This window comes from Glutamicibacter creatinolyticus (genome assembly GCF_006094275.1).
In the GTDB taxonomy this organism is placed as follows: Bacteria; Actinomycetota; Actinomycetes; order Actinomycetales; family Micrococcaceae; genus Glutamicibacter; species Glutamicibacter creatinolyticus.
Map to the genome: position 1 here is coordinate 3,131,957 of NZ_CP034412.1, position 56,330 is coordinate 3,188,286.

Here is a 56,330-nt window from a genome sequence, read left to right on the forward strand (position 1 = left end):
GCGCAGCTCGTCATCGACCGTGGGCATGGCCGGATGGTGGGCATGCCCCTGGCCCTTGGCCCCAGGTCCGGCCCAGGAGGGGTGGCTGCCGTGGGAGAGCACCACGATGCGTCCGCCAACGGCGACGCGTTCGGTGGCCCTGCGCTGGATTTCAGCGCGCTGGAAGTCAAAGGGTGCCTGGAAGAAACTGAGGGTTACCAGGTCAAACTCCCGTTGATCATCCCATTCGGCCAGATCCACGGCGATGAATTCGGTGGATTCGGACATCCCGTGTTCGGCGGCTGCCTCACGCGCGCGGGCGACGGCGGTTTCGGAGATATCAACTCCGGTGACCTGCCAGCCCCGCGCTGCCAGCCAGAGCGCGTCCCCGCCCTCACCGCAGCCCAGGTCCAACGCGCTGCCCGGTGCCAGGTCCTTCAGCGCGGCGGCCAGGGTGGAGTTCACGTTGCCGGACCAGATCCGCTCGGATCGTCCATAGTGGCTTTCCCAAAAGTCCTTGCCAACGAGTTCTTCCCCGGAATGCTGCGTCATCTTGTCCTCCACTGAACCTGCTTGCCAGAGCCGGGCTGTTGCCCGGTTGCCCCTCAACATTAGGCAATTCTGCTGCCGACCGTGACCGGTTTTGCGGCAGCGGCAAAAAGCGCGCCTGCAGCTACCACTCAGCGTGGCAACAGCCCGGGACACTAGTCGGCCACCGCTTGGTTGGTCTCCGGCTCATTCTGCTTCTGGGCGGCAAAGATCTTGGACAGCTTCCGGTACTGGCCGCTGCCCAAGGCCAGCAAGGCGACGAGCACCATCAGCAAACCGGCCACCAGGAACACCAGGGCGATGCCGCGGGCCTGCCCCGCCCCCAGCAGCCAGCCCAGGGCCGTTTCACCCTGCTCCGATTTCATGAACGGGATGATCAGGTATTCGGCCAGCGGGGCAATCAGGAAAGCCGTGATGGGGGCCGCTGCCGCCTCGAGCATCTGGGCGAAGCCGAACACCCGGCCCTGCCGGCGGAATGGAACCACTTTCTGGATTACCGTTTGCTCGGAGGCTTCCGCGGCCGGGATCAGCATCATGTACAGCCAGATCCCCAGCACGTAGAGCCAGGTCCATTCCCGGATCGTGAACACGGCGCCCAGCAGCCCCATCATTGCCACGGCCAGCAGCAGCGTGCGAATCGGGTTTCGGCCCAGCCCGAACTTCGCCACCAGCAGCCCGCCTATGATGAAGCCGGTGGAGGCCAGTCCGAACACGATGCCCCACATTTCAACGGACATGATGGTCAGCCCGTAGGGGTCCATCAACGCCATGTAGACTCCGCCGACGAAGTTGTTGAACATCGAGAAGATGATCAGCGACAACAGTCCGGGGATCGCCAGCACGGTGGTGAACCCCATCCTCAGGTCAATCGCCCGGTTCCGTCCCGGCTCCCGCTCGGGGGCCTGTTCCGGGATGGGGATCAGCACCAGGTGCACCATGCTCACCGCCACCAGCGCAATCGACAGCGAGAGCGTCCAGCCCATCCCCAGCAGCCCGATGGACAGCCCGGAAAAGACGCTGGTGATGATGAATGCGATGCCCTGCACGGTACCGACCAGACCGTTGGCGTTCGCGTGGCGTTCGACCGGGACCAGCAGCGTAACCGTGGTGGACAATGCGATGGAGCGCATCTGCTCGACAATGGAACCGAGCAGGATCACCCCGCAAAAGAGCCAGAACTCCCATCCGCCGATGTACAGGATCCGCTCGGTGGGAAGCCACAGGTAGAGCAGGCCGGCCAGGCAGAACGCCACCGCCGTGAAGACGGCGGAGAAGACGAACACCGTCTTCTTGCGGTGGTTGTCAACGATCGTGCCAAAGACCATGGAGAACACGGCAATCAGCAGCATGAATGCGCCGCCAATGAACCCGGTGGCCATGACGTTGCGGGTTTCCAGGTAGACCCAGAACACCAGCGCAAACCACAGGTAGCTGGTCGTCAGGTTCGCCACCGCCGTGTTCACCAGGATGTGCCCAAAGGAACGCATCGCGCGTTCCGGTTCCCGGAGCACCTGGGGATCCGGTGGTGGGGTACTGGTGGGTGGGGATGGCTCGGACATTTCCGACCTTCGGCTACTGGGGCGCGCGAAAAAGCGTACTGAAAACAATACGGACTCAACCCCCGGTTGTCACCGTTTTTGGCGGTGGGGATTTGCCAAATTTTTCCCCTGGTCGCACTACCGATGATCCGTTTGCTGGCCCCCGCGCGCCGTGCTGGTGGATCGGGCCTCCCAGAAGAACGTGGCCACCGGCAAGCATGTGGAGCACCGGCCGGGCGGTAATGGGAATGCAGTACTACCGCCGCGCTCGCCGTCCCCGGGACGCGGGGACTGTTGCTGCCCGAAAGCACCTTGCATTCGCGCTGGCGTTCGGTGCCGGCCGCGTTCGTGGGCAGCCTCGCGGCGAGCTACCCGGTCCTGGGACTGCTAAGGATACTGTCGGTGATCCGGTTCTCGCGCTCCAAGAGTGCGAACGCCGGTCAGGGGGCCGGAATACCAATCCCGAGGCGCCGGTCCAGATCCTGCAGCATCGCCCCGATCTCCTCGCCCGGCCGCCCGGGGCTGAAGTGGAACCCCTGGGCATAGTCGAACCCCAGTCGCTCCACCAGCTGCAGCTGCCCGATGGTTTCCACGCCCTCGGCCAGCGTCTTGGCCCCGATCGAATTGGCAGCCTGCAACAGCGAATCAACCAGCGTTCGGATCCGCGGGTCCTGCTCATAGCCGGTGATCATGGTGCGGTCCAGCTTCACGATGTCCGGGTGCAGCTGCACAATCCGCTCCCGGGTGGCGTGGGCGACTCCAGCGTCATCAATGAGCAGCAGGCAGCCCATGGCGTCGGCCAGCTGCCGGGCCCGGGCGCATACTGCCGGATCGCTTTGCTCATTGAGTTCCAGACCCCACACCAGCCGGGGGTCGAGCCGTAGACTGGAGCCGGCGAAGGATTCGATCGTTGACCCCGAGGCGTTCAGGGTCACCAGCACGCCGGTGGGCAGCAGGGCGCTGGCCTCCAGGATGCCCTGGATGGCGCGCAGCTCCAACTCGACCAGCCGACCCTCATCCCGGGCGGCCTGGAAGTGCTGTGCGGGGCCAAGCCCGTCGGCGAAGCGGGTCAGGGCTTCGAAACCCAGCAGGGAAGAGGATCCTACGTCGATGAGCGGTTGGAAAACGAATTTCAAGGGATACCTTTGAGCGCGGAATGACGATAGGCGAAGGGTTGGTCGGCGGGAAGTGATGACGGCGTCTGCAGGGCGCGGGGCCGGGGCCCGAAGCAGATTTTACAGTGCCCCAGAAGGCGAAACCACGACGTGGGTCGCTCTGCGGCGTTTTCCCAGTTTCTGCCCCCGGGGCGGGGCGCATGCCGGCTGACCGGCGGGAGCACGCTCCCATTGCGTGGTGGCAGAACGTTGTGCCCGCGCCGTTTCGCACCTTGACCCAGATGCACGTCATGGTCACCGCGCTGGTGGCCCTGTTCATGCTGGTCTTTTATCTCATTGCGCTTTTTCTTCCGGTGCGCAGCCCGGTGCTGCAGGGTTTCAACATCCTGTATTGTCTGGGCTGCGCCGCCATCCTGGGCGCGATCTACCGCGCCGGGGACAAGCTGGCGTCCTGGATCATGTACGTGGGTGCGCTGGCCGAGGTCGCCGCGTTCATCTACTTTGTGGCGTTCACCCGAAACCACGAACAGGTGGTCTTCCGCCTGCAGCAGTTCCCGCTGCTGGCGCTCTACCTTTCGTGGATTTTCCCGCCCTGGCTGGCGCGGTGCACGATCTACCCGGCGCTGCTGTTCACCATTCCCTACGGTGTGCTCATCGGCCCGGCTGCTGGCACCGAACACAGCCAGGGGATCTTGAACATCGCTGCCCTGATGTTCTTCACCGTTCTGAGCACCGGCGTGGGCTCGTTTGTGCGGGACCGGTTCCGCGAGCAGACCGAGGTTGATGAGCTCACCGGGGCACTGAATCGGCGGGCACTGACCGTTTACGGGGAGCAGGCGATGCTGCGTTCGCGCAAGCGCGGAGGGCCCTTGAGCGTGGCGGTGGTCGACCTGGATGGATTCAAGACCATCAATGACACCCAGGGCCACGGGGCGGGGGACAGGATCCTGCAGGAGCTGGTCCGGCACTGGCAGGATGCGGCGCGCAGAACGAATCTGATCTTCCGGCTTGGCGGCGATGAATTCGTGCTGCTCTTCCCGGACACCACCGCACCACAGGCGCAGGGGCTGATGCGTCGGATGCAGGAGACCTCCCGGGCGGCATGGTCCTTCGGGGTGGCGCAGGCCGGGCCGGAGGACAACCTGGGAACCCTCGTGCTGTGGGCGGACCGGTCCATGTACGAGGCCAAGCGTCCCGGCTGATGCCCGATCCGGCGGGGAATCTCGGTTAGTTGGCTTGAACCGGGTGTGCGGCTATTGTAAGGATTGTGACCCGCGACACGTCCGGGATAATCCGAATCCCGGTGCTCTCGGCGCGGAACCCAGTCATCACGCCACCTGAGAAGCATGGAGAAAACATGAACCAGCAGGCACGGGCGCGCACGCCGCAAACAGCGAATTCCGCCGCCATGGTGCAGGAGCTTCGAGTCGGGGGAGTCGGGGCATGAAATCCTATGCGAAGGGCGAGACCGAGCCAGCGCTGCTGCAGGACACCATCGGCGGATCACTGCAGGACACGGTGGCCCGCTACTCCCAGCGCGAGGCGCTGGTGGAGGTGGCTTCGGGCCGGCGCTGGACCTGGTCGGAACTGGACCGGGATGTGAACCTGCTGGCCCGCGGACTGCTGGCCGCCGGCATCAACAAGGGGGACCGCCTGGGCATTTGGGCGCCGAATTGCGCCGAATGGACACTGGTGCAGTACGCCACCGCCAAGCTCGGGGTCATCCTGGTCAACGTGAATCCCGCTTACCGCACCCACGAGTACGCCTACGCGGTGAACCACAGCGGGATGCGCATGCTCGTGGCGGTCTCCGAGTTCAAGAGCAGCAACTACCGGGAGATGATCGAGCGGTCCATGGTGGACACGCCCGACCTGGAGCGGGTGATCTACCTGGATACCGATGACTGGGCGCAACTGCTGGAGGCGGGCGGACAGATACCGCAGGCCGAGGTGGACCGCCATCTGGCCGGCACCACCCCAGAGGAGCCGATCAACATCCAGTACACCTCGGGCACCACCGGCTACCCCAAGGGCGCGACCCTCAGCCACCTCAACATCCTGAACAACGGGTACTTCGTCACCGAGATGATCCGCCTCGGCCCCGAGGACCGGCTGTGCATCCCGGTTCCCTTCTACCACTGCTTCGGAATGGTGATGGGCAACCTGGGGTGCACCACGCATGGCACCACCATGGTCATCCCCGCCCCCAGCTTCGAACCCGAAGCCACCCTGCGCGCCATCGCGCAGGAGCGGTGCACCGGAGTCTACGGGGTGCCCACCATGTTCATCGCCATGCAGAACCACCCCAGCTTTGGCGACTACGACCTGGGCACCCTGCGCACCGGGATCATGGCCGGTTCGGTCTGCCCGGTGGAGGTCATGCGCCGCAGCATCCAGGACATGCACATGGAGGGAATCTCCATCGCCTATGGGATGACCGAAACCAGCCCGGTCTCCTGCCAAACGCGCGACGATGACGATGTGGAGCGGCGCACCGCCACCATCGGCCGCGTGCACCCGCACCTGGAAATCAAGATCATCGACCCGGCCACCGGGCAGACCGTGCAGCGCGGTGAGCCCGGGGAGTACTGCACCCGCGGCTACTCGGTCATGCTCGGGTACTGGAACGATGAGGAAAAGACCCACGAGGCCATCGACGAGGACGGCTGGATGCACACCGGGGACCTGGCGGTGATGCGTGAGGACGGCTACTGCACCATCGTTGGGCGTATCAAGGACATGATCATTCGCGGCGGGGAGAACATCTACCCCCGGGAAATCGAGGACTTCTACTTCCGCCACCCGGACATCGAGGACGTCTCGGTGATTGGGGTCCCCGATGAAAAATACGGGGAGGTGGTGTGCGCCTGCGTGCGGATGAAGGCCGGCCGCGCCCCGCTGGACCTGGGTGCCGTACGCGAGTTCGCCCGCGGCAAGCTCGCCCACTACAAGGTGCCCGAGCACCTGATGGTGCTGGAGGAGTTCCCCACCACCGTTACCGGCAAGATCCGCAAGAACCAGCTGCGCCAGGACGCGGCCGACACCTTGGACCTGTAGGCTCGCCGTGCGCGGCTGCGGGCCGGGGTCCTAGTCCCGCAGCTTGCCGCGCAGCCGCTCGCGCATGGCACGGCTGGCCTCGTTGAGGCCGTGCACCTGAACCTGCTTTCCGTAGCTTTCATACTTGTCCGTCACCGAGTCCAGGGCCGCGATGGTCGAGGCGTCCCACAGGTGGGATCCTGACATGTCGATGATGATGCGTCCGGGATCCTGGGCGTAGTTGAACTGGGTGTACAGGTCATTGGAGGAGGCGAAGAACAGCTCGCCGTCCACCGTGTAGATCGCCACCTGTCCCTCGGTGTCCCCGGTGACGCTGCGCTTGACGGTGACGAAGTGGGCGACCCGGTTGGCGAAAAGCACCATCGCGGTGAGCACTCCCAGCCCCACGCCAATGGCCAGGTTGTTGGTCGCCACCGTGAACGCCACGGTCACCAGCATCACCGCGGTCTCGCTCTTGGGCATGGCCTTGAGCGTGGCCGGACGGATGCTGTGCCAGTTGAACGTGGTCAGGGACACGAAGATCATCACCGCCACCAGTGCCGCCATCGGGATCTGGGCCACCACGTCCCCGAACAGGACGGTGAGCAGCAGCATGAACACCCCGGCGAACATGGTCGAGATCCGGGTGCGGCCCCCGGAGGCCTTCACCCCGATCATGGTCTGCCCGATCATCGCGCAGCCGCAGATCCCGCCGAAGAACCCGGTCACGATGTTCGCGGTGCCCTGTCCCCAGGATTCGCGGGTCTTGTTCGAGGGGGTGTCGGTGATGTCATCCACCAGCTTTGCGGTCAGCAGGGATTCAAGCAGCCCCACAAATGCCACCGCCAGGGCGTAGGGGAAGATGATCTTGAGCGTCTGCAGGTTCAGCGGCACGTCGGGGATGAGGAAGAACGGCAGCGACTCGGGCAGCTCGCCCTTGTCGCCCACCGTGGGCACGGTGATCCTGGCGAGGACGGTGATCGCGGTCAGCAGCACGATTGCCACCAGCGGGGCCGGGATGGCGGAGGTGAGCTTGGGCAAGAAGTAGACCACCGCCAGTCCCAAGGCCACCAGCGGGTAGACGGCCCACGGCACGGCCTTCAGTTCCGGCATCTGGGAGAGGAAGATCAGGATGGCCAGCGCGTTGACGAAGCCGACCATCACCTGACGGGGAATGAAGCGCATCAGTTTCGCCACCCCTGCCACGGCCAACAGCACCTGGATCACCCCGGCCAGGATCACCGTGGCAAACAGGTACTCCACCCCATGGCTGCGCACCAGCGGTGCGACCACCAGGGCGACGGCTCCGGCGGCCGCCGAAATCATGGCCGGGCGTCCACCGGTGAACGCAATGACCACGGACATGGTGAAGGAGGCAAAGATGCCGATGCGCGGATCCACCCCGGCAATGATCGAGAAGGCGATTACCTCCGGAATCAGCGCCAGGGAGACCACCAGCCCGGCCAGCAGCTCGGTCTTCAGCAGGCGTGGGGAGCGCAGGGTTCGCCACACCGATTGGCGTTGCAGCGGGGTGAGCTCGGCCAGCGTTGACATGGGGTCTCCGATCGGGTCCGAAGGCGGGAAAGGCGTGGCGACGCCAAGGGAATCCTAGCGGCAGACGGTCCGCCCTGTGAAAAAGATGTCATTATCCACAGCTCCTGTGGAAAATGGGTATAACTCTGTGCACAACGCCGGGAGGAGATGTGCAGAACTTTGGTGCGCTTGGCGCAAAAGCGCGAGATCCCGCGGAAATCAGCGAACCAGACGCGCCCGGGAAGCCCGGGATCACGGGCATCGATCGCCGTGGGTTTAACAACGCCCGGAGTCAAAAAAGCCCACATTGTCCACAGTTGTGTGGATAACTTGTCGGCGAGGGGACGCCCCGTGATCCCGGCTACAGCCCGGCCTTGCGCGCCCGTTCCAAGGCCGTGGCGGCGTCGGTGGCCCCCAGCTTTTTGTACAGGCCGCGCAACTGGGACTTGATGGTGTTGGGGGAACGGAACGTCGCCTCGGCCATCTGCCGCCGGGACAACCCCGTGCGCAGCAGCTGCAGCAGCTCCAGTTCGCGTTCGGTCAGCACCGGTCGGGGCTGGAGCGCGGGCAGGGTGCGGCCAATGAGCTCCAGCCGGCGTGCTTGGGGCTCATCCAGGGACAACAGCCGGGGGATTGCGCCCCACCCCGGGGCGGTGGCCAGCAGCGCCAACGGCAGCAGCGCAGCACCCTCGGCGCTCAGCTGCCTGACCCGTTCCAGGTCCTCGGCACCCGGTTCTTCCGGGTTGCGGGCCGCCAGTTCCAGCAGGCCGGCCAGCTGAGGCCACTGCTGGGACGGAGGCTTGTCCGCCGCCAGCTCCAAAAGTGCCAGCGCCTCATCGGGCCGGTTGGCACGCAGGCAGCCCAGCGCCCGGAACTCGGCGGCCGCCTTCGCGCGGGGCGAACCGGCGCCGCAGCCGGAGGAGCGGGCCAGGGCAACCAGCTGGGACGCCACCGCCAACAGTTCCCGGCTCAGCAGGGCGCGGGCGTGGACCCGTTCGGCGTTCAACCGCTCCAGCAGGCTTGCTGCGCCGCCAGTTTGCTGGGTGAAGACCAGGTGGAAACTTAGCAGCAGCGCGTGCACCGCCCAAAACTCGTCGCTGTCCGGCTCATCGGGCAGCTGGCGCAACTGGGACCGAAGCTCCGGAAGATCCACTTCCAGCATGGCCTGCCAGGCCCGAGCCAGGATGACACCGCGGGCCACCATCGGCTTGCCCCAACCCACCTGCTGCAGCTGCTCCGCGTGCAAGGACGCCCAGTGCCCGGCGGCCGCGAAATCGCCCTGCATCGCACACAGCAGGGCCAGCCGTCCGCTGGCGTCACAGATGTGGAAGGCCTTGCCGGATTCCAGGCCGGCGTTCAACGCGGCCTGGTAGGCCCACTTGGCCTCCACGTCCAGGCCCTGGAGCTGCAGGGAAATGCCGGCATGCAGTTCGCTGATGGAAATGAGTTTGCGGCTGGTGCGCCGGGCGTTGAAGGCGGCCCGGATCGCGCTGCGCAGCCGCAGTGCCGCCTCGGCCGAATGCTGGTACATGCCGGCCAGACGCAGGTAGGTGATCTGCAGGGTGCCAACGGACAACGCCCTGGCGGTGGGCCGCTGGTAGAGTCGGGCGGTTTGCATCTGCAGGCGCTGGGCGCTCTGGTCGCGTTCGGGGTCCGGAGCCACGGTGGGGAAGGGCAGCACCATCCGATCGGTGCCCACCGCCGCCACGATCCGCGCCCCCACCCACAGGTAGTGGGCCTGGTCGATGAGCACCCCGGGCATCTTGGACAGCATGGAGCGCAGCGCTGCGGGGTTGCTGACGAACAAATCCACCCAGCGGTCCATCAACAGGGCGGACAGGGCGCCCCAGCGCCGGTTGCGCAGGGCGGTTTCGGCGGCCTTCTGCACGGACTGGGCCACCGCCACCGCCTCCAGCCCAGCGCGCTCCAGGCTCGTTGCCGCGGCGGGGGACATCAGCCGCTGCTGCTCCATCAGGGCCCGGCGAATCAGGGAGGGCATCATCCAGCCGCCCTGGCCCTCGCCCTGCACCAGCCCGCTGTCCACCAGGTCCTCCAGCCCGACTTCACCCTGGGCAATATTGGTGAAAAAGACCTCCAGCACCGATTCCTCGATTTCGGGAAGGAACGCGGACTGACGCAGACCGACCGCGTACGGGTGGTGGCGCAGCCAGCGCAGCAGGGCGGCGTTGATCAGCTGGTAGGCCGCCGCCCGGGATTCCGGCTGGCCCGCGAGCGCCCGGCAGGCACCCAGCCAGCCGCCGGTTTGGTCGCGGATCGCCTCGGCCAGATGCGCCTCGCAATCCAGCGCCTGGGCCAGCTCGGCCGCGCTGAGCAGCAGGTCCCGGTGCCGGGCCACGCTGCAGTGGTAGCGGGCGGCCAGCAGCCAGGTGGAGCGCCCCACCGGCAGGAGCACCGCCAGACGCAGCTGGGGGTCGGCGTCCAGCCGTTCGGTCAGCTGCTGCAGTTGGTCAAAGATCCCGGAACTGGTTTCCGGGCTTCCGTCGGACAGGTCGTGGATCTCTCCGGGTGCACCATCCAGCCAGGACCTGGCGAACAGCCTGCGCCCGGTGCCCGGCGCCGCGGTGATGAACAGCAGCCGGGGGCCTGAGCCGTGGATCTGCTGGAAACGGTGGAACGCCGGATGGACTTCGGTGCGCACGGCCGCGCTTGTCGTACCACTGCTGTGCCGTTCTTCGCCCAAACGCCCGCCTCCTGCCCACACCGTTGTAGCCCGGGGCCGGAAAACCGGCGCCGGGTAGTTATCCGGGATCCGAATTTATTTATCATCCTACTGCGCTTTCTTGCGGATCGGACGTGGCGTTCGGCACGCTGACTGGGGGTTTCGCCCAGCCGCGGGAACCGGGGTTCGTGCGGACGCGACGCGGCGCCGGTTCCGGCCAGGGGTTGGCCGAAACCGGCGCCGTCGTGGGCCGGGGTTTAGGTGTCGCGCCGGGCGATGTTGTAGAAGCGCACGGATTGGTACTCCTCCAGCCCCTCGGCCCCGCCCTCGCGGCCCAGGCCCGAATGCTTCACCCCGCCGAAGGGGGCCGCGGCGTTGGAGGGCACCCCCTGGTTGATGCCCACGATCCCGGTCTGCAGCCGGTCCGCGACATTCAGCGCCCGGTCCAGATCCTGGCTGAACACGTACCCGGCCAGTCCGTACTCGGTGTCATTGGCCAGGGTGAGGGCCTGCTGTTCGGTCTCAAAACGCTGGATCGCGGCAATCGGGCCGAAGATCTCCTGACGAGCCACCGCGCTGTCCCGGTCCACGGCGTCCAGCACGGTGGGCGCGAAGAAGGAGCCGGGCCCCGCATAGCCGTGGCCGCCGGTGCGCAGCTGCGCCCCGCGCTGCACCGCGTCGCGGGTGAACTCATGCATCTGCCGCACCGCGCGCTCATCGATCATGGCCCCCAGCTGCACTGCGGCGCCCAGTCCCGCACCGACGGTGACCTCATCAAAGCGGCGGGTGAGTTCGGCGGTGAACTCCTCGGCGATCCCGGACTGCACGTAGATGCGGTTGGCCCCAATGCAGGACTGCCCGCTGTTGCGCAGCTTCGCGGCCAGCGTCCCCTCGATCGCCCGCTCCAGGTCCGCGTCGTCAAAGACCAGCAGCGGCGCGTTGCCGCCCAGCTCCATGGAGCTGCGCAGCACGTTGCGTGCCGCGAGCTCCAGCAGGGTGCGTCCCACCGGGGTGGAGCCGGTGAAGGAGACCTTGCGCACCCGCGGATCGGCGAGCACCGCCTGGCTGAAGGCGGCGGAGTCGGCGGTGGTGATCACCTCGATCAGCCCCTCGGGCACCCCGGCGCGCCGCGCCAGCTGCACCGCATAGTAGGTGGTCAGCGGCGTCGCGGTAGCGGGTTTGACGACCACCGGGCAGCCTGCGGCCAGCGCCGGGGCGATCTTGCGGGTGGCCATCGCCAGCGGGAAGTTCCACGGGGTGATCAGCACCGCCAGGCCCACCGGCGCCCTGCGGGTGAGCAGGTCCGCCCCGCCATCGGGGGTCGGGCGGTAGCCGCCGGCCGGGCGGACCGCCTCCTCGGCATACCAGCGCACGAAGTCGGCCCCGTACTTCACCTCCCCGCGGGCCTCGGTGAGGGTCTTGCCCATCTCCCGGCTGATCAGGTGCGCGATCTGCTCGGTGTTCTCCACCAGCAGCGCATGCCAGGCGTGCAGCACCTCGGCGCGCTGGCGGGCGCTGCGCGCCGCCCATTCGGCGCCGGCGGCATCGGCGCGGGCCACCGCCTCCAGCGCCTCATCCACGCTGCGGTCGGGGACCGCGGCGATCGGCTCGGCGGTGGCCGGGTCGTGCACCGTGATGCCCGCGGCACCCAGTTCCAGGGATTCGATGACCGCATCGGCCAGGGCCACCCGCCCGGCGTCGGCCGGGACCAGGGCCTGGGCGCTGCGTTCGGTGCCGGTGGCGGCCAGTTCCGTGGTTTCGCTCATTTGCCGCTCCGTCCGGTGACGGCCTGGCCGATGGCGTCGATCAGTGAGTGCAGTTCGGCATCGGTGATGATGAACGGCGGGCTGATCTGGATCGTGTTTCCGCGCAGCGGGCGGCCGATGAAGCCCAGCTCCACCAGGTCATCACAAACCTGTTCGGCGCTGAGCGAGGCGTCCAGGGTGACCCCGCCAAGCAGTCCGGCGCTGCGCACTTCGGTGACCGCTTCCACGCGGGCGGCCAGGTCCTCCAGCGCCTGGCGCAGCACTGACTCCAGCTCGGCCACGCGCGGCACCAGCTGTTCGCGCTCCAGGATCTCCAGGTGCTTCAGCGCGACCGCGCAGGCGGTGGCGTGCCCGGCGTAGGTGGCGCCGTGGCGGAAGATCGGGGTGTCAGGGGCGTCAACGTAGAACGGCTCCCATAATCGGGGGGCCACCATGACCCCGCCCAGCGGGGCGTAGCCGCTGGTCACGCCCTTGGCGAAGGTGATCATGTCCGGCTCCAGGCCGTAGTATTCGGCGGCGAACATGGTGCCCATGCGTCCGAAGCCGGTGATGACCTCATCAAGGATCAGCAGGATGTCGTTCTCCCGGCAGAGCCGGGCAATGGTTTCCAGGTAGCCGGGGGTCGGGGGATTGACCCCGCCGGTGCCCTGTACCGCCTCGGTCACCAGGGCGGCGATGTTCTCCGCCCCGATGCGCTGGATGACTTCCTCAACCTGGGCCGGGTCGTTGAAGGAGATCCGCGCGGTTTCCGGGACCAGCGATTCACTGCCGTAGCCCTCGCGGTTGAACTCCAGTCCGGCAATCGAGGTGCCATAGGCGTGCAGGCCGTGATAGGCGAACTCGCGGGAGAGGATCACCTTCTTGGAGGTGCGTCCCTCGCGCTGCCAGTGGCGGCGGGCCAGCTTGCAGGCCACATCGATGGCGTCGGAACCGCCGGAGTTCAGGATGACCTTGGCTCGTTCGATCGGGCTGATCGCGGCCAGCTTTTCACCCAGCTGCAGCGCCTTGTCATTCGAGTAGCGCGCGAAGATGTGGTAGGTCTCCAGCTGCAGCATCTGCTCGTAGGCGGCCTGAGCCAGTTCCGGGTGGCCGTGACCGACGTTCGCATGCCACAGCCCGGCGGTGCCGTCAAAAAGCTTCCGGCCGTCGGTGGTGTAGAGCCAGCAGCCCTCGCCGCGTTCAACGACCAGCTGTCGGCCCAGCACGCTGGGCGTATGCGCTTGCGCCGGCCACAGGGCCGGGCCGTCGATGAGGGAGGGGGTGGCAGGCGCCGAATGAGCCACGTCGTTGATGGTCATGCCGGATCGCTCCTTTCGAGAAGAACTGGGATGCGCGCCCGAGTCCGCAGTGCAGCGCGGGGGCCGTGCTTCCAATCTAGGAACAGCGATGCGTAAAGAAAAGCGAATAAAAACAACAGATTCCTGTTAGCCCTGCTTACACATCATGTGTTGGGCGGGAATGCCGGCGGGGTGGCGGCCGGCCGCCGCACTGATGGCGGTGCACAATAATCGAAGAACGCCGGCAGGGCGGAAACGCGAAGGGGACTCGGATGCACAGCAGGGCAGTGAATCACAGCGGTGGGCACAAGGGTGCTCCAGCGGTCTCGGTGAACGGGCCGGAACAGTGAAGACCGGGCGTCTGGAGGCGTTTAGCGACGGGGTGCTGGCGATCATCATCACCGTCATGCTGCTGGCGCTGCCCGTGCCCAAGGGCACGGGGTTCACCGAACTGTGGAATGCCGTGGGCACCGCTCTGCTCACCTATGCCCTGAGCTTCACGTACGTGGGCATCTACTGGAACAACCACCATCACGTGTTCCAGCTGACCAACCGGGTGACCGGTGGGGTGTTGTGGGCCAACCTGCACCTGCTGTTTTGGCTCTCCCTGCTGCCGCTGGCCACCGCATGGATGGACTACACCGGCTTTGCGCGGGCACCGGTGATGTCCTACGGTGCCGTCCTGCTGCTCGCGGCCCTGGCCTTCGTGCTGCTGCAGCGCACCATCGCCCGCTCCGAAGGCCCGGACTCCCGCATGCAGCGCGCGTTGGGCAGGGACAAGAAGGGCAAGGCCTCACTGGTGCTCTACCTGGCCGGGATCGCCAGCGCGGCCTTCATCAAGCCCGAGGCCCCGGTCTTCATCTACCTCGCGCTGGCCTGTTTCGTGGCCGTTGCGGTGGTGTGGGTCATCCCTGACCGGCGCATTGAAAGCACCCTGGAGCAGCACGGCGGCGATGAGTAACGGCTGAGGGGCCTGGCGCCGCTTCGGGTCGGACAGGCGACCTCATTCCTGGTGCTGGCAGAAGACCCGGGCCTGGCCGACCTCCATGAACTCCTCGAGCTGCATCCGCTCCAGGCACCAGCGCAGGTGCCAGTGCGGTTCCCGGCCGGCATTCGCGAACCCCCCGGCGAGCAGGAAGTCCGCGGCGCTTCCGGCAGCGAGGAAGATACGGGATTGTTCGGGGGTCTCGATCAGGAATTGGGTATCGCTCACGGTCGGCTCCTGGGATGGTGCTCGCAGCTGGTCTCAGGGCGAGTCTAATGGGAGGTCGTCATCCGGTCAGGATCCTGATCCTGGCCTGTTGATGGTGGTCGACAGCGTCGTGAGCCTCCTGGGGCTTGGTTTTCAAGGCAACGAGGAAGGGCCCCGACCTTCAAGGCCTGGCCATTTTCGGCCTGGTCGTGGTCCACAAGTGCATCGCCATGCTGGTCTACCTGGTGCATCACAAGCCCCAGCCAAGAAGCGTGGTGCAGGTGTCTGCGCGGAGCAGGCAGTACCTAGGAAGCGCTGGGGTGCGTGGTGTTCCGCCCGTCCGGCTGGCGGAACACCCGGGCCACCGCCTCGCGCACCGCGCCGAGGGCCGGATTGGATTCCGCGCCCTTGCGGGTGACGAACAGGATGGTGCGCCGCTGGTCGGCCGGCAGCCAACTGCTGGGCGTCAGGGCGCTGGAGGCCTCCTGCATCACCATGTCCGGCAGGAAGGCCGCGGCCAGTCCGTGCTCCACCAGGCGCAGGTGGAAGAGCACATCGGAGGACAGGTGGGCGATCCGCGGTTCGAAGCCGCGTTCGCGGCACACCCGAAGCGCCCATTGTGAGGCGGCGGATCCGGCCGGTTCCATGACCCAGGGCACCTGGCGCACGGCCTGCGCATCATCCAACTGCACCCCCACCGGAAGGTAGCCGCGCACCGGGTCCTGGGCCAGGATCGTGGTGTGCAGGCTGGTGGAGCCGTCGGGGGCCGCGCCCGGGAACGAATCGGTGAGCACCGCGTCAACCTGGCGGGAGGCCAGCTTCAGCATGGCTTCCTCCGGTTCGTAGCGGTGGATGTTCACCTGCAGTGCCGGGTGCTCGCGGGCCAGGTCGGCCAGTGCGGTGGGCAGCACGGTCCGGCTGATGCTGGCGAAGGCCGCGACCGTGATGCTGCCCCGGGCCCGTTCGTGGGACGTGGCCAAGTCCGCTTCGGCCTTTTCCAGCGCGGCGAGGATCGCCTCGGTGTTGTGCACCAGTTCCAGGCCGGCGGCGGTCAGGCGCACGTTGCGCCCCACCCGTTCCAGCAGCTGCACCCCGGTTTCACGCTCCAGCAGCGCCAGCTGCTGGGAGATGGCCGAATGGCTGTAGGACATGCTGCGCGCTGCTGCGCTCATGCTGCCGTGCAGTCGGACCTCGCGCAGCAGGCGCAGGCGATGGATGTCAAGCATCGTTCTCCTCTCAGGAAGCGACTTCGCGCAGGATCTGCAAAAAGCTCTTGGTGGCCGGGCGCAGGTGGCTGCCGCGCCGGCCCACCGCGTAGATGTCCCGGAACATGGCCTCGCGCTGCCTGTCCTCCTCCGGTTCCCAGCGCACCACCGACCCGGTGGCGGTGTCCAGCCCGTGAAACACCATACGCGGCAGGAAGGCGGCCGCCACCCCGGCGGCGACCAGTTCGTAGTGCAGGCGCGGATCCGGGGAATCGAAGAGCACCTTCGGTTCAAAGCCCAGGTCACGGCAGAAGCGGTGGGACCAGGCATAGGCGTCGGTGCCGCGAGGCTCAAAGGCCCAGGGCAGTTCGGCCAGTTCGGCCACGGAGGCGACGGGGTGGGGCAGGTGGATCTCCATCCGGTCCCGGGTGATGGCGGTGCGCACAAACCCGGCGTCGGCGCGCCGGGGAATGTGGGTGAACTCGTCCACCATGGCCACGTCGGCCCTTCGGCTGGCGACCGCGTCCAACGCCTCGTGCGGTTCGAGCTGGGTGAATTCAATGACCACATCCGGGTGCACCCGGCTCATCCGCCGCAGCGTCTCGGGCAGGAAGGTCCGGGCGAAGGTGCTGAAGGCGGCAAAGCGGATGACGCCCTGGACCCGGCTGCGCCGGGCCTCAAGTTCGGCGGTCGCCCCCTCCAGTACGGTGACCGCCTCATCGACCCGGGAGACCAGCTGGCGTCCGGCCGGGGTGAGGCGGGTGTTGCGCCCCACCTGCTCCAGCAGCGGCAGCCCGGCCTCCGCCTCCAGCTTGGCCAGCTGTTGGGAGACGGCCGAGGCGCTGATGCCCAGCACCCGGGCGGTGGCCGCGATGCTGCCGCGCAATTGCAGTTCGCGCAGCAGCGTCAGCCGCTTGAAATCAAGCATTTGGACCTCCTGGCATCGGTCGTCGGCGGATGTTCCCACCCATAAGTTCTGCTTAACGGAACAAACAAGATGCACCCACTTTATCTGATGGGAGCGCGGAACTATGGTGTAGATCACAAAGTTCGTGAATTCGTGGAAGTGATAGGACAAAGACAACGACAATGGTGTTCACCCCGGAAGGTCACCGTGACCTGGAATGCAGCGAGTACGCAGCTCGCCAACAGCGCGTCCGCCGGCGCATGGCCCAGCAGGGACTGGACGTCCTGCTGGTCACCGATCCCGCCAACCTGTACTACCTGACCGGCTACAACGCCTGGTCCTTCTACACCGCGCAGATCCTGGTGCTGCCCTGCGAAGGCGAGCCGCTGATGTACATGCGCCACATGGACGCCCACGGGGCGCACCGCACCGCGATCGGCATCCGCGCCGAGCGGGTCATCGGCTACCCGGAGCAGATTGTGCACCGCCCGGCGATCCACCCCGGCGACTGGGTGGCCAGGCACCTGCGGGATGCCGGCTACGGCCGGGCGCTACGCGTGGGCTACGAGGGCGATTCGCATTTCTTCTCCATCCGGATGTTCATGGCCCTGTCCGCGACCCTGCCCGAATGGCAGCTGCAGGAGTCCCGGGAGCTGGTCAACTGGGTCCGCCTGGTCAAGTCCCCCTTTGAAGTCGAACTGATGCGCGCCGCCGGCCGGGTCTGCTCCCAGGCGATGCGCACCGCACTGCAGGCCCTGGCCCCGCACCGCCCGCAGAACGAAGTTGCCGCCGAGGTCATGGCGGCCCAGGCCCGCGGAGTGCCCGGCACCCCCGGGGACTACCCCTCGATCGTGCCGATGCTGCCCACCGGCAAGGGGGCGGACACCCCGCATTTGACCTGGACCGAAGCGCCGCTGCCGGTGGATTCGCCGATCTCCATTGAACTGGCCGGGGTGCACCGGCGCTACCACGCGCCGATGGCGCGCACCGCGGTGCTCGGCCGGCCCGCCGCGGCGCTGCAGCGGGTCGCCTCCGCCACCATTGCCGGCATCGAGGCCGCCTTTGACCAGGTGAAGCCCGGGGCTACCCCCGAGGAGGTCACCGCCGCCTTCACCAGGGTGATCCGGGCGGCCGGGTATGAGAAGGAATCCCGGCTGGGCTACTCCATCGGCATCGGCTACCCGCCGGACTGGGGTGAGCGCACCGTCAGCTTCCGGGTGGGGGACACCACCGAGCTGCAGGAGAACATGACCTTCCACCTGATCGCCGGCATGTGGCTGGACGGGTCGGGCTTCGAAGTTTCCGAGCCGGTGCGGGTGAGCGCCACCGGCATTGAATTCCTCGCGGACGTACCGCGCGAACTGACAACCATCAACGTTAGGAACACCACTCATGGCCACCGAATCGCTGCTGACCGCCGTACCTACGCGACTGGCCTCGCGGGCCAGCCAACTCAAGGGATCGGTCATTGACTCCTCCACCTCCCTGCTGGCCAGCCAGACCCACGACATCGTGCGTTTCGCCATGGGGGCGCCGAATGCCGAGCTGATCCCGGAGGCCGAGCTGGCCGGGCTGTACACCAGGCCGGCCGAGGGACGCTACGACTATGCGGCCACGGAGGGAAACCCGCAGCTGATCGAACAGATTGTGGCCTACCACCAGCGCCTGGGGCAGCCGGTGGACCCGGCCCGGGTGCTGGTGACCACCGGGGGCATGCAGGGCCTGGACATCGCGTTCAAGCTGCTGGTGGATCCGGGGGACCTGGTGATCGTCGAATCGCCGACCTACACCAACGGGATCTCCACCGTGCTCAGCTACCAGGGCCAGGTCCTGGAGGCCCCGGTGGATGACCAGGGGCTGGTGGTGGAGCGGCTGCCCGAGCTGGTGGCCGCCACCGGCAAGACTCCCAAGGCGATCTACGTGATCCCGAACTTCCAGAACCCCTCCGGGCGCACCCTGAGCGAGGCCCGCCGGCTGCGCCTGCTGGAGCTGGCCGCGCAGTGGGATGCGTTCATCATCGACGATGACCCGTACGGGGCGCTGCGCTTCGAGGGCCAGCAGGTCCCCGGCTTCGCCCAGCTGAGCCCGGACAACCCCCGGCTGATCTCGGTGCGCACCTTCTCCAAGGTGCTGGCCCCGGGGCTGCGGGTGGGGTGGATGGAGCTGGATCCGGCGTTGCGCGCCCTGGCGATCAGCGCCAAGCAGTCCATGGACACCTGCACCAACGCGCCCATGCAGCAGCTGGTGGCGGACTACCTGGCCGACGGCCGGCTGGATGCGCACCTGGACACCCTGCGCAGCGTGTACCGGGAGCGCAAGCAGGCGATGCGCACCGCCCTGGCCGACGCCTTCGGCGAGCAGGTCATCGCCACCGACCCGCAGGGCGGGTTCTTCCTGTGGCTGACCCTGCGCGGACGCTACGCGGGCATCGACACGGAGGCATTGTTCGAGGTCGCGCTGCGCCACGGGGTGGCGTATATTCCCGGCCCGGCATTCTCCGATGCGGGGGCGTTCAGCGACGCGCTGCGGCTGTGCTTTGCCACCTCCACCCCCGAACGCATCGGCCAGGGCGTGGCCCGGCTGCACGCGGCCCTGGAGGAGATGGCCGGCGGGGAGCAGCCGTGAGCCTACAGGCCTTTGACGTGCAGCGCCACGAACGGGCGGCCCTGCAGCGGATCGAGCGGCAGCGGATCGTCGAATTGGCCGGTGAGCTGATCGCCGCCGGGGGAGAGAACCCCGGCGGCACCGAGCAGGGCACCGTGGCGGTGCTGGCAGCGGCCCTGCAACGGCTGGGCGCCCGCGTGAGCCTTGACGCGGTGGCCCCGCAACGCCCGAACCTCGTCGCCCACCTGGGCGGGGACGCCACCGGCGGGGGCCTGCTCTTTTTGGGCCACAGTGACGTGGTCCCGGCGGGAGCGGGATGGCACGGGGACCCATTCACCCCACGGGTGGACGGGGACCGGCTCACCGGCCGGGGCGCGAGCGACATGAAGGGCGGGCTGGCGGCAGTAGTCGTCGCCATGGCCGCCGTGAATGCGGTCGCCCCGCAGATCCCGCTGACCCTGGTGTGCACGGTGGACGAGGAGGCCGACGCGCTGGGGGTCGGGCACTATGTGGCCACCGCACCGGCCGGCGGCTACACCGGCTGCGTGGTCGCCGAACCCACCGACCTGGTGGGGATCATCGGCTGCCGGGGAGCGGCCAACCTGCGGCTGCGGATCACCGGGGCCAGCGCCCACGCCGGCCGGCCCAGCGACGGGGCCAGCGCCATCCAGGCCGCGGCCGAGGTAATCAGCTGGCTGCGCGCCGACGCGGCCCGCCTGGCCGACACCGGCCACCCGGTGCTGGGGGCGGCGACCTGGAATGTGGGAACCCTGCACGCCGGGCACGGCACCTCGATCGTGCCGGACACCGCCGAACTGGGCGTGGACCGCCGGCTGCTGCCCGGGGAGGACCCGCAGCAAATCCTGGAGCAGCTGCTGCGCCGGCTGCGCCTGCTCATCGCCGACAGCGCGATCCCCCACCGGGAGTTGATCCAGATCACCGGGGAAGTCCAGATGCAGATGCCCGGGTTCCTCACCGAGCCCGGGCACCCCTTCACCCGCCGGGTCTGCCAGGCGCTGGCGGATGCCGGGGCCAGCGCAGAGACCGGGATCTGGACCGCCTCCTGCGAGGGCGGGTTCCTGGCCGAACACCACCAGGTGCCCACCCTCGTGCTGGGGCCCGGGGAAATCAACACCCAGGCCCACCAGCCCAACGAAAGCGTTTCCATCCAGGACTTGTGCACCGCGGCGCGGGCCTACGCACTCATCGCGCTGCGCCATCATCACCATCAGTGGGACTAAGGAGAAGACAATGTCCAGCCCAGCACAGCTGCCGGCGATCCGCAGGGAAGCGGATTTCACGGCCGAAGAGAAGAAACTGGCCCGCAAGTCGGTGGCCGGGTCGGCGATCGGCAACGCGATCGAATGGTTCGACTACGGCATCTACGGATACCTGATCGTCTACATCTCCGAGCTGTTCTTCACCTTCGGCGAGGACGCCGGGGCGCTGCCGCGCATCCTGGCCTTCTCCACCTTCGCGATCTCCTTCATCGTGCGCCCGCTGGGCGGCACCGTGCTGGGGCCGCTGGGCGACCGGATCGGGCGGCGCAAGATCCTGATCTTCACCATCGTGATGATCAGCGTGTCCACCGCCTGCATCGCCGCGCTGCCCACCTTTGACCAGGTCGGCTTCCTGGCCCCGCTGATGCTGGTGCTGCTGCGCATGATCCAGGGCTTCTCCGCCGGCGGCGAGTACGCCGGGGCGGCGGTGTTCATGAGCGAACACGCCCCGGACGACAAGCGCGGCAAGTACGGTTCCTTCCTGGAGTTCGGCACCCTGGCCGGCTTCAGCGGCGCCGCGATCCTGTGCACCGTGCTGACTTTGATCGTGGGCACCGACGGGATGATGGCCGGCTGGTGGCGCCTGCCCTTCGCACTGACCCTGCTGCTGGGCGGCATCGCGCTGTGGATGCGCCGCCACCTGGAGGAACCGGAGACCTTCACCCAGGACACCGCCAAGCATGAGGAAGTCGAATCGGCGACCAAGGTGCTGGGAATGCTGCTCAAGCACTACCCGGCCCAGCTGTTCAAGCTCTTCGGGTTCATCGTGCTGGTGAACGTGGCTTTCTACCTGGTGCTCACCTACATGCCCAGCTACCTCACGGCCACGCTGGGCCACGGGGCCACCGAGTCCAACCTGACCCTGGTGTTCATCCAGCTGTTGATGATCGCGCTGATCGTGCCGCTGGGGGCGCTCAGCGACCGGATCGGACGCAAGCCGCTGCTGATCACCGCCAGCGCCGGGTTCGTGCTGCTGCCGGTCCCGGCGGTGCAGCTGATGCAGACCGGGGGACTGGTGGGGCAGATCATCGGCATCGGCGTGCTGGGCCTGCTGCTGGTGGTGCTGCTGTCCACGATCTCCTCCACCCTGCCGGCCCTGTTCCCCACCGCGGTGCGCTACTCCGGTTTCGCGATCGGCTACAACCTTTCCACCGCCATCTTTGGCGGCACCGCCGCGGTGGCCAACGAGGCGCTGATCGAACTCACCGGCAGCTCCCTGGTCCCGGGCTGGTACCTGGTGGGGGCCGGCGTGATCGGCCTGGTCTCGGTGCTCACCTTCCGCGAGACGGCCGGGCGGTCGCTGCGCGGCAACGTGATCCCGGGCAGCGATGACAAGGAACGCATCGAACAGGGTGAAACCCTGGTCGGGGCCGGGCGCCGCTAGGCGCCCGGGGCGCAGCCCACCGACAATACCCAGAACGAAGAACACGGCAACAAGAAGGAGTTGGATTTCGTGAGCGAAGCGCAGCGCGTGGCACTGGTGACCGGGGCGACCTCCGGCATCGGGGTGGAAATCGCCCGGCGGCTGGTGGCCGACGGGATGCGGGTGGCGATCTCGGGACGCTCCGCGGAACGCGGGCAGAAGGTGGCCGCCGAACTGGGCGAGGCGGTCTTCTTCATCCAGGCCGAACTGACCGCACCGGGGGCGCCGCAGCGACTGATCGATGAGGTGGTCTCCCGGGCCGGGCGGCTGGACGTGCTGGTGAACAACGCCGCCATCGACCACATCAACCGGATGCTGGACACCCCGGAGAATGAGATCCGTGAGGCCTTCGAAATCAACACGTTCGCCGCGATCTTCTGCCTACAGGCCGCCGGCCGGGTGATGCGGGAGGCCGGGGGAGGGGCGATCATCAACATCACCTCCCGGCTGGCCAGCATCGGGGTGCCCACCATGGGGCTGTACAGCGCCAGCAAGGGGGCCATGCTCGCCCTGACCCGCGCCGCGGCCGTGGAACTGGCCGAACACAACATCCGGGTCAACGCCGTCGCCCCGGGCATGACCCGCACCCAGATGTTTGAGGACTGGCTGGCCGGGCAGGAGGACGCGGCCGCCACCGAACGCGAGGTCTCCGCGGCGATCCCGCTGGGCCGGGTGGCCCTGCCCGAGGACGTGGCCGGGGCGGTGGCCTACTTCGCCAATGCGCAGAACACCTACGTCACCGGCGTCTCCCTGCCCGTGGACGGCGGGTACCTGGCCAAGTAGCCTCCCGCCCCGGCGCCGCTGTTTTGGTACCCTCCCCAGTGGAAGGGGCGGCGGGCCGAGCGGCCTGCCGGACGGTGAGGGAAGAGGGATGGTCATGGGTGCTCCACGTACGGTTGCTGCGCCAAAAACCGGGGGCTGGTCATTGCCTCCGGTGCTGCGGGAAGGCACGGCGTCGGACCTGGCCGAGCGCGGACTGCAGGAGCGGGTGCGGTTCTGCGGCCTGGACCTGAGTGGACTGGACCTGTCGGGCAGCACGTTCGAGGAGTGCGAACTGCAGCGGCTGGGCATCTCCGAGGCCAACCTGCAGGCGGCCCACTGGCTGCGGACCGAGGCCGGGAACCTGCAGATCCCCGCCCTGAACGCCCACCGGATTGGGATGCGGCAGGTGCGCCTGGACGCCTGCCGGTTCGGGGGCGCCGACCTGGCCGAGGCGCAGCTGGACAACGTGGTGATCAGCGGGTCAAAGTTCACCTGGCTCAGTCTGCAGCGGGCCCGGCTGCGCGACGTGCTGTTGCGGGACTGCGTGATCGAGGAGCTGGATTTGAGCCAGTGCAGGATCGAGCGCCTGGCCTTTGAGAACGTCAAGGTCGGCACCATGCACTGTGCCGGGGCAAAAATGCGCCACGTGGATCTGCGCGGAGCCCAGCTGCAGAGCCTGAGCGGGCTGGAGAGCCTGCGCGGCACGGTGGTGAACCCGGCCCAGCTGCAGTCGCTGGCCGAACTGTTCGCCGTGCACTTTGGGATCACCGTCCGGGACTAGGCGCTCCCCCCGCAGCCGGCGCACGAACCTGCGGGCACTGAAAAGGTCCCGCCATCCGGTTGGACGGCGGGACCTGATCAGATCATCACTCGCACCCTCAATGAGGTTGTCTACAACAATAATCCGCCTTTCTGTGGCGGGGCTGGGTGGGAACCGGGGGTTTGCCATTGCCGGACCGTGCCGGTTAAACCGAATGGTCCCGCCGTCCAGATGGACAGCGGGACCAATTCAGATCATCACTCGCACCCTCAATGAGGTTGTTGACAACACTAATCGGGGTTTCTGTGCCCGGGCTGGGCGGGAACCCGGTGTTTACCGGTGACCCCGCCCTGTCAGTTAGTCAGTGATGCGCATGGTGCGCGCCGAGCTGATGCCGTTGATGACCCGCGCCGAGAAGCCCTGGGCGGTGGTCAGCTGTGCGGACACGTCACCCAGCGGCACCACGTGGGCGTCCTGGAAGAGCCCCTCCTGCAGGTCCTGGTAGATCGCGCAGCGCTTGTCCTCATCGGTTTCGGCCATCGCCTGGCCGACCTGGGCCAGGAACTTCTCATGCTTCGCCCCGGTGATGTTCCGTCCACCGTCCTCGGTGGTCGGCCCGGTGAAGCGGGAGAGCCCGGCGTAGAGGGTGGAGGAGATGTTCACCAGGTTCACCACGGTCATGTCCCAGGAGTCCGGCTTGGTGCTCAGCTCGGTGAACAGCGAGGCGGTGTCCACGCTGCGCAGCTTCACGTCGGCGCCGGCCTCATTCAGGGCCTGGGCGATGTAGGTGTTGCCCGCGCCCTTGCCCACCGCCGGGGTGCCGACCAGGGTGGCGGCCTGTCCCTTGATGTCCGCCAGGTCCGCGTCCTTCGGGCTGAGCAGCGCGGCGTCGGTGTTGGCGCACTGCACGGACTCGGAGACGAAGCTGGTGGCCGGGGCGCCCAGCCCGTTCGTGGCCGCCTGCACGAACGCCTTCTGGTCCACGGCCTTGGCGACCGCGCGCCGGGCCTCGGGATCCGCGAACGGCTTGCCCTTGCGTTCGTTGAACACCATGAACAGGTTCGCGGTGGAGAAGCGTTCGGTGCCGAACTTCTCATCGTCCTTGAAGCGTTCCATCGGTTCACCCAGCACGGTGGCGATGTCGATCTGGTTGGTCAGCAGGCCGTTGGCGATGCTGTTGTAGTCCGAGCTGACGCTGTACTTGATGGTCTTGGCCACCCGGCCCTCGAAGGGCTGGGCGTATTCGGGCCAGGTGTAGCCCTCGTCGCGCAGCGCGAACTCCACGTTCACCCCCGGCTGGTAGTCGGCCAGGGTGTAGGGGCCGGAGAACGCGCCCTCGACCTTGCCGGCCGTGGTGCCCTCCGGGTCCTTCAGCCCGGCCGGACAGATGATCCCGGATTCGGGCATGCTCAGGCCCTGGCCCATGTCCGCCCATGCGGTGTCCAGCTCAATGGTGACCTTGCCGGCGGCGTCGTCCGCGCTGATTTTCGGTTCGGAGGGGCCGAAGACCAGATCCTTGTTGTTGGACTTCTGGGCGAACGCGTCCAGCGACGCCTTGACTACGCTGGCGGTGATCTGGGTGCCGTCCGCGCAGGTGGCGCCCTCGCGCAGCGTGAACTCGCCCCGGGTGGGGCTCAGCTCCCATTCGCTGGCCAGGTCCCCGGCAAAGGTGTGGTTGTCATCCTGCACCAGCAGGGTGGCGTAGAGCAGGGAGTTGGCCATGGTGGCCGGCACCCCGGAGGAGGTCAGCGGGTTGAAGCTGTTCGGGTTGGCGATCATGGTGGAGCGGATGGTGTCGGTCTTGCCCTCGGCCCCGCCGTCGGCGCTGTTCCCGGTGGTGCACCCGGTGACCGCCAGCGCCAGGCCGGTGGCCCCGGCCAGCAGGGCGGCGCCGCGGCGGCGCAGGCGGGACGGGGTCCCACCGGATGAGGTGGATGCGGTCGGTGTTGGCATGATGGCTCCTGAAGGTTGTGATGGTTGGGGTTTTGCGGGGGTCTGTGGGGGCGGCTAGCCGGCGGGCGTGGCGGTAAGCTGCCGGCCGATGTGGGCGAACACCTGCTCGAAGTCGGGCACCGGCACATCCGCCCGCACCGGCTGGGCGCCAAAGTGGACGATGACCAGTTCGCGGCGCGGGTCCACGTAGAGCCGCTGGCCGGAACGGCCGCGCGCCACGAAGCTGCCCGGCTCGCCCAGCGGCAGCCACCAGAAGTCGTGATAGGCCAGCACCGGGCCGTTGGCGCGCGTGTCCCCGGTGCCCAGCACGTCCGCGGCCGGCCCGTCGGGGATGCGGGTGATGTCCGCGACCAGCGCCTCATCGAGCACCTGGACGCCCTGCCGGCTGCCGCCGCAGCGCAGCAGTTCGCCCAGCAGCGCCAGGTCCCGGGCGGTGGCGGAGAACCGGCCGCTGGCCAGCTCCCGCCCCGTGGAGTCCAGCCCGAAGTGGGCGTCCTCCCCGGCGCCCAGATGCACCCACAGCAGCTCGGAGACCAGCTGCGCCAGGCTTTGCCCGGTGACCCGGCGGATCGCCTCGCCCAGCGCTTCGGTGTTGCCGTTTTCGTAGCGGAAGATCTGCCCGGGCGGCTGCTGGGCACCCGCGGTGGCCAGGCGCTCGAGCAGCGTGCGCGGCCCGGTGTAGTCCGCGGCCCGCTCGAACATGCCCACCGCCTCAAAGAACCTGCGGGCCTCCTGCTCCTTGTTGAAGGCCCGCCCGCCATAGCTCACGGCGGTGCCCATGTGCAGCAGCTGATCCAGGTTCGCCTCGCCAAAGGCGGTGCCGGCCAGTTCCGGCACGTAGTGCCCCAGCCGCTGCTCGCGCTGCAGCAGCCCGTCGCGCAGCAGCACCCCGGCCACCAGGGAGACCACGGACTTGGAGATCGAGGCGCTCAGGTGGGTGTCGTGTGCCGCCATCGAGTGCAGGTACTGTTCGTGCACGAGCGCCCCGCGGTGCAGCACCAGCAGGGCGTTGCTCTCGGCCCGGGACAGGAAGTGCTCCAGCGGCTGCAGCACGCCGGGCCGGGGGCCGGGCACCTGCATGCCCGCCAGGGCCCCCGCGGTGTGCGGCGGCAGCGCCGGCGGCGTGGTGCCGCGCCAGATGCGGCGGGTGGGCATGGTCTGCCGGTCGTTGATGAAGTGCTGGCGCAGGACCTGCGGGTCCGCCAGACGCTGCAGGGTTTGGGTGTTCATGGTTTTCCTCCGGTGCGGGCCTAGGCCAGGGTGAAGCCCGGTGCCCCGGGCACCGAGTCCAGCAGGGTGCGGGTGTAGTTTTCGCGCGGGTTGCCAAAGACCTCATCGATCGGCCCGGATTCCACCACCCGCCCGTGCAGCATCACCACCACCTCGTCGCAGACCTGCTGGGCCACGGCCAGGTTGTGGGTGATGAACAGCATCGACTGCTCCCGGTGCTGGGCACGCAGCCGGGCCAGCAGCCCGATCACCTCGGCCTGCACGGACACGTCCAGCGCGGAGGTGATCTCATCGGCCACGATCAGCTGCGGCTGCACCGCCAGCGCCCGGGCGATCGCCACCCGCTGGCGCTGCCCGCCGGAGAGCTCATGCGGGTAGCGCCGGGCAATCTGCTCCTCCAGCTGCATGGTGTCCAGGGCCTGGCTGATCGCCTGGCGGTGGGCGGCCGGGTTGGCGCGCACCGGGTCGATCGCCTCGGCCAGGGTCTGGCCGATGGTGCGCCGCGGGTTCAGGGAGGCGTACGGGTCCTGCGGGATGTACTGCACCTGGCGGAACAGCCGGCGCTGCTGGGAGCGGGTGGGCCGGGAAATGTCCTGCCCGGCCACCTGCAGCCGGCCCGAACTGATCCGGTGCATGCCCACGATCGCCTTGGCCAGGGTGGACTTGCCGGACCCGGATTCACCCACCAGGGCCACGGTGCGTCCCTTCGGGACGTCGATGCTCACCTCGTGCAGCACCTGTACGGCGCCGAAGCCCAGGCTGAGGTCCTTGGTGGCCACGATCGGGGCCGGGATGGCGGGGGCGCTCATGTGCGGATTCCTTCCTCTTCATTCAGCACCAGGCCGCTGCCGGTGCGCAGCACCGGGACCGCGTCCAGCAGCTGGCGGGTGTACGGGTGGCTGACCTGGCGGCTGGAGATCTGCTGCGGGCTCAGCTCCTCCACGATGCTGCCCTTGCGCATCACCAGCACCCGGTCGCACAGCTCCTGCACCACCCCGATGTCGTGGGAGATGAACAGGATCGCGGTGCCGTACTCCTCACGCAGCCGGCGGAACTGGCGCAGCACCTCGATCTGCACGGTCACATCCAGCGCGGTGGTCGGCTCATCGGCGATCAGCAGCGCCGGGCCGGTGGCCAGGGTGGAGGCGATCATCGCCCGCTGGCGCATGCCCCCGGAGAGCTCGTGCGGGTACTGGCGCAGCCGGGCGGCCGGGCGGGTGATCCCCACCTTGCCCAGCGCCTGGATGATCGCCTCACGTGCCTGGGCACGCGAGGCCCCCTGGTGGGTGCGCAGCACCTCGGTCAGCTGCGGGCCCATGGTGCGCGAGGGGGTGAACGTGGAGCCCGGGTCCTGGTAGACGATCCCGATCTGCTGGGCCAGCCGGGCCGCCGGCGGGCTGCCGAGCATGTCCAGGTGCGCCACCGTCAGCGCCCGGGCCTGCACGGATAGGTCATCGGCCGCCAGCCCGGCGATCGACATCGCGGTCAGCGACTTGCCCGAACCGGACTCGCCCACGATCCCCAGGATCTCCCCGGGCTGGATGTGCAGGTCGATGCCGTGCACCAGCTCGGTCGGCTGGCCCTGGCTGAGGTAGTTCACCCGCAGATCCTCCACCCGCACCAGCGCGGTATCGGTCTGCGCGTTGGCCGGGGCGCTCTTGGCCCCGCGGCGGCTGCGCCGCCAGGCGCGTCCGGTGCGCGGGTTGGCGTGCGCGGCCAGCGCATCGCCGATCAGCATCGCGCCGACCGCCGCCAGGATGATCATCACCGCCGGGCCCAGCGCCTCAATCGGCTGGGTGTACAACGCATCGAGGCTGTCGTTGAGCAGCGAACCCAGGTCGTACTGCGGGGGCTGCACGCCCAGGCCCACGAAGGACAGCGCCGAGATCTCCATCAGGGTGGAGGAGAACAGCGTGGTGGACAGGATCAGCAGCGGTTCGGCCATCCCCGGGATCATGTGCCGGGTGGCCAGGCGCAGCGGGCCGACCCCCAGGAACTTTGCGGTGGTGAAGTATTCGCTGTTGGTCACCTGCTGGGCCAGGTTTGCCGTCACCCGGGCGAACCCGGGCATCCCGGCCACCCCCAGGGCAATCACCGCGGTGCCCGCGCCGGGCAGCAGGATCGCCGCGATCACCAGTGCGGTGATCAGCGTCGGGTAGGCCACCGCGGTCTCCAGCAGGCGCAGGCACCACTGGCGCACCTTGGTCGGGGCCAGCCAGATCGCCACCCCGGCCACCAGCCCGCCGGCCACCGAGAGCAGCGTGGCCAGCACCGTCATGACCAGGGTCAGCCGGGTCGCCACCAGCACCCGGGCCAGGTTGTCCTGCCCGAAGTCATTGGTGCCCAGCAGGTGCTCGGAGCTGGGGGCCAAAGCCCGGTTTTCGCTCAGCTCATTGGCCGCATCGGTCAAGAACAGCGGGGCGATGATCGCGGTGAGCACCAGCAGCGCCATCAGCACCACGCCGATGACCATCCCCGGGCGCCAGATGCTGCGGGTGGAATGTTGGGTCTTGGACATTACTCGGCCCCCGCCTTCAGGTTGCGCGGATCAATCAGCGCCAGGATGATGTCCACCACCAGCACCAGCACGGTGGCCAGCATCCCCAGCAGCAGGATGGTGGCCCGGATCATCGGGTAGTCCCGGGAAATGATCGCATCCACGATCCCCTTGCCCACCCCGGGCCAGCCGAACACGGTTTCCACCACGACGGTGCCCCCGAGCATCCCGGCCAGCAGCAGCCCGGCCAGGGTCAGCGTGGTGGTCAGCAGGTTCGGCAGCACGTAGCGGCTGTTCACATGCCAGGTGCTCAACCGCCAGCCGCGGGCGGTGCGCACATAGTCCTGTTCCAGGATCCCGGCCGCCTCGCGCCGCACGATCCGCGCGATCACGCAGGTTGGACCGATCATCACCGCCGCGGTGGGCAACACCAGCGAACCCAGGGTCGCGGCCCCACTGGCCGGGAACCAGCCCAGGCGGATCGCGAAGACGAAGATCAGCAGTGTGGCCAGCACGTAGTTGGGTACCGCGAAGATGAAGCTGGTGATCCCGTTGAACAGGTGATCGGCCCAGGCTCGGCGTCCGCCGCGGGTGAGCAGCGCGGTGCCCATGCCCAGCGGCACGCCGATCACCAGCATGCAGCTGATGGCCAGCATCGCGATTTCCGCAGTGAACGGCAGCCGGGCCAGGATCGCTGCGGTCACCGTGGTGCCCGAGGCGAAGGAGTCGCCCATGTCCAGGGTGAACACCCCGACTACGTACTGCCAGAACTGGGCCAGGAACGGCTGGTCCAGACCCAGTGCGGTGCGGGTGCTTTCAATCTGCTCCACGGTCGCTCCGTCCCCGGCGGCCACCACGGCCGGGTCACCGGGCAGCAGCGGAACGATCAGGAAGGTGACAATGACCAGGATGACGAAGGAGAGCACCAGCCCACCCAGGCGGCGCAGCAGGAAGGCGGACCACGGGTGGCTGGTGCGCTGGCGCAGCGAGGCCCGGGTCCGGCGTGGCTCCAGTTGCGGGTCGGTGACGCCGACGGTGGTCATGACGCCACATCCGGCAGGGAGGTGGCTGGTGTGCCGCCAAGATCCGCGGCACTGCGGCGCGGGGCCGAAATGGGGGATCTGGGTGGGAAGCGGTACATGGCGGTGGTCTTTCCTTTGGTTGCGAAGTGTGTGGCACGAAGCGTTGGATGTCCCTGTTCCGTGCCGTGGTGGGGCGCCGGGTGCGGACAGGGCCGGAGGATTGCCCGCTGCTGCGGGCAGCTAGCGCTGTCCGGAGGGTCCCCAGGCGGCGGTCCAGGCCCGAATTTGGGAGCAGCCTCGGTGAAGCGATGCATGTGCGGACATGTCGGTACCCCTCCCATTGCGAGTTCATGGACAGAGTGTCCAATAAAGTTGTTAGAACTAAGGTATGCCAGTGATGCACATCACGCAACCTTTTGTGGTCTTGCGGTGCATGTGACGGCATTGGGCCACGTGGTCCTTCGAAGGTAATCAAGAGGACGGGCAGGCGGTGATGCCGCGGAGGTTTCGCGGACAAGGCCGGGGTCCCTCGGCTTGGAAGATGGCGAGGAGGTGTGCCTGTTGGGCTGTGTATTGCCGGGTCTTTGAATGGAATGCGAAGTGCGCTCCATGGGGTAACGCGGACGTTGCACGATTTTCGCCCCTCAGTACTTGAGGCCCAATCTTCTAGACGGGTCGTCTAGTAATTGACCAGAGGAGGCTGTTCGCAGGCGGCAACGCACGAGCCGGTGCGCAGGGGTAGCCGAAGATGGTCGTGGACTTGGAGCCGATCGGCCGCCGAAGCGATGCAGGGAATCGCCAGTTAACGAAAGAGCTCCCGTTGGATATCAACGGGAGCTCTTTCGATCATCACTCGCACCTTCAAGGAGGTATTTAAAACAATGAGACCGCTTTCTGTGTCCGCGCTGAGCTTCGGCTTCCAGTCTGCCGACCGTGGCGTCGCGAAGCCGCGGAGCGTCACTGTGAGGCGTGCTGATTCGTGAAGGAAGCCTGAAGATTGGCAGGGATTTCGGTGCGCCGACCTGCGGGTCGCAGGGATCTGTCGTACGTTGCAGGTGAGAATCCATGGCCGAGAGTGTCAGAAGCGGCGGGAGGAGAAATAGATGTCGCCATCGAAAAGAACGCGGTTGTTCCTCCGTGCTGCGGGTGCAGCGCTGCTTGGATCCAGCCTGCTCGCCGGATGTGCGGCGCAGATCCCGGTGGACCCCAAGGGCACGCTGCAGGATGTTCGCCACGACACGCTGCGGGTGGGGATCTCGCCCAACCGCGAATTCGTGGATGTGCGCGACGGCCAGTACACCGGGGACGAAGTGGAGCTGGTCAAGGACTTCGCCAAGGGCCTGGACGCCGAGGTGCAGTGGACGCTCGGCGGGGAGGAGCACCTGGTCAAGCAGCTGAAGGAAGGCAAGCTTGACATGGTGGCCGGTGGGATCACCGCCAAGACCCCATGGAGCAAGGAAGTTGGGATCACCCGGCCCTACCGCACCGTGACGGAGGAGGACGGCAAGCAGGCCCAACTGGTTCTGCTGGTGCCGCCCGGGGAGAACGCCTTCCTGGGGGAGCTTGAGTACTTTCTGGACCAAACCCAGGAGATGCCATGAACCTGAAAGCCGGAACCGGCCTGCCCAAACAGCAGCGCGACATGCTGCGTCGGGCAGCGAAACTTGAATGGATCAGCGTCGGCTATGCCGCCTGCACCATTACCCTGGTGGCCTTGGTGGTGGGCAATTCCCAGGCCATGCGCACGGCATGGGTGGAGGACATGCTCTCCGTGCTGCCGCAGCTGGCCTTCCTGGTGGCCCTGTTCTACACCCGCAGAACCCGGCGCCCCACCCACCCCTATGGTTACCACCGGGCCATGAGCGCCGGACATCTGGTGGCCGGGGTGGCGCTGCTGGTCGTGGGCGGCATGCTGGCCTACGAATCGGTCTCCGCGCTGATTGCCCAGGAATATCCGACCATCGGCACTATGAACGTCTTCGGGCACACGATCTGGCAGGGGTGGATCATGATCGCGGTGATGACCGTGATCGCCGCCCCGGCCGTGATTCTGGGGCGCCTGAAGGTGAAGGTCGCCAAGCCGTTGAACAACAAGCTGCTCTACGCCGACTCCTACATGGCCAAGGCGGATTGGCAGACCAATGCCGCCTCCATCGTGGGTGTCGCAGGCATCGCCATCGGCCTGTGGTGGCTGGACAGCGTGGCCGCCGCGGTGATCTCCGCCGGCATCCTCAAGGATGGCTGGACCAGCACGAAGGCCGCGGTGGTTGACCTGCTGGACCGCCGGGCCACCAGCGTGGAGGGCGAGGACCCGCACCCGCTGATCCCGGAGTTTGAGAGCCGCCTAAAGTCCATGGGATGGGTGGAGCAGGTCGGGGTTCGCGTACGCGAACTGGGCGCGGTCCTGCATGCGGAGGCCTTCGTGGTGCCGCATTCGCCAATGGTGGGAGTGGAGGAGATGGACGCCGCCCGCAAGGCGCTGGAGGAGCTGGACTGGAAGGCATATGACATCGTCATCATTCCGGTGCCGGAACTGCCGGACTGCTTCGTGGAGCCCACCACGGCATAACGCGGATCTGGGGCCGGTGGAACCGGCATCGCTTAACCAGAAAGCTCCCGCGGGCCGTAACCCTGCGGGAGCTTTCCAGATCATCACTCGCACCTTCAATGAGGTGTTTTCAACATTAGTGGCCGTTTTTGTGTCGCAGCTGAGCGCAGGCTTCGGGCTCACCGGGGATCACCGAGCCGCCACGCTCGCTAAACCGGCCTGGTCGGCCTCATCCCGCCAGCGCTCGCCGACTCCTCCCGTGGTCTGAGAAGGGGATGCGGTTTTTCCCTCTCGCGCCCGAGGTGCCCGCCGGGCTGGGCTTCATAGGCTAAAAGCATGATGAAAAAGAAGTACCTCGCCCTCACCGCCCTCGCCATTCCCGCATCCCTGCTGCTCGCTGGGTGCAGCGTCGGGGATTTGGGCGGCGAAACCTATGACAAGGCTGAATCGAAGAGCGCGGCCACCTCCGAGGATGGCGTGAAGTCCGGGCTGCTGGCCGATTGGGTCCCGGCCGGTGGCAGGGACGTGAAGCTGGAGCAGCGCACCACCGGGGCCGAGCGCATCTTCGTCATGGACTATGACGGTCCGCTGCCCAGGCAGGGGTGCCTGGGCCTTTCCACCGTGGGGGAACCAAACGAGTCGGAGCTGGCCAAGGCCTATGCCACCGACCGGCGCACCAGGGATCTGCAGGTCTCCGAGGTTGCCACCGTGCGCACCCTGGACGCGGACTGGTGGCCCAAGGATGCCGAAAAGCAGACCACGGACTTGTGCGGCCGCTGGTGGGTGCACGAATCCCGGCGCAAGCTCTATGGGTTCGCCCCCGACCAGCAGCAGATCGCCGAGAGCGTGCTGCGCGAACGCAGCACGAACGACCGGGATTCATAGACCGTCACGGCCCCTCCAGCCGTCTAGCTGGCTGCCCGGGCATCTTTTCTAGAGGTCCAGCAGTGCGGTGCGCACCGCCTGCTCGAACTGTCCCACGTGCAGTCCGGCCAGGCGGGCCGCTTCGGCTTCATCCCCGTCAATGATGGCCTGCAGCAGCGCCAGGTGCTCCTTCACATGGGTGCTCACCCGTGGCAGCCTGTCGATGACCGTGCACCAGATCCGGGTGGCCAGGTTGCTGTGGCGGATCAGCACGTCCTCCAGGTAGGGGTTGCCGGAGGCACGGTAGATGTTGCGGTGCACGGCCGCGTCGAAGGTCAGCAGATCGGTGGTCGAGGCGTTGGCGGCGTCGAAGCGCTCGATTTGCCGGGAGGTCTCCAGCAGGCCGGCGCGGGTGGATTCGGAGGCGGTGCGGGCTGCGCGGGCCGCGGCCATCGGCTCGAGCTGCTGGCGGATCTCCGAAACATAGGCCAGGTCGCTGATCTCCACCCGGGTGGCGAAGGTGCCGCGCTTGGGGAAGGTGATGACCAGCTTGTCCACCTCCAGGCGCTTGAGCGCCTCGCGCACCGGGGTGCGCCCGATGCTCAGTTCACGCATCAGCTCCTCATCGTGGATCGGGTCCCCGGGCTGGATCTGCAGGGTCACCAGCATCTGCAGGATCCGCTCATAGGCCTCCTCGGCTTTGGAGGCACCTCGTGGGTGCAGTTGTGCGGTGACTGCCTGCGCCATTTTCCCTCTTTCGCGTTCGTTGCCAATTAACCCTTGACCCCTGAACTTTGTGTGATCTAGGCTACAGGACATCCTAGTATATAAGTTGGATACAAATCCCGTATTTCATCGGAGCGAAACGATGTCCCTGATCGATTTGCCTGCTTCCCACCCCGCCGCCCATGCCGCCAGGACGGAAGAAACCTCCCACGACTTCGTGTTCACAGCCAGCTGCCGAGACCGGGTGGGAATCATCCACGCGGTCAGCCAGTTCCTTGCCGGGCGGGGGCTGAACATCCGCGAGCACCAGCAGTTTGACGACACCGTCAACGCCAAGGTGCACCTGCGCACCGCGTTCCACAGCGACACCCCGTTGCGCGCCGCACAGCTGCGCGAGCAGTTCCGGCCCGTTGCCGAGCGCTTCAACATGGGCTTTCAGATCCGCGACTCCAAACCCACCCGCACCCTGCTGATGGTCTCCAAGTCCGGGCACTGCCTGAACGACCTGATCTTCCGCTGGCGCACCGGCACCCTGAACGCCCAGATCCCGCTGGTGGTTTCCAACCATGAGGACCTGCGCCCCATGGCCGAGGCCGCCGGGATCCCCTACCTGCACCTGCCGGTGAACGCCGGCAACCGCGCCGCGGCCGAGGCCCGGCTGCTGGAGCTGATCCAGGAGCACCGCATCGAGCTGGTGGTGCTGGCCCGGTACATGCAGATCTTCTCCGATGAGCTCGCCGCCGGGCTGAAGGGCCGGGTGATCAACATCCACCATTCGTTCCTGCCCGGGTTCAAGGGGGCCCGGCCCTACCATCAGGCCCACGCCCGCGGCGTGAAGCTGATCGGCGCCACCGCCCACTACGTCACCGCCGACCTGGATGAGGGTCCAATCATCGAGCAGGAGGTGATCCGGGTGGATCACTCCCATGACCCCCGCGCGCTGGCCCAGGCCGGGCAGGGCGCCGAATGCCAGGCGCTTTCGCGCGCCGTGCAGTGGCACTGCGAACACCGGGTGCTGCTGGAGGGCTCGGGCACCATCGTCTTCCGCTAGCCCGCATCCCCCGCACATCCCAGACTTGAGCCCAGCAGTAGGAGAAAGACCATGTCACCCACCTCACGCGTCATCATCATCGGCGCCGGCATCGTCGGCGCGAACCTGGCCGACGAACTCATCCAGCGCGGCTGGAAGGACATCACCGTCATCGAACAGGGGCCACTGGAACTGCCCGGCGGTTCCACCTCCCACGCCCCGGGGCTGGTGTTCCAGACCAACCCGTCCAAGACCATGACCGAATTCGCCAGCTACACGGTGCAGAAGCTGACCGATTTGGGGGCCTTCAACCCGGTGGGCGGCCTGGAGGTCGCCACCACCGAAACCCGCTGGCGGGACCTGCACCGCAAGCACGGCTGGGCCACCTCCTGGGGCGTGGAGGCCCAGCTGCTGGATGCCGGGCAATGCAAGCGGCGCTACCCGCTGCTGGATGAACAGGTCGTCTACGGCGGGCTCTACGTCCCCTCCGACGGGCTGGCCCTGGCCGGGGTGGCGGTGGAGAAGCTGATCGAACGCACCCGCGCTGCCGGGGTTCTCTACCGGGACCGCACCGAGGTCACCGGTGTGGGGCAGCAGGAGAACCGGGTCACCGGGGTGTGGGTGGGCGAGGAGTTCCTGGCCGCGGACATCGTGGTGTGCTGCGCGGGCTTCTGGGGCGCGAAGGTCGGGGCCATGGTGGGGATGCGGGTGCCGTTGCTGCCGCTGGCCCACCAGTACGTGAAGACCACCAGCGTCAAGGGCCTGCGGGGGCGCAACAGCGAACCGAACGGCGCCAGCCTGCCCATCCTGCGCTACCAGGATCAGGACCTGTATTTCCGCGAGCACGGGGACCGCTACGGGATCGGCTCCTACGCGCACCGCCCGATGCCCGCGCTGATCGAGGACCTGCCCCGGATGGACCCGCAGGACCACACCCCGGAGAACATGCCCTCCAGCCTGCAGTTCACCGTCGAGGACTTCCTGCCGGCCTGGCAGGCCTCCAAGACGCTGCTGCCGGAGCTGGCCGAGGCGGAGATCGCCAGCGGCTTCAACGGGATCTTCTCCTTCACCCCCGACGGCGGCTCACTGGTCGGCCAGTGCCCGCAGGTGGAGGGCTTCTACCTGGCCGAGGCCGTGTGGGTCACCCATTCGGCCGGGATCGCCAAGGCGGTGGCCGAGCTGTTGAGCACCGGGCGCAGCGGCACCGACCTGTCCGACTGCGACGTCAACCGCTTCGAGGAGGTTGAACTGGCGCCCAGCTTCGTTCGGCAGACCGCCCAGCAGAACTTCGTGGAAATCTACGATGTGCGCCACCCCCTGGAGCCCCGGCTGGGCGCCCGCAACCTGCGGGTCAGCCCGTTCCATGCCCGGCAGCGGGAACTGGGCGCCCACTTCATGGAAGGCGGCGGGTGGGAGCGCCCCTACTGGTACGAGTCCAACGCCCGCCACCTCGATGAGCTGCCCTGGGACTGGCGCCCGCCGATCCGGGATACCTGGTCCGCGCTGCACCATTCCCCGCTGGCCGCGGTGGAGGCGTACAAGACCCGCACCGCGGTGGCCATGTACGACATGACCCCACTCAAGCGCCTGGAGGTTTCCGGGCCCGGGGCACTGGCCCTGCTGCAGCGGCTGAGCACCGGGAACATGGCCAAGAGCGTCGGGGCGGTGACCTACACACTGCTGCTGGATGAGGCCGGCGGGATCCGCAGCGACATCACCGTCGCCCGGTTGGGACAGCACACCTTCCAGGTGGGGATCAACGGGAACATTGACACCGCCTACTTTCAGGTGGAGGCCCGCCGGCAGAACGAGGCCCTGGTGCCCGGCGGCTGGGTGCAGGTGCGGGACATCACCGGCGGCACCTGCTGCATCGGGTTGTGGGGTCCGCTGGCCCGGGAGGTCATCGAGCTGGTCAGCGACGATGACTTCTCCAATGAGGGGCTGCGCTACTTCCGGGCCCGCGCCGCCCACCTGGGCGGGGTGCCGGTCACCGCGCTGCGCCTGTCCTATGTGGGGGAGCTGGGCTGGGAGATCTACACCAGCGCGGAGAACGGCCAGCGCCTGTGGGACGTGCTGTGGCAGGCCGGGCAGCGGCACGGCATCATCGCCGCCGGGCGGGCCGCGTTCGCCTCCCTGCGCCTGGAAAAGGGCTACCGCTCCTGGGGTGTGGACATGAGCACCGAGCACAACCCGTTTGAGGCCGGGCTCGGATTCGCGGTCAGCGCCAAGAAGGAGCAGGACTTCGTGGGCAAGGCCGCGGTGCAGCGGCTGCGCGAGGCACCGCCCACCCGCAGCCTGCGCTGCCTGCTGATCGACAACGCCGGGGATGTGGTGCTGGGCAAGGAGCCGGTGTTCCATGAGGGGCGCGCGGTCGGCTATGTCACCAGTGCCGGGTTCGCGCACACCGTGGGACGGCCCATCGCGCTGGCCTGGCTGCCGGCCGAGCTCACGTTCGGGCAGCAGGTGCAGGTGGAGTACTTCGGCCGGCGGATCAACGCCACGATCACCCAGGACCCCGTCTACGACCCGCAGATGAAGCGGCTGCGCGGCCTGGAGCCGCAGGCTTCCCCCGCCGGCGCCCCGGTCGGCGCCGGGTAGCGCACCGGCGGGGGCGGGCGCTACAGCCGTTTCAGGTCACGGGTGGCCGGACCCTCCAGCCGCCGGCCCTGGGCGCTGAACCGCGACCCGTGCAGCGGGCAGTCCCAGGTGTTCTGCGCGGCATTCCACTGCAGGATCCCGCCCAGGTGGGTGCAGACCCCGGAAAGCCGGCAGGCATCCGGGTCCTGCGGGTTCTCGGCCACCACCTGGCGCCCCTGGCGGTGCACGCCGGGGCGGTCCCGGGTCTGCTGCGGGTTGGTGGGGGCCGCAAGCATGCGCGCCCAGTCGGTGAGCAGCAGCCGGGCCACGGTGGCGTTCATGCTGGCCGCATCCAGCCACGCGCCGGGGGACCGGTTGCCGGAGCTCAGCTGCCGGGCCCAGGGCAGGTTCCCGCCCAGGATGTCGGAGGACAGGCGCAGGGCGGCGGCCACCGCATTGGTCATGCCCCACTTGTTGAACCCGGTGGCCACATGGATCTGCCCGCCGCTGCCGGGCATGGTGCCCACGATCGGCAGCGCCCCGGCCGCCCGGTAGTCCTGCGCGGACCAGCTGTCGGTGCGTTCGGTGACCGGTAGCTGGTCGCGCGCCCACCGGTCCAGCTCGCGTTCCGCTGCGGCCGGGTCCCCGCGGCCCACCCGGTGGCCGTGGCCACCGACCAGCAGCAGCGGGCCGGTCATGTCCCGGGCGGTGCGGATGGAGTACCCGGCCGAGTCGATGGCCAGGAACATGCCCTCGGGGGCCTGTGCCCCGTCCCGCACCCGGTAGGCCAGGGCGTAGGAGCGGTTCGGCTCCAGCCGGGCGAAGTGCCCGCCGCGGTCCAGCACCGGGGTGCCGGTGGCCAGCACCAACTGATCCGCGTACAGGTTGCCGGTGGGGGTCTGCACCCGGATCGGCGCCCCCTGCCCGGCCTTGAGCATCCGGGTGTGCTCAAAGATCTTCCCGCCGCGGCTGCGCAGTTCCTCGGCCAGCAGGCCCAGCACCCGCATCGGATCCAGCTGCGCCTGTTCGGGCAGGCGCAGCGCCCCGGCCACCTCGAACGGCAGCGGCACCTGGCCACCGGGCAGTTCCTCCACCATCACCCCGGCCTCACCGCTGGCCGCCGCCTCGGCCCGCAGCCGGGGCAGCGATGCGCGGCGCAGTGCGAAGGTGTACGCGTCCTGGTGCTCCACCTGCACCGAGTTCTCCTCCAGATAGCGCAGCAGCCAGGACTGCCCCTCCCGGTTCGCCTCCACATAGGCCCGCAGCGCCGGAATCGACTGGCGGCGGCGGATCTGCTGCAGCGTGCCGCCCTGCAGCAGGCTCAGCTTGGCGGTGCTGTGCCCGGTGGTTCCGGCGCCCACCGTCTGCGCCTCGATCACCGCCACCTGCAGCCGCGCCCGGCTGAGCAGCACCGCCGTGGTCAGCCCGGTCAGCCCGGCCCCCACGACCACCACGTCGTAGCGTCCATCGGATTCGAAGTCATCGGTGTTGATCTGCGCGCTGGTGCGCTGCCATGTCGAGGTCATGATCCCTCCTGAAGGATTGGGTTGCTTGGGCCCGCCACATGTCGATGCCCTGACCGTAGCCACGCACGCACCAGCACCCAACCCCTCCAAGGGACTTTGAAGCTGGGGATGGCGGACCGTGGGGGCGGGAGGAAAACCCCGAACGGTAGCAGTGCTCCGGTCTGCGCGGCAAGCCCCGGGAAACAGCCGGTTCACAACCCGTCTTTTGTTCGTCATCCGCGCCGCCAGGCACGTCATGTTCGGGCCGGCGGACGTCCAGTGCGACGCGCCATGACGTTGTGAGTCCGGCGGTGACGGCACCACTGGCCGGGCCCCGGCGACCGGTGGTGCAATCGAAGCTCACCATCCAGAGCGGCCGAGAGACCTGGCTCAACGACGCCGCAGCAAGTTCACGACCGTGAATAGTGCTTCCGCCAGGTTCGATGGAACCGCAGCGCCACATTCCGCGCTCGGCATCCTTCGGAGCAACGTCTCTACGGGAGGAAAACAATGACCACCACCGCCACCACCAGCCGGCTGCCCCGCACCCCGTTTGCCGGGCAGGCCGACACCGCCGAACTCTCCCACTGGTCGGCCGTGGCACGCCAGGTGGCCGACACGTTGGCCAGGGACGCACTGGCCCGCGACCGCGCCAACCAGCAGCCGGTCCAGGAAGTCCAGCTGCTGCGCAGCGCAGGGCTGCTGAACCTGCTGGTGCCCGCCCAGTACGGGGGCTCCGGAGCCCACTTTGAAACGGCCTTCGCGGTGGTGCGCATCCTGGCCACCGCCGACGGCTCGATCGCCCAGCTGTTGGCCTACCACTACTTCAACCAGACCGGGATCGCGTTCTACGCCCCGCCCGAGAAGCAGGCCGACTGGTGGCGGCGCACCGTGGAGGGCGGCTGGCTGTGGGGCGACTCGGTGAACCCGGTGGACCCCTCATTGACCCTGCGCGCCGACGGGCAGGGCGGCTACCTGCTGAACGGAACCAAACGGTTCTCCACCGGCTCCGGGGTCGGGGAGGTCATCATCGTCAACGCGGTGGTCGAGGACGGCCCGCTGGCCTCAAAGGCGCTGGCCTTCGTGCTGGAAACCACCCGGCAGGGCCTGGAACTCGTCGACGACTGGGACCATCTGGGCCAGCGGCTGAGCGCCTCGAACACCGTGCACTACAAGAATGTGCGTGTCACCGCGCAGGACATCCTCGGTGAGGTGACCGAGGAACCGGTCGCCACCCTGCTCATCCCCGGCCTGCAGCTGGCCTTCGCGCACTTCTACGTGGGCATTGCCCAGGGGGCACTGGCCCAGGGGCGGCGCATCCTGCTGGAGCGGCAGAACGCCTGGTTCCTCTCCGGGGTGCAGACCTACTCACGGGACGTGGTGTTCCAGCGCATCATCGGCGAACTGAAGGCCCGCACCGCGGCGGCCGAGGCGCTCACCGAGAAGCTCGCACGCCGCTATGACGCCCTGATTGCGCTCGCCGGGGAGGTCAGTGCCGATGAGCGGGCCGAACTTGCCGTGGCGATCGCCGAGGTGAAGGTGGTGTCCACCGAGGTGGGCCTGGAAACCGCCCACCGCATCTACGAGGTGACCGGTTCCTCCTCCACGAAGAAGGATGTGGGCCTGGATCTGTACTGGCGCAATGTGCGCACCCACACGCTGCACGACCCGGTGGACTACAAGAAGATCGAGGTCGGCCAGTACTTCCTGCACGGTGAACCGCAGCCGATTTCGCTGTACACCTAGGCGGCGTGGCCGCCAGCGCCCGCCCCGCCTACCTTGCACAGCAGCTTCCCCCCGACAGACCCAAAGGAAAACACCATGACCACAATGGCAACCACCCACAGCACCGCTTCAGTTGACGCTCCGGGTGCCGCGCGCCAAAATGCCAACCGCCTGCAGCGCCTGCGCGCCCGCTTCGCGCCAATCTTCGAGTCCATTGCCGCCGGGGCGGTCGAACGCGACCGCACCGGCCAGCTGCCCTTCGCCGAGATCAGGCAACTGGCCGACGCCGGGTTCGGGGCGGTGCGCGTGCCCGAGAGCCACGGCGGCGCCGGAGCGGACCTGGGCGAGCTGTTCGAACTGCTCACCGACCTGGCGGCCGCCGATTCCAACATCGCCCAGGCGCTGCGCGCCCACTTCGCGTTCGTCGAGGACCGGCTGGTGGCCGCCCCCGGGCCGGGGCGTGACCAATGGCTGCGCCGCTTTGCCGGGGGTGAGCTGGTGGGCAACTGCTGGACGGAGGTTGGCGCAGTGACGGTCGGGGACGTGATCACCAAGGTCACCCCGGACGGCCACGGGGGTTTTCGCATCAACGGCACCAAGTACTATTCGACCGGTTCGATCTTCGCGGACTGGCTGGACACCTACGCCGAGCGCACCGACACGGGCCAACGGGTCATCGCCGCGGTGCGGGCGGACCAGGCGGAGATCACCCTGGCCGATGACTGGGACGGCTTTGGCCAGCGCACCACCGGCACCGGGACCTCCACCTTCACCGACGCGGTGGTCCACGAGGAGGACCTGATCGACTTCGACACCAGGTTCCGCTACCAGACGGCCTTCTACCAGCAGGTGCTGCTGGTGGTGCTGGCCGGCAGCGCCCGCGCGGCCGAACGCGACTTTGCCGCCGAACTGAAGCAGCGCAAACGCACCTTCAGTCATGCGGCCGCGAACCTTGCCAGCCAGGATCCGCAGCTGCTGCAGGTGATCGGTGAGGTTTCCTCCGCCGCCTATGTGGCCACCGCCGCGGTGCAGCGGGTCTCCCGGGCCCTGCAGGAGGCCCATGACACGGCGGTGGGGCTGCACGCCGGCACGGTTACCCAGGCCGAGGACCTGGCGGCCAATGACGCCGCCGAGCTGGCCTCCGCGCAGGCGCAGGTGACCCTCACGCCCCTGACGCTGAACGCGATCACCCACGCCTTTGACGCGCTGGCGGCCTCGGCGACCAGTGTTTCGAAGAACCTTGACCGGCACTGGCGCAATGCGCGGACCGCCGGGAACCACAATCCGTGGGTGTTCAAGGCCCGGCTGATTGGAGACTTGGCGGTCAACGGAACGCAGCTGCCGCGGGTCTGGGCGATTGGCGCCTCGAAGTAGACCGCGCAGGCTTTGGCCAGGGGGTTCCCGCCCGGTCAGCCCGCACCTGTTCTCTTGCGGTGTGATGCGGCGTACAGTGAATTGACAGGGCTCAAGCGATTCGAGTGATCGAGGAGATGATCAGTCATGAGCGCCTACGCTATGCCTGTCAGATACAGGATGCCGTTCAATTTCGCCCAGGTCATCATCGCCGCGTTTGGTGCGGCAGTGTTGTGCGGGTTCGTGTTTTTCGTCAGCGAGGCCGCTGGCGCGTCCATGAGGTTCTCGGGCGGGCTGTTCCAGAACCTGGACTTCATCCATATCCTGCGGTTCACCGCCCCGCCGATCCTGATCCTGGGGCTGTTGACCTTCGTCATCGGCCGGGCCGCACCCCGCTTCTGCCGCATTGCGCAGTGGCTGGGCGTGGCGGTCGCGGTGGTGTCCATCATCGTCCCGATCCTCTTTGCCGAAGATGTGCTCAGCGGGATCGCGTTGGCGCTGATGCACCTGATCGTGGGTGCCTCCTGGTACCTGGCGGTGAACAACTCCAACAAGAAGTACAACGACAAGGAGGCCGCCCAGGCCCTGGTGCCGGCCACGGCCAGCCACTACGGGGCCACCCGGCGCTAACCCTAGAATACGGTCCAGGCCATGGTGCTGCGGATTGCAGCGCCATGGCCTGGGGGGGGTGCGGACCGGGCCCGAAGCCGGCGGCTACTCGGGCCGGGTGTGCGAGTGCGCGGCGGTGCCCGGCAGCGCCTCGACCTCGGTGTCGGCCAGGTCCTGCGGCTGCGCGCCCAGGTTGCCGCGGGTCAGCTTGTTCATGATCATCGCGATCGCGCCGTCACCGGTGACGTTGGTGGCGGTGCCAAAGCTGTCCAGGGCGATGTAGGCGGCGAACATCAGGCCGACCTCGACCTCGCCGAAGCCGAGCATCTGGGCCAGCAGGCCGGCGGCCGCGGCGATCGCCCCGCCCGGGACGCCCGGGGCGGCGATCATCATGACGCCGAGCATCAGGATGAAGGGCAGGTAGGCGCCGAAGGAGACGTTCCCGCCGGTCAGCAGCAGCACCGCGATGGAGAAGCAGGTGATCTTGATCATCGAACCGGACAGGTGGATGGTGGCGCACAGCGGCACCACGAACCCGGCCACGGAATCGTTCACGCCGTTCTTCTTCGTCGAATCCAGGGTCACCGGAATGGTGGCGGCCGAGGAGGAGGTGCCCAGGGCGGTGAAGTAGGCGTCGCGCATGTTCCACAGCGCCTTGAACGGGTTGCGTCCGGCGACCGAGCCGGCGATGGTGTACTGCAGGATCAGGATGACCAGGGTCAGCCCGAAGGAGACCAGGGCGACCAGCAGGAACTTGGTGATCACGGTGACCGCCGACCCGCTGGCCGACAGGTCCATGAAGATGCCGAAGATGAACAGCGGCAGCGCCGGGACGATGATGCGCCGGATGACGGACTCAATGATGGTGCGGAACTCGACCGCCCCACGGAAGAGCACCTTGGAGTGGAAGGCGGTCAGGCCCACGCCGATGACGAACGCGAGCACCAGCGCGCTCATCACGTCGATGACCGGGGGCAGGACGATCTCGGTGGCCGAGTCACCGGCGCTGGCGACCACGGTGATGAAGGGGGTGAACCCGGAACCGGACTCCTCCCCGAACTCCTCCAGCCCGCCGCCGGAAAGCGTCGGGGTGAACAGCCAGCGGCTGACGAAGTAGGCCAGCAGCCCGGCAATGACAGTCGAACCGTAGGCGATCACCGCGGTGATGCCCAGCCACATGCCGGCACCCTTGCCCAGCTCGGCGATGGCCGGCATGACCAGGCCCAGGATGATCAGCGGAACAATGAAGCCCAGGAACCCGGAGAAGATCGAGTTGTAGGTCAGAAACAGCCCACCCAGCCATTCGGGCATGATCGGTCCGGTCACCACGCCAAGGATGATGGCGATGATGATCCAGCCCAGCAGGGGGATCGATTTCAGTATCTTCATGGGGATCCTTCGGTCGTGATGATCGCGGCGCGCAGCGTTGGACTGCAGGTTGTGGTGCAGCCCACGCCCCAGTCATGTTATAGCGTCAGGGCCCCTGCTTGAAAGCCGGCAGCCCGCGCGGTGGCGGCGCCTAACACGGGCAAGGGGGGCCCGCGCGGTTGCGCGGGCCCCCCTTGCCTTGCGGTGTGGTGGTGCCGGTTACTGGCTCAGCTTCTTGCGGATGAAGCCCGAGGCCTGGTCGACCACGATGATCAGCACCAGCACGATGATGATGTGGGTGAGCATCGCATCGAACTGGAAGGACTTGATGGACTGGTTGATCAGCAGCCCGATGCCCCCGGCCCCCACCAGGCCCAAGACCAGCGAGGAGCGCACGTTCACGTCGAAGCGGTAGAGCAGCAGTCCCACGAACTGCGGGATCACCAGCGGCAGCGCGCCGTGGCTGATCTGCTGCAGCCGCGAGGCGCCGGTGGTGGACAGCGCCTGCTGCGGGCCCTGGTCGGTCTCCTCCATGGACTCGGCCCACAGCTTGCCCATCACCCCGGTGTTGTGGCAGATCAGCGCCAGCACGCCGGCGAACGGGCCCAGGCCCACGGCGGTGACGAAGATCAGGGCGAACACGATGTCGGGCACGGCGCGGAAGAAGGACAGGATGGCGCGGGAGCACTGGTAGGCCAGCGGGTGCGGGGTGGTGGTGCGGGCGGCCAGCACCGCCAGCAGCAGGGCGCTGGGGATGGACAGCGTGGTCCCGAGCAGGCCGATCCACAGCGTGACCAGCGTGGCCTTCAGGCCCGGGGCGATGACCTTCTCCCAGTCCAGGGAGGGCGGGAACGCGTCGGAGACGAAGCGGGCCATGCCCTCCCAGCCCTCCACCAGCAGCACCGGCTTGAAGCCGGTGCCGGCCAGGGCCAGCCCGTGCAGGGCCAGGATGATCAGCGCCGCCAGGGCCCACATGGCGCGCTTGCGGTGCCGGAACGGGTCCTGGGGCACTGGGCGGCTGCGCGGGGACGGGGCGTCCCCGGTGGCGGTCTTCAGGTCCACCTCGGTCATGGGTGGGCGGGTTTGCAGGCTCATGCAGCGGTCCTTTCGGGGGAGTAGAGCTGTTCCTGGACGCTGCTGGTGACCAGGTGGGTGGGTCCGTCGAAGACGATCCGCCCGCCCAGCAGGCCGATCGCCCGGTCGGCGTGGCGCACCGCCAGGTCCGGCTGGTGCAGCACCGCGGCCACCGCCAGGTTCTGCTCGTGGGCCAGTTCGGCCAGCAGCGCCATGATGTGTTCGGCGGCGTTTGGGTCCAGGGCGGAGACCGGCTCATCGGCCAGCAGCACGCTGGCGCGCTGGCACAGCGCCCGGGCCACGGCGACCCGCTGCTGCTGCCCGCCAGAAAGCCGGCCCACCTTCTCCAGGGCGCGCTCGGCCATCCCCACCCGCTCCAGGCAGTCCATCGCCTCCTGGCGCACTGCGCGGGAGAAGAACAGCGGGGAGAGGGAGGCGGCCCCGCCCAGGCGGGCCAGCGCCCCGGCGCAGACGTTGTCCAGGGCGGTGCGCCGCGGGACCAGGTGGATCTTCTGGAACACCATGGCCGCCTGGCTGCGCGCGGTGGCCAGCGCCTTGCCGTGCAGCCCGGCCAGGGACACCCCGTTCAGTTCGATCTGCCCGGCATCCGGTTCGGCCAGCCCGGCCACGCACTTCAGGGTGGTGGACTTGCCCGAACCGTTCGCGCCCAGGAACGCGACCAGTTCCCCGCGGTGCACGCTGAAGTCCACCCCGTCCAGCACGGTGCGCCCGTTGTAGGACTTGGCCAGTGCGTTCACGTTCAGTGCGGCGGTTTCGTGCCGGTCATCCCGGGCCGGTGCCGGTGTGCTGTGCTTGAGCATTACGCGTCTTCCTCGGTCAGGCCCATCTTCTGAGCCAGGTCGAACAGGGGTTGGTAGGTTTCCTTGCTGACTTCCAGCAGCGGGCCGGGCGGGGTGACGTTCAGGAACTTGCCGACCTCGGCGATGTCATCGGCCGGCAGGTTCACCAGCGCCTGCTTCACCGCGCTCTTCAGCTGCGGGTCCGCGTCCGGGCGGATGGTGATCGGGTCGTTCGGGATCGGGTCCGACTTCCACACCTGGCGGTAGTCCTGCGGGTTGAAGGTGCCCTCCTCGATGGCGGTGGCCATGGCCTGCGAATTGATCTGCGCGGCGTCCACGGTGCCGTTGGTCAGCGCCAGCAGCGCCTCCGGGTGCCCGCCGGCGTAGTTCAGGTTCAGCTCGGACTCGGGGACCCCGGCGGTCTTCAGCGCGTAGCGCGGCAGCACGTCCCCGGAGGTGGAGCCCACCCCGCCCAGGGCCAGGTCCTTGCCGCGCAGGTCCTGCACGGTCTTGATCTGCGAATCCTTGGGCACCCAGATCCCGGCGGTGTAGGAGCTCAGCTTGCCGTCCGCGGTGCCGAAGGAGACCAGCGGCTCGGCGCCGGCCTGCTGGCTGGCGAACACGAAGCCGACCGGGCCGAACTGGCCCAGGTCCAGCTTCCCGTTGCGCATGGCCAGCACCTCGGCGGAGTAGTCCTCCACCACCTGGACCTCAACCTCGCAGCCCAGTTCGCGTTCCAGCGCATCGGCCAGCACTCCGTAGGCCGGCTCCAGCTTGGCCGGATCCTCGAAGGGTTCGATGCCGAACTTGATCGGTCCGTCGGCGCAGAAGGCCGGGGCGTCGGGGTTGGCCCCGGTGTCGGCGGTGGCCGAACCGCAGGCGGTCAGGGCGAGCAGGGCGCCGGCGGTGGCCAGCAGGGTCAGTGGGCGAGTGTGCTTCATGAGCGGTGTGTCCTTTGCGGTGGGCTCCGGTTGGAGCGGGGAGGAACAGTGGATGATGGGTGGGAACGGCGCCGCAGGCGGCGGCAGCGGGGTTAGCGGGTGGCGAGCTCCCGCACGGGAAGGTGGGCGGTGTTGCGTTCGGCCAGCCCGAAGCACACGGTCATGCCCACCCCGGCGGTCACCGAGACCACCTGCACGCCCTCGCGGATCGGGGCGACCAGCAGCGGGCCGAGCTCGCTGGAGGCGTAGACGCCCTGCCAGCGTTCGACCACCTGCAGCGCCTCGGTGCCCAGCACCTGGCCGCCGGCCTCCAGCAGGGTCTGGGAGGTGGTTTCGGCCAGGAACGGGTCCTGGGTGGCGGCGTAGCTGTGCGAGTCGCCCATCAGCACGCTCCCGTCCGGGCGCTGGGTGAACATCAGGTTCGCGTCGATCTCCAGCAGCTGCGGGTGGCTGGCGCCCAGTTCCTCGCGCAGCCGCGCGGCCGAGGGGACCTCGGTGAACGCGTGGTAGCGCAGCATCGAGCTGGCGGTGAGCACCGCCGGGGTCAGCTCCAGCTGGCCCGGCGCCTTGACCCGGGCCATCTGCAGCGCGCAGCGCTGGATCCGGTGGGTTTCGGCCAGCCGGGGGAAGAGGTAGTCCACGTCGTGGCCCACGCAGATGAACACCTCATCGGCCTCGTAGGTGCCGCGGGAGGTGCGCACGGCGGCGCGGCGGGTGGTGCCGGCCTGGACCTGCAGGGCGCTGGTGTTCCAGTGCACCCGCCCGGCCGGCTGCTCGTCCACCCAGGCGGCCAGCCGGGCGACGGTGGTGCGCGGGTCCACGCGCAGGTCATCGCGCAGCCACGCCCCGCCGACCAGGCCCGAGGCGTCCCGCCGGCCGAGCTGCTGGGCCAGCTGGTCCGGGGTCAGCAGCACGATCTGACCAGGCTCGCGCACCGCGGCCAGTTCGGTGAGCACATCCAGTTCGGTCTGGGTGCGGGCCACGACCACGGCGCCGGTTTCCGCGGCCCAGAAGCCGGCCTGCTCGGCGTAGTGCAGCCACAGCTCGCGCCCGCCCTGGGCCAGGTCGTAGAGTTCACCGGACTGGGCGGTGATGCAGCAGTGGCCGAAGTTGCGCACCGAGGCCCCCACCGCACGGTGGTCGCGGTCGATGACGGTGACCGTCAGGCCCCGGTCCAGCGCCCGGGCCGCGTGGGCCAGGCCGATGATGCCGGCGCCGACGACCAGGACGTCGCTGTGGGTTCCAGTGGTGTTTTCCGCTTCAAATTCGTTGTTCACGGCATCGATCATTGCCCGTCGTCCGACCGTGGTTCAAGCCAAAATGGCACTTGTGTGGACAAGTTTCCCCACTGTTCAACTCGGTGGTTTTCACTTCACCTGATGTTCACTTCAAAGGCCCCGGAACGTTGATTTTCCGGGAAATCCCACTTGTATGATCAAGTTGTGAACCAGAAGAACAACCAACCCAAGCATGAGTGGCTGGCCGGGGAACTGCGGGAGCGGATCACCTCGGGCCAATGGAGCCAGGGCGACCGCCTGCCCAGTGAGGCGCAGCTGTGCGAACAGGCCGGAGCCTCGCGTGGCACGGTGCGTCACGCGCTGGCCGCGCTGCGCGCCGAGGGGCTGATCACCGGGGGGCAGGGCAAGCCGCCGGTCGTCGCCGGCGCCGTGGCCTCCCAGCCGTTCACCACGTTCATGTCGTTCACCGAATGGGCACGCTCCACCGGTCGCGTCCCGGGCCAGCAGACCCTGGAGCTGGCCAAGCGTCCGGCGGACGCCGAGGTCGCCGGGCAGCTGGATCTGGAGGAGGGGGCGCCGGTCATCCAGGTGCTGCGCCTGCGCCTGCTGGACCGGGTGCCGGCCATGGTCGAACGCACCAGCTTCACCCTGCCGGTCGGACGCCTGCTCTTTGACTTCGACACCGACTCCGGCTCGATCTTCGGCTACCTGCGCGAGCAGGGGATCGCCCTGGACCGCGGGCGGCACACCATCGACGCGGTGGCCGCCGATGAGCGTGATGCCCAACTGCTGCAGGTGCCGCTGGGTGCCCCGCTGCTGCGCGAGCGCCGGCTGACCACCTCCCACGCCGGCCAGCTGCTGGAGTACTCCGATGACCGCTACCTGCCGCAGCTGGCGAACTTCAGCATCGAGAACACCAGCGCGCACCGCGCCGCCCTGGTCCGCGTGCCGATCTCGGCCGCCTAGCCCCGCGCCGCCCCACACTACGAACCACAACCTAGACTCAAGAACCACGACAGATAAGAGGGATGGACATGATTGAACTGATCGTCTGCGATATGGCCGGAACCACCGTTGATGAGCACGGGGATGTCTACCGTGCCCTGGAGAACGCGGTGCGCGAAACCGGGGTGGAGGTTGCCGCCGACGACCTGCAGACCTGGATGGGCGCGGAAAAGCGTGAGGCGATCACCGAGCTGATCCGCCTGGGCGGCGGGGAACCGGAGTCCCGGGAGGTGGACAAGGCCTTTGAGCGCTTCCGTGAACTGCTGCTGGGCTACTACACCCAGAACCCGCCCACCGCGCTGCCCGGCGTGGAGCAGGCGCTGCGCGAGCTCTCCGCCCGCGGCGTGAAGGTGGCCCTGAGCACCGGGTTTTCCCGCGACGTGATGGAGGTGCTGCTGGGCGTGCTGGGCTGGAACGTCGGGGAGGGCGAACTGCTGGACGCGGCGGTGCCCGCCGACGAGGTGGCCGCCGGCCGCCCGGCGCCGTACATGATCCACCGCGCCATGGAGCAGACCGGGGTCCAGAACGTGGCCCGCGTGCTGGCTGCCGGGGACACCGTCAACGACTTGCTGGCCGCCCGCAACGCCGGGGTGCATGCGGTGGGTGTGCTGACCGGCAAGCTGCAGCGCGCCGAGCTGGAAGAGCAGCCCCATGATGCCGTGCTGGAGGGGGTCAAGGACCTGCCCAAGTACCTCGCCTCGCTGGATGCGGTCAGCGTCTAGGGAACACTTCCGACGCCGCGCCCGAGCCGGTGGGTGACCTTCACGGGAACCCGCCGGCTTTCTCGTGCCGCGTGCGGGCGGGCCGTGGTGCCGGGGGGGCGTCCCGTCCCGCCGGCCGCGCCAAAGGGACGAATCCTCGGGCGCATCCGTGCAGAAAGCACCGCGTTGTGTGGCTGAAGGCGCAAAAATGTCGCTTATTTCACGTGCTTCCCGTATTTCCTGTGGGCTTCTACTGGACGTAGAATCAGTTGTCAATCTTCAACTATCCGAGGAGGAATTCAGCCGATGGGCGCTGAAATCCAGTACAAAAGCCCCTTCAACTTCGTCCAGGTCCTGATCTTGGCCCTGGGTGCCGCCTACCTGAACGTCATCGTCTTCTTCGTCAGTGAATCCGCCGGCGGTTCCATGGCGTTCAACGGCGGCCTGGTGGACCACGTGCAGTTCGCGCAGGTTCTGGGCTTCACCCTCGCACCGATCATGATCCTGGGGCTGCTTACCTTCGCCATCGGCAGCGCCAAGCCGGGCTTCTGCCGCATCGCCCAGTGGCTTGGCGCGATCGTGGCCGTCGTCTCCATCATCAACCCGATCCTGCACGCCACCGACCCGGCCACCGGCATTGCCCTGGCCCTGATGCACCTGGTGGTGGCGGCAGCCTGGTTCGTGGCGGTCCGCCGCACGAACAACAACCAGCCGGTCCCGGCCTACGCGCTGCGGTAACCAGCTGGCCATAAACAGCGGACAGCCCCGCGGCTTCAGTTAACGTAGACCCCAGAACGCGCACAGCGAGGGGGAGACAATGAAGTTCGCGGGACTGTCCGCTTTTCCATTGGTGCCGATGGCGGGGGAACGGGTCGACATTGACGCCGTGGCCCGCCTGGTGGCCCGCGCGGCCGGCGCCGGGGTGGACTGCCTGGGCGTGCTGGGATCCACCGGCAACTACGCCTACCTTGATCCGGGGGAGCGCCGGGAGGTCCTGGCCGCCAGCATCTCCGCCGCCCAGGGGACACCGGTGCTGGCCGGGGTGGGGGCGCTGCGGACCCGGGATGTGCTGGGCCATGTGGCTGACGCGCAGGCCGCCGGCGTCCAGGGCCTGTTGCTGGCCCCGGTGTCCTACCAGAAGCTGACCGACCAGGAGGTCTTCGACCTCTACCGCACTGTCAGCCGGGCCAGTGATCTGCCCCTCATCGTCTACGACAACCCGGGCACCACCGGATTCAGCTTCAGCGATGAGCTGCACGGGCGCATCGCCGGGCTGGAACGGGTGAGCGGGGTGAAGATCCCGCCGCCGGCCGCGGATGGCGCCCGCCGACGCATCGCCGAGCTGCGCCGCGTGGTCCCGGGCGGCTACGGGGTTGGCATCAGCGGCGACTGGATGGCCGCCGAGGGACTGGGCGCCGGGTGCGACACCTGGTACTCGGTGATCGCCGGCGTACTGCCCGGCACCGCACTGCGAATCACCCGGGCCGCGCAGGCCGGAGGGCACGCCGAGGCGCTGGACCTCTCGCGCCGCCTGGAGCCGCTGTGGGATCTTTTCCGGAGCCTGGGCAGCCTGCGTGTGGTCAGCGCGCTGGCCGAGGAGCTCGGTCTGGTCTGCGCGCCGAGCCTGCCGCTGCCCCTGCAGGGCATTCCCGGCCCAGCCCGCCAGCGGCTGCGGGAGTTCCTGTCCGCTGCCCGGCTCGAGGACGATGTATAGCCACAGCGGCATATGGTGCTGGCTTGGGTAAATAGGTGGCCGGGCGAAGTTTGGGTGCCCTGATGCCGGGCACCCGTGTACTTGCGGCACCCGGTTCACTACGCTCATAGGCAAGAGACCTTCCGTGTCGCTGCCGCGGCGGGAGGGGCCGCTGGAGCCAGAGGAAGGCGCTGGAGATGAGCCGAGCACCATACCGCGCACAGGCTGCATCTGCCCTGCCCCCACGCTTCACCGGCCCCCGGGCACCATGGCCAACCATTTTCCATGACGGCAGGGCAGCGTGATGAGCGAGATCCTTCAGCTGCGCCCCGGGGACTGGCGCACCATCCCGAACCTGGTGACGCTGCTGCGCCTGCTGCTGATTCTTCCCATCTGCGGGTTCATCATCAGTGGCGGGCAACCGGTCCTCACCCTGGTGCTGGCGGCCATTTTTGGCACCACCGACTGGGTCGACGGCTTCTTGGCCCGGCGCCTGAACCAGACCAGCCGCTTCGGCCAGATCCTGGACCCCATCGCGGACCGCATCGGGGTGGTCCTGATCCTGGTGGCCCTGACCATTGCCGCTCTGCTGCCCTGGTGGATTGCGGTCCTGACATTGCTGATGGACCTTGCAGTGACGGTCAGCCTGTTTTTCGCCAAGGACCCCGGCAGCCTCTCGGTGAGCATCATCGGCAAGGTGCGCACCGCGGTGCTGATGGTGGGACTGGTCCTGGTGCTCATCGCCCGGGTGCCGCAGTGGCAGGCGCTGGCCGAACCGGCGGTGCTGTTGACCGGGCTCGGGGCCGTGCTGCATGCGCTGGCGGGGCTGGGCTACATCCACCGGCTGCTGGCCCGGGCCCCGCGAGGGGAAGCCGGCTGAGCCGCGGCGGGAACTGGCCGGTCTTCGTGGGCTGCTACGGGTCGCTTGGCGCCCGGTGTCCGTTCCGGCCGGTCCGCGGTCCCGCGTTCAACCAGCACCGCCACCACGGTGACCGCCACCGCCTGCACCGCGAGCAGGTTGATCAGCACGATCAGCTGCACCAGCCCGGCGTCCAGGGGGCTGGCTCCGCCCAGCACCAGGCCGACGAAGGCCCCGGGCAGTGTCACCGTGCCCACGGTGCGGGTCTGATCCAGCCCGGGAAACAGCGCCTCGGCAGCCACGGGACGGCCAACCAGGCTGCGGGCCTGAGCCGGAGGCAGACCCAGGGCGAGCGCCGCCTCCACTTCGCCGTGCCGCTGCTTGAGCTCCTGCCGGATGCGGCGTCCGGCCAGCGAGGTGGCGCTCATGGCCCCGCCGATCAGTTGCCCGACGACCGCCACCAGGGCCAGGGAGGAGAACGGCAGCACCCAAAGCCCAGCATGACGCCCACCACCGGCAGCACGCCCGCGGCAATGGCAATGCCCGGAGCCCACCAGGCCAAGGCGCCGATCCGCCGGGTACTGGTCAATGCGGCCACTACGAACATCAGCAGCAGGAACAGGACGGTCAGCCACCAGGACCGGGAGAGCTGGGAGATCGCCAGCGCCACCACCAGCATCTGCGCCAGGGCGCGCAGCACCGCGGTGAGGATCTGGCAGGCCGGCAGCAGCAGGAAGCGCTGGGCGAAGAGTGCGGCGATCCCCGTCACCAGCACCAGCATCACCCACATCGGCCAGCCGGTGTGCAGCAGGGTTGAGTCCTGGCTCATCGGCCGGCCTTTCGGGGTCCAAGGGGCCGCTGCGGCCCCATGCGGGGATTTAGTAGTAGACCGCCAGCGGGCCCTCCGGGCCCTCGATGACGCGTACCGGGGTGTCGAACACGGCGGAGAGCACCTCATCGCGCATGATCGCCTCGGGGGAGCCGAACTCCACGACCTGACCCTTCTTCATGGCGCAGATGTAGTCCGAGTAGTGCCCGGCGAAGTTGATGTCGTGCAAGACGATCACGATCGTGCGCCCCAGCTCCTGGGCGGCCTTGCGCAGGTGCTTCATCATCTGCACCGAGTGCTTCATGTCCAGGTTGTTCAGCGGCTCATCCAGCAGCACGTAGTCGGTGTCCTGGGCCAGCACCATGGCCACGTAGGCGCGCTGACGCTGACCGCCGGAGAGCTGGTCCAGGTAGCGGTCCTCCAGGTCGTTCAGGTTCAGGAAGTCGATCGCCTGGGAGATGATCTCCTCATCCTTGCGGGTCAGCCGCCCCTTGGAGTGTGGGAAGCGGCCAAAGCCGACCAGCTGGCGCACGGTCAGGCGGGTGACGAAGTGGTTCTCCTGGCGCAGGATCGAGACGATCTTGGCCAGGTCCTTCGAGGCGGTGGAGGCGACGTCGTAGCCGGCCACCTCGATGGTGCCCTCATCCAGGCCGAGCAGGCGCCCGACCATGGTCAGCATGGTGGACTTGCCCGCGCCGTTCGGACCCACCAGCGCGGTGATGCCCCCGGCCGGGATCTGCAGCGTCACCGGCCCGATGGCCACTTCGCTGCTGTACTGCTTGCGGACGTCTTTGAGGGTAATCACAGCCGGCCCTTTCTGAGGACGAAGATGAGGAATGCGGTGCCGCCAACCAGTTCAATGATGATGCCCACCACGCCCTGGGCGTAGAAGACGTTCTTCATGATGAAGTAGGCCCCGGCCAGGATCACGAACCCGGTCAACGCGGCCATCGGGAAGATGTAGCGGTGGTCGTAGGTGTCGGCCAGCTGGTAGGAGAGCATCGCGGCCAAGAAGCCGAAGAAGGTCAGCGGGCCCACCAGCGCGGTGGACACGGCCATCAGGATCGAGACGAAGAACAGGGTGCGCATCACCTCGCCGCGGTGGTTGATGCCCAGGTTCATGGTGGTGTCCCGGCCCAGGGCGACCACGTTCAGCCGCTTGGAGGACAGGATCAGGAACAGCGCGGAGACCGCCATCAGCGGGACCGCCACCGGGAAGTAGCTCACGTCCGCGTTGGAGATCGAGCCGAAGAGCCGGGCGGTGAGGATGTCGAACTCGCTGGGGGTGAGCATGCGCTGCATGAACGTGGACACCGAGCCCAGGCCCGCGCCGATGATGATGCCGATCAGCAGCATGATCTGGATGTTGCCGAACTTGCCCGAGAGCAGCCAGCCGTACAGCGCCACCGACAGGGCGACCATGATCGCCACCTGCAGCACGAACTGGGTCACCCCCTGCAGCGCCACGATCCCGGCCGCACCCATGAAGAACACTGAGGAGGTCTGCACCGCCACGAACAGGGATTCAAAGCCCATGATCGAGGGGGTGATGATCCGGTTGTTGGTGACCGTCTGGAAGCTGACGGTGGCCACCGCCTGGCAGATCGACACGATCACCATGGTGGTCAGCGACGTGGCGCGCAGTTCGGCGATCCGCCAGAAGCCCTCACTGCCCACCGGCATCGGGTTGTCCAGGGCCAAAAAGCCGTAGCTGAAGCCCAGGGCCGCCAGGATCAGCAGCGAGAGGATCACCCAGTAGCGGGTGCGCACCTTCTTGGAGGGCAGCGCGCCGGACTGGCGCAGCGGGGCGAAGTTTGGGGGCATGGATTGGGACATCGTCGGGTTCTCACTCATCAGACTAGCCATTTCGACGCTGCCTCAACAACAGGGCGATGAAGACCACCGCACCGACCACACCCAGGATCAGCGAGACCGGGATCTCGAAGGGCATGATGATGGTGCGCCCGATCAGGTCGCAGACGGTCACGATCGCGATGCCCAGCAGGCACACCCACGGCAGGTTGCTGCGCAAGTCATCGCCGCGGAACATGGAGACGATGTTCGGCACGATCAGCCCCAGGAACGGCAGGTTGCCCACCACCACGGTCACCACACCGGTGGCGATTGCGATCAGCCCGGTGCCGATGAGCATCACCTGGCGGTAGTTCAGCCCCACATTGGTGGCGATCTCCTCACCCAGCCCGGCCACGGTGAAGCGATCCGCGACCAGGAAGATCGCCACCGCCACCAGGGCCACGATCCACAGCACCTCGTACTGTCCGCGCAGCACGGAGGTGAAGGACCCGGCGAACCAGATCCCCAGGGACTGGAGCATGTCGGTGGTCAGCGCCAGGAACGTGGAGACCGCCCCGACCACGGCGCCGAGCATGATGCCCACGATCGGCACGGTCAGCGAGGCCTTGAGTGAAACCCGCTGCAGGAACAGGAAGAAGAGCATGGTGCCGATGAACGCGAATAATACTGCCACGCTCATCTTGGTCAGGATCCCGGCGTTCGGGGCAAGGATCATCACCGTGAGCAGGCCCAGGCCCGCCCATTCGGTGGTGCCGGTGGTGG

Annotated in this window: 49 protein-coding genes and 1 riboswitch (2 of these 50 running past the window's edge); of the genes, 22 read left to right on the forward strand and 27 right to left on the reverse strand. The window is 67.9% G+C overall.

Annotation, left to right across the window (positions count from 1 at the left end):
• The 3 genes from GcLGCM259_RS14355 to GcLGCM259_RS14365 all read right to left on the reverse strand — a co-directional run.
• Nucleotides 1-531, reverse strand: the 5' portion of a protein-coding gene (locus tag GcLGCM259_RS14355; RefSeq protein WP_138927026.1) for a class I SAM-dependent methyltransferase. Its footprint begins 126 nt before the window's first position; 531 of the gene's 657 nt are visible here — the first part of the coding sequence; the start codon lies at nt 529-531; its stop codon lies beyond the left edge, outside the window.
• A gap of 152 nt (nt 532-683) precedes the next feature.
• Nucleotides 684-2,087: an MFS transporter gene (locus GcLGCM259_RS14360; protein ID WP_425459786.1), complete on the reverse strand. Its 1,404-nt coding sequence runs from the start codon at nt 2,085-2,087 to the stop codon at nt 684-686.
• Between the two features lie 419 nt (nt 2,088-2,506).
• Nucleotides 2,507-3,202: an EAL domain-containing protein gene (locus GcLGCM259_RS14365; RefSeq protein ID WP_054820760.1), complete on the reverse strand. Its 696-nt coding sequence runs from the start codon at nt 3,200-3,202 to the stop codon at nt 2,507-2,509.
• Between the two features lie 260 nt (nt 3,203-3,462).
• Between GcLGCM259_RS14365 and GcLGCM259_RS14370 the strand changes: the two genes are divergently transcribed.
• Both GcLGCM259_RS14370 and GcLGCM259_RS14375 read left to right on the forward strand, forming a co-directional pair.
• A complete protein-coding gene (locus GcLGCM259_RS14370; protein ID WP_246049902.1) occupies nt 3,463-4,383 on the forward strand; it encodes a GGDEF domain-containing protein in 921 nt (306 codons plus the stop codon).
• A gap of 241 nt (nt 4,384-4,624) precedes the next feature.
• Nucleotides 4,625-6,238 (forward strand): AMP-binding protein, encoded by a 1,614-nt coding sequence (locus GcLGCM259_RS14375; protein ID WP_138927029.1) that lies wholly within the window; start codon nt 4,625-4,627, stop codon nt 6,236-6,238.
• Nucleotides 6,239-6,268: 30 nt separating this feature from the next.
• On the opposite strand, the gene GcLGCM259_RS14380 is transcribed toward GcLGCM259_RS14375, so the two are convergent.
• The 4 genes from GcLGCM259_RS14380 to GcLGCM259_RS14395 all read right to left on the reverse strand — a co-directional run bounded on the left by GcLGCM259_RS14380 (nt 6,269) and on the right by GcLGCM259_RS14395 (nt 13,494).
• The gene (locus GcLGCM259_RS14380) at nt 6,269-7,771 is read right to left on the reverse strand and encodes a SulP family inorganic anion transporter (protein WP_138927030.1); all 1,503 of its coding nucleotides are present in this window, start codon (nt 7,769-7,771) and stop codon (nt 6,269-6,271) included.
• 340 nt (nt 7,772-8,111) lie between these two features.
• Nucleotides 8,112-10,409, reverse strand: a complete 2,298-nt coding sequence (locus GcLGCM259_RS14385; RefSeq protein ID WP_138927031.1) for a helix-turn-helix transcriptional regulator — start codon at nt 10,407-10,409, stop codon at nt 8,112-8,114.
• Between the two features lie 278 nt (nt 10,410-10,687).
• Nucleotides 10,688-12,196, reverse strand: coding sequence for an NAD-dependent succinate-semialdehyde dehydrogenase (locus GcLGCM259_RS14390; RefSeq protein WP_138927032.1), 1,509 nt, complete (start codon nt 12,194-12,196; stop codon nt 10,688-10,690).
• Complete coding sequence (locus GcLGCM259_RS14395) at nt 12,193-13,494, reverse strand: aminotransferase family protein (protein WP_138176232.1); 1,302 nt, start codon at nt 13,492-13,494, stop codon at nt 12,193-12,195. Before GcLGCM259_RS14395 ends, GcLGCM259_RS14390 begins: the two co-directional genes overlap by 4 nt.
• A 325-nt stretch (nt 13,495-13,819) precedes the next feature.
• Here GcLGCM259_RS14395 and GcLGCM259_RS14400 point away from each other — a divergent pair, with 325 nt between their 5' ends.
• Nucleotides 13,820-14,434, forward strand: a complete 615-nt coding sequence (locus tag GcLGCM259_RS14400) for a TMEM175 family protein (protein WP_138927033.1) — start codon at nt 13,820-13,822, stop codon at nt 14,432-14,434.
• 42 nt (nt 14,435-14,476) lie between these two features.
• Here GcLGCM259_RS14400 and GcLGCM259_RS14405 read toward each other — a convergent pair whose 3' ends face one another.
• From GcLGCM259_RS14405 to GcLGCM259_RS14415, 3 genes are all read right to left on the reverse strand, one after another.
• Entirely contained in the window at nt 14,477-14,686 is a 210-nt protein-coding gene (locus GcLGCM259_RS14405; protein WP_138927034.1) for a hypothetical protein, read from the reverse strand.
• A gap of 284 nt (nt 14,687-14,970) precedes the next feature.
• Complete coding sequence (locus tag GcLGCM259_RS14410; protein ID WP_138927035.1) at nt 14,971-15,891, reverse strand: LysR family transcriptional regulator; 921 nt, start codon at nt 15,889-15,891, stop codon at nt 14,971-14,973.
• Nucleotides 15,892-15,901: 10 nt separating this feature from the next.
• Nucleotides 15,902-16,798: a LysR family transcriptional regulator gene (locus GcLGCM259_RS14415; protein WP_138927036.1), complete on the reverse strand. Its 897-nt coding sequence runs from the start codon at nt 16,796-16,798 to the stop codon at nt 15,902-15,904.
• Nucleotides 16,799-16,959: 161 nt separating this feature from the next.
• Between GcLGCM259_RS14415 and GcLGCM259_RS14420 the strand changes: the two genes are divergently transcribed.
• The 6 genes from GcLGCM259_RS14420 to GcLGCM259_RS14445 all read left to right on the forward strand — a co-directional run bounded on the left by GcLGCM259_RS14420 (nt 16,960) and on the right by GcLGCM259_RS14445 (nt 23,627).
• Nucleotides 16,960-18,249 carry a M24 family metallopeptidase gene (locus GcLGCM259_RS14420; RefSeq protein ID WP_138176242.1) on the forward strand — a complete coding sequence of 430 codons (1,290 nt, stop codon included), beginning with the start codon at nt 16,960-16,962 and terminating at the stop codon, nt 18,247-18,249.
• The gene (locus tag GcLGCM259_RS14425) at nt 18,170-19,402 is read left to right on the forward strand and encodes an aminotransferase-like domain-containing protein (RefSeq protein ID WP_138927037.1); all 1,233 of its coding nucleotides are present in this window, start codon (nt 18,170-18,172) and stop codon (nt 19,400-19,402) included. Before GcLGCM259_RS14420 ends, GcLGCM259_RS14425 begins: the two co-directional genes overlap by 80 nt.
• Nucleotides 19,399-20,622 (forward strand): M20 family metallopeptidase, encoded by a 1,224-nt coding sequence (locus GcLGCM259_RS14430; protein ID WP_217496540.1) that lies wholly within the window; start codon nt 19,399-19,401, stop codon nt 20,620-20,622. Before GcLGCM259_RS14425 ends, GcLGCM259_RS14430 begins: the two co-directional genes overlap by 4 nt.
• 10 nt (nt 20,623-20,632) lie before the next feature.
• A complete protein-coding gene (locus tag GcLGCM259_RS14435) occupies nt 20,633-22,045 on the forward strand; it encodes an MFS transporter (RefSeq protein WP_138927038.1) in 1,413 nt (470 codons plus the stop codon).
• Between the two features lie 69 nt (nt 22,046-22,114).
• Nucleotides 22,115-22,867, forward strand: a complete 753-nt coding sequence (locus GcLGCM259_RS14440) for an SDR family NAD(P)-dependent oxidoreductase (RefSeq protein WP_138176248.1) — start codon at nt 22,115-22,117, stop codon at nt 22,865-22,867.
• A gap of 94 nt (nt 22,868-22,961) precedes the next feature.
• Nucleotides 22,962-23,627 carry a pentapeptide repeat-containing protein gene (locus tag GcLGCM259_RS14445; RefSeq protein WP_175419461.1) on the forward strand — a complete coding sequence of 222 codons (666 nt, stop codon included), beginning with the start codon at nt 22,962-22,964 and terminating at the stop codon, nt 23,625-23,627.
• Between the two features lie 336 nt (nt 23,628-23,963).
• Here GcLGCM259_RS14445 and GcLGCM259_RS14450 read toward each other — a convergent pair whose 3' ends face one another.
• From GcLGCM259_RS14450 to GcLGCM259_RS14470, 5 genes are read right to left on the reverse strand one after another with little or no spacing between them, the layout of a single operon-like run.
• Nucleotides 23,964-25,559 carry an ABC transporter substrate-binding protein gene (locus GcLGCM259_RS14450; protein WP_138176260.1) on the reverse strand — a complete coding sequence of 532 codons (1,596 nt, stop codon included), beginning with the start codon at nt 25,557-25,559 and terminating at the stop codon, nt 23,964-23,966.
• A gap of 54 nt (nt 25,560-25,613) precedes the next feature.
• Nucleotides 25,614-26,789, reverse strand: coding sequence for a serine hydrolase domain-containing protein (locus GcLGCM259_RS14455; protein ID WP_138927040.1), 1,176 nt, complete (start codon nt 26,787-26,789; stop codon nt 25,614-25,616).
• Nucleotides 26,790-26,809: 20 nt separating this feature from the next.
• Complete coding sequence (locus GcLGCM259_RS14460) at nt 26,810-27,598, reverse strand: ABC transporter ATP-binding protein (protein ID WP_138927041.1); 789 nt, start codon at nt 27,596-27,598, stop codon at nt 26,810-26,812.
• A complete protein-coding gene (locus GcLGCM259_RS14465; RefSeq protein ID WP_246049651.1) occupies nt 27,595-29,307 on the reverse strand; it encodes a dipeptide/oligopeptide/nickel ABC transporter permease/ATP-binding protein in 1,713 nt (570 codons plus the stop codon). Before GcLGCM259_RS14465 ends, GcLGCM259_RS14460 begins: the two co-directional genes overlap by 4 nt.
• A complete protein-coding gene (locus GcLGCM259_RS14470; protein ID WP_138927042.1) occupies nt 29,307-30,329 on the reverse strand; it encodes an ABC transporter permease in 1,023 nt (340 codons plus the stop codon). The genes GcLGCM259_RS14465 and GcLGCM259_RS14470 overlap by 1 nt, the downstream gene beginning before the upstream one ends.
• A gap of 1,082 nt (nt 30,330-31,411) precedes the next feature.
• Here GcLGCM259_RS14470 and GcLGCM259_RS14475 point away from each other — a divergent pair.
• The 3 genes from GcLGCM259_RS14475 (at nt 31,412) to GcLGCM259_RS14485 (ending at nt 33,741) form a co-directional block, all read left to right on the forward strand.
• On the forward strand, nt 31,412-31,909 hold the full coding sequence (locus tag GcLGCM259_RS14475) for a transporter substrate-binding domain-containing protein (protein WP_138927043.1): 498 nt from the start codon (nt 31,412-31,414) through the stop codon (nt 31,907-31,909).
• Complete coding sequence (locus GcLGCM259_RS14480; protein ID WP_138927044.1) at nt 31,906-32,877, forward strand: cation diffusion facilitator family transporter; 972 nt, start codon at nt 31,906-31,908, stop codon at nt 32,875-32,877. The genes GcLGCM259_RS14475 and GcLGCM259_RS14480 overlap by 4 nt, the downstream gene beginning before the upstream one ends.
• A gap of 315 nt (nt 32,878-33,192) precedes the next feature.
• Entirely contained in the window at nt 33,193-33,741 is a 549-nt protein-coding gene (locus GcLGCM259_RS14485; RefSeq protein WP_138927045.1) for a hypothetical protein, read from the forward strand.
• 48 nt (nt 33,742-33,789) lie between these two features.
• Here the strand turns inward: GcLGCM259_RS14485 and GcLGCM259_RS14490 are convergent, their stop codons facing one another.
• Nucleotides 33,790-34,467 (reverse strand): GntR family transcriptional regulator, encoded by a 678-nt coding sequence (locus GcLGCM259_RS14490; protein ID WP_138927046.1) that lies wholly within the window; start codon nt 34,465-34,467, stop codon nt 33,790-33,792.
• Nucleotides 34,468-34,588: 121 nt separating this feature from the next.
• Between GcLGCM259_RS14490 and purU the strand changes: the two genes are divergently transcribed.
• Complete coding sequence (gene purU, locus GcLGCM259_RS14495) at nt 34,589-35,497, forward strand: formyltetrahydrofolate deformylase (protein WP_138927047.1); 909 nt, start codon at nt 34,589-34,591, stop codon at nt 35,495-35,497.
• A 51-nt stretch (nt 35,498-35,548) separates the two neighbouring features.
• Nucleotides 35,549-38,074 carry a GcvT family protein gene (locus GcLGCM259_RS14500; protein WP_138927048.1) on the forward strand — a complete coding sequence of 842 codons (2,526 nt, stop codon included), beginning with the start codon at nt 35,549-35,551 and terminating at the stop codon, nt 38,072-38,074.
• A 20-nt stretch (nt 38,075-38,094) separates the two neighbouring features.
• On the opposite strand, the gene GcLGCM259_RS14505 is transcribed toward GcLGCM259_RS14500, so the two are convergent.
• Nucleotides 38,095-39,579 carry an FAD-dependent oxidoreductase gene (locus GcLGCM259_RS14505; RefSeq protein WP_138176280.1) on the reverse strand — a complete coding sequence of 495 codons (1,485 nt, stop codon included), beginning with the start codon at nt 39,577-39,579 and terminating at the stop codon, nt 38,095-38,097.
• A 339-nt stretch (nt 39,580-39,918) separates the two neighbouring features.
• A riboswitch (SAM riboswitch) is annotated at nt 39,919-40,008 on the forward strand.
• A 60-nt stretch (nt 40,009-40,068) separates the two neighbouring features.
• Here GcLGCM259_RS14505 and GcLGCM259_RS14510 point away from each other — a divergent pair.
• The 3 genes from GcLGCM259_RS14510 to GcLGCM259_RS14520 all read left to right on the forward strand — a co-directional run bounded on the left by GcLGCM259_RS14510 (nt 40,069) and on the right by GcLGCM259_RS14520 (nt 43,266).
• A complete protein-coding gene (locus GcLGCM259_RS14510; RefSeq protein ID WP_138927049.1) occupies nt 40,069-41,304 on the forward strand; it encodes an acyl-CoA dehydrogenase family protein in 1,236 nt (411 codons plus the stop codon).
• An 84-nt stretch (nt 41,305-41,388) separates the two neighbouring features.
• A complete protein-coding gene (locus GcLGCM259_RS14515; RefSeq protein ID WP_425459807.1) occupies nt 41,389-42,657 on the forward strand; it encodes an acyl-CoA dehydrogenase family protein in 1,269 nt (422 codons plus the stop codon).
• Between the two features lie 126 nt (nt 42,658-42,783).
• A complete protein-coding gene (locus GcLGCM259_RS14520; RefSeq protein WP_175419462.1) occupies nt 42,784-43,266 on the forward strand; it encodes a DUF6069 family protein in 483 nt (160 codons plus the stop codon).
• A gap of 84 nt (nt 43,267-43,350) precedes the next feature.
• On the opposite strand, the gene GcLGCM259_RS14525 is transcribed toward GcLGCM259_RS14520, so the two are convergent.
• The 5 genes from GcLGCM259_RS14525 to GcLGCM259_RS14545 form a co-directional block, all read right to left on the reverse strand.
• Nucleotides 43,351-44,634 carry a dicarboxylate/amino acid:cation symporter gene (locus GcLGCM259_RS14525; RefSeq protein WP_138927051.1) on the reverse strand — a complete coding sequence of 428 codons (1,284 nt, stop codon included), beginning with the start codon at nt 44,632-44,634 and terminating at the stop codon, nt 43,351-43,353.
• Between the two features lie 198 nt (nt 44,635-44,832).
• Complete coding sequence (gene phnE, locus GcLGCM259_RS14530; RefSeq protein ID WP_246049652.1) at nt 44,833-45,708, reverse strand: phosphonate ABC transporter, permease protein PhnE; 876 nt, start codon at nt 45,706-45,708, stop codon at nt 44,833-44,835.
• Nucleotides 45,705-46,508, reverse strand: a complete 804-nt coding sequence (locus tag GcLGCM259_RS14535; RefSeq protein ID WP_138176296.1) for a phosphonate ABC transporter ATP-binding protein — start codon at nt 46,506-46,508, stop codon at nt 45,705-45,707. The genes phnE and GcLGCM259_RS14535 overlap by 4 nt, the downstream gene beginning before the upstream one ends.
• Complete coding sequence (locus GcLGCM259_RS14540) at nt 46,508-47,428, reverse strand: phosphate/phosphite/phosphonate ABC transporter substrate-binding protein (RefSeq protein ID WP_138927052.1); 921 nt, start codon at nt 47,426-47,428, stop codon at nt 46,508-46,510. Before GcLGCM259_RS14540 ends, GcLGCM259_RS14535 begins: the two co-directional genes overlap by 1 nt.
• 92 nt (nt 47,429-47,520) lie before the next feature.
• Entirely contained in the window at nt 47,521-48,705 is a 1,185-nt protein-coding gene (locus tag GcLGCM259_RS14545; RefSeq protein ID WP_246049653.1) for a TIGR03364 family FAD-dependent oxidoreductase, read from the reverse strand.
• A gap of 165 nt (nt 48,706-48,870) precedes the next feature.
• On the opposite strand from GcLGCM259_RS14545, the gene GcLGCM259_RS14550 reads away from it, so the two are divergent.
• The 5 genes from GcLGCM259_RS14550 to GcLGCM259_RS14570 all read left to right on the forward strand — a co-directional run bounded on the left by GcLGCM259_RS14550 (nt 48,871) and on the right by GcLGCM259_RS14570 (nt 52,945).
• Nucleotides 48,871-49,632: a GntR family transcriptional regulator gene (locus tag GcLGCM259_RS14550; RefSeq protein WP_138927054.1), complete on the forward strand. Its 762-nt coding sequence runs from the start codon at nt 48,871-48,873 to the stop codon at nt 49,630-49,632.
• A gap of 68 nt (nt 49,633-49,700) precedes the next feature.
• Nucleotides 49,701-50,393, forward strand: coding sequence for a phosphonatase-like hydrolase (locus GcLGCM259_RS14555; RefSeq protein ID WP_138927055.1), 693 nt, complete (start codon nt 49,701-49,703; stop codon nt 50,391-50,393).
• A gap of 285 nt (nt 50,394-50,678) precedes the next feature.
• Nucleotides 50,679-51,110 carry a DUF6069 family protein gene (locus GcLGCM259_RS14560; RefSeq protein WP_138927056.1) on the forward strand — a complete coding sequence of 144 codons (432 nt, stop codon included), beginning with the start codon at nt 50,679-50,681 and terminating at the stop codon, nt 51,108-51,110.
• Between the two features lie 79 nt (nt 51,111-51,189).
• Nucleotides 51,190-52,086 (forward strand): dihydrodipicolinate synthase family protein, encoded by an 897-nt coding sequence (locus GcLGCM259_RS14565; protein ID WP_138927057.1) that lies wholly within the window; start codon nt 51,190-51,192, stop codon nt 52,084-52,086.
• A 283-nt stretch (nt 52,087-52,369) separates the two neighbouring features.
• A complete protein-coding gene (locus GcLGCM259_RS14570; RefSeq protein ID WP_138927058.1) occupies nt 52,370-52,945 on the forward strand; it encodes a CDP-alcohol phosphatidyltransferase family protein in 576 nt (191 codons plus the stop codon).
• On the opposite strand, the gene GcLGCM259_RS15420 is transcribed toward GcLGCM259_RS14570, so the two are convergent.
• The 5 genes in view from GcLGCM259_RS15420 to GcLGCM259_RS14590 are tightly spaced (at most 49 nt apart) and all read right to left on the reverse strand, a layout consistent with a single transcriptional unit that may run on beyond the window.
• On the reverse strand, nt 52,897-53,412 hold the full coding sequence (locus GcLGCM259_RS15420) for an ABC transporter permease (protein WP_217496541.1): 516 nt from the start codon (nt 53,410-53,412) through the stop codon (nt 52,897-52,899). The genes GcLGCM259_RS14570 and GcLGCM259_RS15420 overlap by 49 nt on opposite strands.
• A complete protein-coding gene (locus GcLGCM259_RS15425) occupies nt 53,364-53,753 on the reverse strand; it encodes an ABC transporter permease (RefSeq protein WP_217496542.1) in 390 nt (129 codons plus the stop codon). The genes GcLGCM259_RS15420 and GcLGCM259_RS15425 overlap by 49 nt, the downstream gene beginning before the upstream one ends.
• Nucleotides 53,754-53,802: 49 nt before the next feature.
• On the reverse strand, nt 53,803-54,558 hold the full coding sequence (locus GcLGCM259_RS14580) for an iron ABC transporter ATP-binding protein (RefSeq protein ID WP_054821034.1): 756 nt from the start codon (nt 54,556-54,558) through the stop codon (nt 53,803-53,805).
• Nucleotides 54,555-55,607, reverse strand: a complete 1,053-nt coding sequence (locus tag GcLGCM259_RS14585; RefSeq protein WP_138927059.1) for an iron chelate uptake ABC transporter family permease subunit — start codon at nt 55,605-55,607, stop codon at nt 54,555-54,557. Before GcLGCM259_RS14585 ends, GcLGCM259_RS14580 begins: the two co-directional genes overlap by 4 nt.
• Before the next feature lie 4 nt (nt 55,608-55,611).
• On the reverse strand, nt 55,612-56,330 hold the 3' portion of the coding sequence (locus GcLGCM259_RS14590; RefSeq protein ID WP_138927060.1) for an ABC transporter permease. 262 nt of this gene lie beyond the right edge of the window; the window shows 719 of its 981 coding nt (coding positions 263-981); the start codon falls outside the window, past its right edge — the gene reads right to left on this strand; the stop codon is at nt 55,612-55,614.

Bases quoted from the DNA above. Each gene is read 5' to 3' on its own strand.
- phnE (WP_246049652.1), bottom strand. From the start codon at position 45,708: ATGAGCCTGCAAACCCGCCCACCCATGACCGAGGTGGACCTGAAGACC.
- GcLGCM259_RS14450 (WP_138176260.1), bottom strand. From the start codon at position 25,559: ATGCCAACACCGACCGCATCCACCTCATCCGGTGGGACCCCGTCCCGC.
- GcLGCM259_RS14485 (WP_138927045.1), top strand. From the start codon at position 33,193: ATGATGAAAAAGAAGTACCTCGCCCTCACCGCCCTCGCCATTCCCGCA.
- GcLGCM259_RS14560 (WP_138927056.1), top strand. From the start codon at position 50,679: ATGGGCGCTGAAATCCAGTACAAAAGCCCCTTCAACTTCGTCCAGGTC.
- GcLGCM259_RS14565 (WP_138927057.1), top strand. From the start codon at position 51,190: ATGAAGTTCGCGGGACTGTCCGCTTTTCCATTGGTGCCGATGGCGGGG.
- GcLGCM259_RS14375 (WP_138927029.1), top strand. From the start codon at position 4,625: ATGAAATCCTATGCGAAGGGCGAGACCGAGCCAGCGCTGCTGCAGGAC.
- GcLGCM259_RS14585 (WP_138927059.1), bottom strand. From the start codon at position 55,607: ATGAGTGAGAACCCGACGATGTCCCAATCCATGCCCCCAAACTTCGCC.
- GcLGCM259_RS14555 (WP_138927055.1), top strand. From the start codon at position 49,701: ATGATTGAACTGATCGTCTGCGATATGGCCGGAACCACCGTTGATGAG.
- GcLGCM259_RS14470 (WP_138927042.1), bottom strand. From the start codon at position 30,329: ATGACCACCGTCGGCGTCACCGACCCGCAACTGGAGCCACGCCGGACC.
- GcLGCM259_RS14445 (WP_175419461.1), top strand. From the start codon at position 22,962: ATGGGTGCTCCACGTACGGTTGCTGCGCCAAAAACCGGGGGCTGGTCA.
- GcLGCM259_RS14425 (WP_138927037.1), top strand. From the start codon at position 18,170: ATGGCCACCGAATCGCTGCTGACCGCCGTACCTACGCGACTGGCCTCG.
- GcLGCM259_RS14465 (WP_246049651.1), bottom strand. From the start codon at position 29,307: ATGTCCAAGACCCAACATTCCACCCGCAGCATCTGGCGCCCGGGGATG.
- GcLGCM259_RS14455 (WP_138927040.1), bottom strand. From the start codon at position 26,789: ATGAACACCCAAACCCTGCAGCGTCTGGCGGACCCGCAGGTCCTGCGC.
- GcLGCM259_RS14520 (WP_175419462.1), top strand. From the start codon at position 42,784: ATGAGCGCCTACGCTATGCCTGTCAGATACAGGATGCCGTTCAATTTC.
- GcLGCM259_RS14510 (WP_138927049.1), top strand. From the start codon at position 40,069: ATGACCACCACCGCCACCACCAGCCGGCTGCCCCGCACCCCGTTTGCC.
- GcLGCM259_RS14360 (WP_425459786.1), bottom strand. From the start codon at position 2,087: ATGTCCGAGCCATCCCCACCCACCAGTACCCCACCACCGGATCCCCAG.
- GcLGCM259_RS14370 (WP_246049902.1), top strand. From the start codon at position 3,463: ATGCACGTCATGGTCACCGCGCTGGTGGCCCTGTTCATGCTGGTCTTT.
- GcLGCM259_RS14490 (WP_138927046.1), bottom strand. From the start codon at position 34,467: ATGGCGCAGGCAGTCACCGCACAACTGCACCCACGAGGTGCCTCCAAA.
- GcLGCM259_RS14460 (WP_138927041.1), bottom strand. From the start codon at position 27,598: ATGAGCGCCCCCGCCATCCCGGCCCCGATCGTGGCCACCAAGGACCTC.
- GcLGCM259_RS14420 (WP_138176242.1), top strand. From the start codon at position 16,960: ATGGTGTTCACCCCGGAAGGTCACCGTGACCTGGAATGCAGCGAGTAC.
- GcLGCM259_RS14390 (WP_138927032.1), bottom strand. From the start codon at position 12,196: ATGAGCGAAACCACGGAACTGGCCGCCACCGGCACCGAACGCAGCGCC.
- GcLGCM259_RS14525 (WP_138927051.1), bottom strand. From the start codon at position 44,634: ATGAAGATACTGAAATCGATCCCCCTGCTGGGCTGGATCATCATCGCC.
- GcLGCM259_RS14505 (WP_138176280.1), bottom strand. From the start codon at position 39,579: ATGACCTCGACATGGCAGCGCACCAGCGCGCAGATCAACACCGATGAC.
- GcLGCM259_RS14540 (WP_138927052.1), bottom strand. From the start codon at position 47,428: ATGAAGCACACTCGCCCACTGACCCTGCTGGCCACCGCCGGCGCCCTG.
- GcLGCM259_RS14480 (WP_138927044.1), top strand. From the start codon at position 31,906: ATGAACCTGAAAGCCGGAACCGGCCTGCCCAAACAGCAGCGCGACATG.
- GcLGCM259_RS14415 (WP_138927036.1), bottom strand. From the start codon at position 16,798: ATGCTTGATTTCAAGCGGCTGACGCTGCTGCGCGAACTGCAATTGCGC.
- GcLGCM259_RS14570 (WP_138927058.1), top strand. From the start codon at position 52,370: ATGAGCGAGATCCTTCAGCTGCGCCCCGGGGACTGGCGCACCATCCCG.
- GcLGCM259_RS14515 (WP_425459807.1), top strand. From the start codon at position 41,389: ATGGCAACCACCCACAGCACCGCTTCAGTTGACGCTCCGGGTGCCGCG.
- GcLGCM259_RS14500 (WP_138927048.1), top strand. From the start codon at position 35,549: ATGTCACCCACCTCACGCGTCATCATCATCGGCGCCGGCATCGTCGGC.
- GcLGCM259_RS14410 (WP_138927035.1), bottom strand. From the start codon at position 15,891: ATGCTTGACATCCATCGCCTGCGCCTGCTGCGCGAGGTCCGACTGCAC.
- purU (WP_138927047.1), top strand. From the start codon at position 34,589: ATGTCCCTGATCGATTTGCCTGCTTCCCACCCCGCCGCCCATGCCGCC.
- GcLGCM259_RS15425 (WP_217496542.1), bottom strand. From the start codon at position 53,753: ATGAGCCAGGACTCAACCCTGCTGCACACCGGCTGGCCGATGTGGGTG.
- GcLGCM259_RS14435 (WP_138927038.1), top strand. From the start codon at position 20,633: ATGTCCAGCCCAGCACAGCTGCCGGCGATCCGCAGGGAAGCGGATTTC.
- GcLGCM259_RS14395 (WP_138176232.1), bottom strand. From the start codon at position 13,494: ATGACCATCAACGACGTGGCTCATTCGGCGCCTGCCACCCCCTCCCTC.
- GcLGCM259_RS14535 (WP_138176296.1), bottom strand. From the start codon at position 46,508: ATGCTCAAGCACAGCACACCGGCACCGGCCCGGGATGACCGGCACGAA.
- GcLGCM259_RS14475 (WP_138927043.1), top strand. From the start codon at position 31,412: ATGTCGCCATCGAAAAGAACGCGGTTGTTCCTCCGTGCTGCGGGTGCA.
- GcLGCM259_RS14380 (WP_138927030.1), bottom strand. From the start codon at position 7,771: ATGTCAACGCTGGCCGAGCTCACCCCGCTGCAACGCCAATCGGTGTGG.